Consider the following 56871-nt stretch of genomic DNA (forward strand, 5'->3'; position numbering starts at 1 on the left):
GGCGTCGCCTGCCGAGTACGTCACGCTGTCCACCTGGGTGCCGTGGTCGTCGACGAGGAGCAGGTTCCCGCCGGAGTTCCCGAGTTGGGCGCCGGACCCGTCGAGCTCGACAACCGCCGACGCGCCCGCAGCCAGATCGGTGTCCAACTTGCTCTCGCGGCCATTGCGGTCGACCAGGCGCCACCCCTGCAGCGACACCGCGGTGGTGGCGCAGTTGCCGATCACCACCGCTTCGTTCCCGGGATCCGAACCGGCGGGATTGAGCAGGGCCCGCTCCAGATATGCCGCCCCGGGGGTCGCCGCACCGCCCGGTGCCGCCCCGATCAACCGCGACAAGGGCTGCGAGGCCGCCGCCGCATCGCCGTCCACGTCCGTCGGCACCCGCTGGGTCTGGAAGGCCAGCAGGATCCCGACCACCCGGTCCGGGAAGGCGAGCAGAAGACCGCCGTCGTGGAATGCGCCGTTGTCAGCGGCGTGGGCGCCGACGTTGCCCTGGTTCATGTGGATGTCGTGAATCCCGTGCAGACCGTCCGTGTTTCCGAATTCGGCGTCGATCGGCTTGTGCAGATTGCGGTCGAACTTCGCGCCGAAGGCGTAGAGCTCCCCGCCGGCCGTCTGGCATTGCGTCAGGTACAGGCTCAGCAGATCCTGCAGATCATCGGCATTCGCACTGCCACTCGGAGGCAGTGCCCGGCCCAGGCCGAATTCGAACAGCGGTGCTTTCACGTAGTCCAGCGAGGCCGCCGACGTGGGAGAGGTCCGCGAGTAGCCGGACGGCACCGTGGGCAATCCGGTGACGATCGGATGACCGACCAGCGGATCCACCACCCAGAACACGACCTCGCTGCCGTCGTTGGATTGCACGTTGACCGCGATCCGCCACGGCTGTCCGGAGTCGTCCACCGCACGGACCTGCAGGTGCGGGGTGGACTGCCCATCTTCGCGGACGAAGCGGTCAGGCCGGGCGCGCAGGACTCCGTAGGTGGTGATCGCCATGATCGACTCCTCGTTTCGACGCGGGCACAAGGGTTTTCGGGTACCCGCCATCGGCAACGTATCGGGCCGAGCGCCAGACCGGCACGCGTAGCCGACTACCCGAAACTGGCTATCGTCCGTGGGAGGCGAAGAACTGGGCTGACGCATCCGACGCGTCGAAGGCGCGACTGGCGGCCCCGACGGCCTGCACCGGGAGGATCTCGGGAACGCCGGGCCAGGTGTGCCCGCCACCGTCGACCCGCATGAACACCACCGACGTGCCGGCCGCGCACCCGTGCGAGGCGATGCGGTGGGTCTCCGTGCCGTCGCCGGTGGCCGGCAGCAGCTCATCAGACGGTGCGGGACAGCCGTTGACCTGGCGCCACCGGTCCACCAACGCCGGACCGGACAGCACGGTGCTGCCGCCGCCGCGGCCCGTCATCGGCCCGCCGTTGAACGGGACGATCGGGTCCTCGGTGCCGTAGGTGGCCAGCACCGACACCGGCCGGGACGGATTGCAGCCCACGTTCGTCCCCAATGTGCCGGTGACCGGGGCGATGGCCGCGAACAGATCAGCACGATCACAGGCGAGGCGGTTGGCCATGAATCCGCCCGCGGACATTCCGGTGGCGTACACCCGGCCCCGGGGGATGCCGTTCTCGGCCACGAGCCGGTCGACCAGCGCCGAGATGAACCCGACATCGTCAACCCCCTGGCGGTCGGGCACCGAGGCGCCCCGGCCGTCGGCCCAGCTGTAGTCGATGCCGTCGGGGTAGACCACGGCGAACCCATGGGCGTCGGCGACCGCGTCGTAATGGGTGAGCGCGGCCTGGTCGGCACCGGTCGCACCGGCGGCATGCAGATTGACGACGAGACCCGAGGGCGGGCCACCGGCAGGCAGATGGAGCCGATAGGTGCGCATCATGCCCCCGAAGTCGATCTGCGCCGACGGTAGGGGAACCGCCGACGCCGGAACCGGCCCGGCAGCGGCCAACGCGACGACCGCGAGCGCGGCGGACAGCACGGATCTGAGACGTCGGAGCCCGAGATGCACCGGCGCAGAGTAGATATCGCGAACGAACGGCCGGGCAACCCCGGGTGACGCCCCGAAGAAAAACCGCCAGGCAACCGTCGTCCTCTGCTTCCCCGCCATCCCGGCCCCCACCGATTCCTCGTCAGCAAACGAAGTCTCGACGCTACCCGGTCACTGCGAGCCGCGGACCGAGATGGATCAGATGGTCAACACCATGCGATAGCGGGCCGTCGACGACCCGTTGGCCAGGGCGCCGGCCACGATCAGCCCAGGATGAACGGCAGCCGCGGGGCGGCGGCGCCCAGCGCCGTGCGCTCCGAATCGGTGGGTACCCGTCGGCCGGTGCCGATCAGCAGCACCTCCTCGTCGGAGAAGGCCTGCGGAAACTCGATGCCCGCGATGCTCTCGACCATCGCACGTGATCGCGCCAGCCCGAGCGCGGGCGGCCCCGCCGCCTGGGGCAGGTGCGCGATCAGATCGAGATGGTGCAATGTCCATTCCAGGACATAGGCATCCAGGTAATCGCCCACGGTGAGCACCTGTCCGCGGGTGGCGACCCGCAGGCCCGGATCGGCGAGCTCGGCCGCGCGCCCCGCGGCCGAACCCAGATCATCGAGATGGAACTTGAGCAGGCCCGGATCCTGGTAAGCGGCCGCCAGCCGGACGGTCAGCGCGTCCAACGGGTCCTCGCCGGTGGGAGGCGTGCCCGACACCTCCCAGTACGTCAGCGCACTGCGGGTGGGTTCCGCATCGGCCGGGGTGGCTAGGGTGATCAACACGTCCTGGGCGTCAATGACGAGGTGGCACACCAGGTCTCGAACCAGCCAGCCGGCACAGCCGGACGGCCGCTCGAAATCCCCTGGCCGCAGACCGGCCACCGCCGCGCGCAGCGCAGTCCACGAATCCGAGAACAGGCCCACATCAGCAAGTTAGCAGCGCACCCCTGGTTCGGCCGCGGTTCAGTCGTGGTGCGTCCGTGCCGTCGAAGGTCACGACCACTTANCGATGTCCTCCCCCGGCGCCGGTGCCCCACGCTGGGCGGTCCATTCGTAGGCGAAGTTCGGCGCGGCGGTGATGACCCGGCCGTGCTTGGCTTCCTCCGACATGGCCCGGATCCACCGCTGCGGCCGGCGGATGAACGCGGTCGGTGACATCAGCGTGGAGTGCCCGCCGTACACCGCGGGAAATCCGATCATGGACAAACCCATGTCGTGGTAGAGCGGTAACCAGCTGAGGCCGTGGGTGTTTCGGTTCAACAGGTCGATGGACAGGATCATCTGGAGTAGGTTGGTGCCGACCGCGCGGTGGGTGATCTCCACCCCGACGGGCGGGCGCGTCGAGCCCGACGTGTACTGCAGGTGCGAGATGTCGTCCGGATCGACCGGGATCGGGGTGAACGCATCCCCGGCCGCATCGGGAACCTCATCGATGAGCACCACCCGGGGTCGCCCGGAGTCCGGCATCTTGTCCAGGAACGCCTGCACCGCCGCATTACCGGCGACCGTGGTCAGCACCGTCGTCGGGCGGGAGTCCAGCAGCGCGGTCTCGAGTCGTTCGGCGTGACCCTGCAATTCCGGTGCGAACAGGGGTACCGCGATGTTGCCCGCCTTGATGGCCGCGAAGAAACCGACGATGTAATCGAGGCCCTGCGGCGCGAGGATCGCGACGCGGTCCCCGCGTTCGGCGACCTGCTGCAGCCGGGCCGCCACCGCCCGCAGCCGGACGCCCAGTTGTGTCCAGGTCAGCTCGACGGTGTGTTCCTCCGCGTGGCTGTGATCGAGGTAGCGATAGGCGATCTGGTCGCCGACGTGGGCGATGTTGCGGTCGATGAGCGAGATGAGCGTGGTCCCCGGGGGCAGCACGATGCCGCCGGCCTCGTCCAGACAGTCCTCGATGCGCAGCAGGCCTGCCGGAGCCTCATATTGAACCTGGGAACCGCTATCCATGACCGCAGTCTAGGTCGCACCTTCGGCCCGGCCTCCCACGTACTGGGACGGTCACTGCTCAACGATGCGCCAGGACCGCGCCCAACTGCTCGGCGGTGTGAATCCATCCGCTGTGGAAGTTGTCGAATTCCTCTGGCGGCAAAAGGGAATGCTCGATCGACATCATCGTCTGGCCGTCGTCTACCGGTTCGAATTCCACGGTGACGACACTCACCGTCGTCGGGTCGGACCAGTCCGAGTTGCTCCACGTGAAGCGCAGCACACGGGGTCGGTCGACGATCAGAAACTGTCCCGTGATCAGTACGCTCGTACCGGAATCATCGACGTCGAAACGGACGAGCCCCCCGACGCGTGGATCGACCATGACGTCGACGCAGTAGACCGGGCGGGGGCACATCCACTCCCGCAGCGACTCCGGGTCCAGCCACTGGTCGAACACCACATCGGGGGCCGCGGGCATCAGCCGCCGCACGCGGACTGTGGCTGCGTCGGTCACCGGGAATCGGCCTCCCGCCGCAGCTTTGCGGCCAGTGCGTCGGCGCGGCTCGACCAGAAGTCCGTCTGCTCGGTCATCCACTGCTGGGCCGGGGTCAGGCCGTCCTGCCTGAGCGAGACCCAGTGCTCGCGTCCGCGGACCTCGCGCTGCACCAGCCCCGCGGCTTCCAGTACCCCGATGTGTCGCGACACCCCGGCGAAGGTCATCGGCAACGGGGCGGCCAGATCGCTGATGCGGGCATCGCCCGCCCGCAGCGCCTCCAACAACCGCCTGCGGGTCGAATCGGCCAGAGCCGAGTAGGCGCGGTCCAGAACCTGATCTTCAACCACCTTGTTGACTATAGCGCCGGGCCGTGGTGTGCTGGTGGCATAACATTCAACCAATTTGTTGAACATTCGGACGACGGGAGAAGCCATGCAGAACCCACCGATCGTGCCGGCAGCGGAATGGCAGGACGCCCTGCAGGAAATGCTGGTCAAGGAGAAGGAATTCACCCGCGCACGTGACCGACTCGCGGCCCAGCGCAGACGCATGCCATGGACTCCGGTCACCAAGGACTACGCGTTCGACGGGCCGGACGGCCGGGTAAACCTGCTGGACCTGTTCGCCGGGCGCCGCCAGTTGATCGTCTATCGTGCCTTCCTCGACCCCGGCCTGGACGGCTGGCCCGACCACGGCTGTGTCGGTTGTTCGCTGATGGCCGACCACATCGGCAACCTCGCCCACCTCAACTCGCGCGACACCACCCTGGTCTACGTGTCCCGCGGGTCGCAGTCCGACATCGCCCGCATCAAGACGCACATGGGCTGGAGCCACCCCTGGTACACGATGGTGCCCCGTCCCGACGCGGAGTTCGACGTCGACTTCGATGTCGACCAGTGGCACGGCACCAATGCGTTCATCCGCGACGGGGACCGGGTTTTCCGCACATACTTCATCAACGACCGCGGTGACGAGGTGTTCGTGAACACCTGGAACTTCCTGGACATGACCGCGCTGGGCCGCCAGGAAACCTGGGAGGACTCCCCGCCGGGATACCCGCAGACCAAGCCCTACGAATGGTGGTCCTGGCACGACACTTACGGCGAACGCGAGCCGTCGCGGTGGTTCGGCGAACCCGATCCGGAAAACCCGTGCGATCCACGCCCGCCGAGCGACGACGCCTGCGGGGCCTGCGGCGGCAACCGCTGACACCGCGGTACGGCCCGTTGGAGAAGATGGGCGGGTGACGTCACACCCGTTGACCATCCCGGCTCTGCTGCGGCAAAGCGTTGCCGAGTTCGGTGATTCGGTCTATCTGGTCACCCCGACCGATCGCCTCACCTACCTCGAGGCCGAACAACGGTCCGCACGGCTGGCCCGCTGGTTGCTGCGCGAAGGGGTCGGCAAGGGCAGTCGTGTCGGCCTGTTCTTCCCCAACGACGCCGACTGGGTCACCTGGTGGCTCGCGGTGTCCCGGGTCGGAGCCATCGCGGTGCCCCTGAGCACGATGTACGCTCCCGCCGAAATCGCAAAAGTGTTGCGGTTGGCCGATATCGGACTACTCATCGCCCCCAGCACGGTGCTTGACATCGACGTCGCCGAGCGATTGGAGACGGCGCTGCCCGAACTGGCCGGTCAGACTGCCGGCCGGCTGGCCGTGCGGGCCGCCCCGTATCTGCGCCGCATCGCCGNGGATCCGGGCCGGTGCCGTGCTCGGCGCGACGGACCGGCCATGGGCCACAACGCTTGCGGCCACCGAAGGCGTACCCGCAGAGGTGCTGGCGGCGGCCGAGGCCGAGGTGTCGGCTGCCGACCTCGCGATCATGGTGCACACCTCCGGGTCCACCGCCGACCCGAAAGGCGTGTTGCACACCCACGGCACGCTCGTGCGGCAGACGTCGACCTGGCCTCGCGCGATTCGGGCGATCACGGGGTCTCCGGATCGATCACGGGTGCTGTGCGCGATGCCGTTCTTCTGGATCGGTGGACTGCTCGCGGTCACCGGCGCCCTCCACGAACCCGTCACGGTCGTGGTCATGCCGAAACTGGACCCGTGCACCGCGCTGGATCTGGCTGAGCGCGAACGGATCACCGGGATCGTGGGCTGGCCGGCGTTCACCCAGCGGTTGCGTGAACACCCGACGTTCGCCGAGCGCGACCTGAGCAGCGCCCCGATGTTGCGCGACGGCCCACTGGACATCGCGATGACCGACGTGCCGGACGGATTCCCGGTGCACCGCACCATGTCCGAGACCGCGGGCGGTTTCGTGTTCACCGACATGGCCATCGTCGACGAACACGGCCAACCGGTGCGGCCCGGGGACACCGGCGAACTCCTGGTGCGCGGTATCGGGGTGATGGCCGGCTACAACAAGCGGGAGCGGTCGGAGACCTTCGACGCCGACGGCTGGTACCACACCGGAGACAAGGTGTACCGCCGCGACGGCGATCCCCGGCTGTTCTACGTGGGGCGCACCACCGATCTGATCAAGGCCGCCGGCGCCAACGTATCCCCGTTGGAGGTCGAGGCCGTCATCGCCGAAGCCGCCGACGTGGCGCAGTGCGTAGTGGTCGGAATCGATGATGCGCAACGCGGAGAAGAGGTGTGTGCGGTCGTGGTGCTGGTGCCGAACTCGGCGATCGACGTCGCCGCCCTGGCGTCCCGTACCCGGGAGCACCTGTCGGCCTACAAGGTGCCGAGCCGGTGGGTGCTCACCGACGGCGACCGGTTACCCACCTTGCCCAGCGGCAAGTTCGACCGGAAAAGCCTGCGCCAGTTGATCGCCGACGGGACCCTTGAGTCGGTGCGGTGCGATCGTCAGGGTCGAGCGGAGTAACGGTCGATCAGATCGCGGAACCCGGCTGCCGGTTGCGCCAGCGCACCTGCTTCGCGCACTCGCCCGGCCAGTACGCCGTCCGATGTCACGACGGTGATCTCGTCCGGTCGCGGATCCGCCAGGACCAGTCGCATGATCTCGTCGTCGGCAGAGTTCGCTCGGGCCCGCGGTGCGTGGCCGACGTCGATGACCGTCGATTCGATCGGCGGGTCGGCGGGCCCTTCGAACACCACGCTGACCCGCAGGCGCTCGGCGGTGGCCCAACGCTCGAGCTGATCCACCAGCCGCACCATGGCACCCCGGCGGTCCTTCCACCAGCCATCCGGTCGGGTTCCGATCACGTTCATGCCGTCCACGATCCACCTCATCGTGCCGACGGTACGAGCATCGGCCGTCGCGGTGAATCGCCACACCGCCTGCAGAACCCGCCGAATCGGGGTTGACTGGAGGCCTCCTCAGGGCGTGCCTGCGGGAAAGGGGGGCCGACCACATGGTCACCGAACCACGTGCGGGAGCCGGAACCGCCAGGACCCCGTCGCGCCATATCCGGCTGACCTCCCACAGCGGGGCAGCCGGAGTTCCGGCGATGCACTGGGGTGCACCGACCGCCGCCGAGCGCGGCCCGGTGATCGGAACCACCTCGACCCGCGCCCACCGCAACGTGATCGGCACCCACAGCGGTTCCTACAGCGTCTATCGCGCGCTCGCCGTCGCCGCGGGTGCGCTATCCCGCGAGCACCGCGCGGACCTGACCAACACCGCGCCAACAGACGCCATCGGCCCGTACCCACAGTGGAGCCGGCCGGAGGCGATCGTCAGCCTCGATCCGTGGGGGGCCACGGTGGCCGACGTGTTCGCCACCGAACTCGGCCTCGGATACGACATCCGGCCGACGATCGCGGTGACGAAGGCCCACGTGATCGTGCCGGAGATCGCCACGGCCATCACTGCCGGCCGCCTGCACCCGGACGGACGAGTTCTCCTGGACAGCGGTGCGGCACTGGTCACCAAGGCCGCGATCGAACCGGTCTGGCATCTACCCGGGGTGGCGGCCCGATTCGGTTGCGGCGAGGACGAATTGCGCCGGGTGCTGTTCGAGGAGACCGGCGGCATGTACCCCGAGCTCGTGACCCGCGGCGATCTGGAGGTCTTCCTCCCCCCGATCGGTGGGCAGACCGTGTACATCTTCGGCACTCCGAGTGACCTCGCCGACCCTGCGGTCGAGCTGACCGCCCGGGTGCATGACGAGTGCAACGGCTCAGACGTCTTCGGATCCGACATCTGCACGTGCCGGCCCTATCTCACCCACGCGATCGAGGAGTGCATCCTCGGCGCGCAACGTGGCGGGGTCGGGCTGGTCGCCTATTCGCGCAAGGAGGGTCGCGCGCTCGGTGAGGTGACCAAGTTCCTGGTCTACAACGCGCGCAAACGCCAGGACGGCGGCGATACCGCCGACCAGTACTTCGCCCGTACCGAATGCGTTGCGGGCGTGCAGGACATGCGATTCCAGGAACTCATGCCCGACGTTCTGCATTGGCTGGGCATCCGCAAGATCCACCGACTGGTGTCGATGAGCAACATGAAGTACGACGCCATCACCGGTTCGGGAATCGAGGTCGGTGAGCGGGTCAACATCCCCGACGAGTTGATCCCGGCCGATGCCCGGGTCGAGATCGACGCCAAGACCGCAGCAGGCTATTTCACCCCTGGACCGATACCTGGCGCCGAGGAACTCAAGATCGCCAAGGGCCGCGGACTCGCCACATGACCGCCACCCTCGACGGCTCGGCCGCTGTCGCCACGCTNCCGGTACCTGCTGCGGCGTGCCCGGGCCGGCGAATCCCGCTGGTTCGCGGTCGACGACGACGCCCTGGACCGCGCGGCAGCCGAGGTTGCCGACGTGACCCGCAGCCGCTATCCCACACTGGCGGTGCCCTATCACAGCCGATGGCGCCATTTCGAGGCCGGCGGCGTGGATCGCCGTGCCATATTGTTCTCGCGCACAGCGGATGTGGACAGCGCAGCGCGGGCCCGGGCGATGATCGATCTCACCGTGGTGAGCGTGCTGCTCGACGCCGGCGCCGGAACCGCATGGCGCTACACCGAACCGGGCACCGGACTGGAGCTGAACCGCTCGGAGGGTCTGGGGGTGGCCAGCTGGCACGCCTTCTGCGACGGCCTGTTCTCCAGCGATCCGGCCAACCCGCTGCGGGCCGACGCGACCGCATTGAGCCGCCTGGAGGTCGCCGACCTGGCCGGGGCGTTCCAGGCAGGTCCGGCAAATCCGTTGGTGGGTCTGGAGGGCCGCGTCCGGTTGCTTCGCCGGCTCGGTGCCGAGCTGACGGCCCGTCCCGACGTGTTCGGCTCCCCCGGTCGTCCCGGCGGGTTGTTCGACAGCATGCCCGGGCCGAACGTCGCGGCCCACGACCTACTGACCGCCTTGCTGAACACGCTGTCTGGCGTGTGGCTGACCGACAACGACATCGACGGTCTGCCCCTCGGGGATTGCTGGCGGCATTCGGCGGTGCCAGGCTCGGGTCTGTCGACCGGATGGATGCCGTTTCACAAACTCTCGCAGTGGCTTACCTATTCACTGCTCGAGCCATTCGAGTGGGCCGGAGTGACGGTCACCGATCCGGATGCGCTGACCGGCCTGCCCGAATATCGCAACGGAGGNGCGGCCGGGCGGGCACTCGCGGCGCGGCTGCGCGATGGCCGCCCGCCACTGTCCATCGTCAGCGACGGCACCGTCTTCTAGGAGCGATCATGGGCAACCTGCATGTCGTCGATCATCCTCTGGTTCAGCACAAGCTGACCCTGATGCGACAGAAAGACGTCTCCACCAAGGGATTTCGCCAGTTGCTCACCGAGATCTCGATGCTGATGAGCTACGAGGTGCTCCGCGACATCCCGGTGCACGACGTCGACATCGAGACCCCGCTGGAGGCGACGACCGGCACCGTCATCGACGGTAAGAAGCTGGTTTTCGTGTCGATCCTGCGGGCCGGGAGCGGTCTGCTCGACGGCATGCTGAGCGTGATGCCTAGTGCCCGCGTCGGCCATATCGGCCTCTATCGCGATCCGAAAACTCATGTGGCCGTGGAGTACTACTTCAAGCTACCGAGCGACTTACACGAACGTGACGTGGTGGTCGTCGACCCGATGCTGGCCACCGGCAACTCCGCCGTCGCCGCCATCGATCGCATCAAGGAGTACGAACCGCGGTCGATCAAGTTCGTCTGCCTGCTGACCTGCCCAGAAGGTGTTGCCGCCATGCAAGAGGCACACCCCGAGGTGACGATCTTCGCGGCCGCGCTGGACCGGGAACTCGATGATCAGGGCTACATCGTCCCGGGCGTCGGCGACGCCGGTGACCGCATCTTCGGAACCAAGTGACGACCCACCGCTGGGGCCTGGGCGCCTTCCTGCTCGTCGAGGCCGCCTATCTGCTCACCTCGGCATCGTTCGGGCTGCTGGCACCTGCGGGTGCGCCACCCGCCTGGTTGATCACGGTGGCGATCGGGGTGCCGACGATCGTCGCCGCTGCCCTGGCCATCGCGATCGCACACTGGCGCGGCAACGGCGCCCGCCTCGACTTTCGCTGGCGGTGGTCGTGGCGTGCCGTGGCGCTCGGGTTGGCGTTCGGCTTCGGTGGTCTGTTCTTCACGTTGCCTGCCGCGTTGCTCTACCAGTCGATCGTCGGACCGGACGCGACATCCGCGGTGGGCGGGGTCTTCGAGGGCGTGCGAACCAGCTGGCCGATGGCGGTGACGGTGCTGCTTCTGGTCGCGGTCATCGCCCCGATCTGCGAAGAGGTGGTGTATCGCGGCCTGTTGTGGGGCGCGCTCGAGCAACGGTGGGGCCGGCTGACGGCCGTCACGGTGTCCACCGTGGTGTTCGCCGTGGCCCACCTTGAGTTCGAGCGCGCTCCGCTGCTTCTGGTGGTGGCGGTCCCAATTGCGTTGGCGCGGCTGTACTCCGACAACCTGTGGGGCAGCATCGTCGCGCACCAGGTGACCAACCTGCTTCCGGGCATCGTGATGATGTTCGCACTGGTCGGAATGGTGCCGGCCGGCTGAACGGGTGCCGTGCGCTACTACCGCTTGCGGTCGCGGACCTTGTACGTCGACGGCCACGACATCCGGGATTCGTCCCCGAGTAGCGGAGTTCCCGAACCGCCGACCCGCACGTCATAGGCTTCTTGCCCCGCACCCACCTCGCGGTTGGCGTGTTCCTGGGCCAGGTAGTACAGCTGGTCGATCTCGGCCTCCGAGAACGCCACGAACGTGGTCTTACGCACGATGTCGTTCATGCCCGCGGTCATCCGATCGGGCAGGACCCGTGACGCCAGCGCGGCCACACCGAGAAGGCTGAACGGAATGACCCAGTAGCAGACGAACGACAGCGGAGTCCTGGTGTCCAGGATGGTGGCGTCCCCCTGCACGATCGGCGGGATCGCGGCCGACACCGTCATCCCGGCGAAGGTACCCACCCAGATCCAGGTCAGAATCTTGACGATGCGTTGGAACAGATCGCTTTCCACAACGCCCGGCGGCTGGCCCGCCGCGGCGAACTCGAGCACGAACGGCTTGCCGATCAGCAGTCCGGCCAGCGCGACCAGGAAGATGCCCGCCGAGCTCAGCGGCTGCATCCAGCGCTCCATGACCTCCTGGCTCAGCACCAGCGTCAGGCCCGTCAGGGCCACGAACGTGGCCAGCGCTCCGATCTCGAGGGTGCGCCCGGGCGCACCCGAGATCCGGCTGATCACGAAGGTCGCGACCGCCGTGGCCAGCGCCACCAGAACGGCGACCAGGAACGGCACGTTGCCGACGAGTACCCAGTAGATGATCCACGGCGCGAAGCCAAACAGGATGCCCACGAGCGCCTAGTCTAGGGGCTTACCGTTGCTCCGACGGCAACACCCGCCCGGCTCGTCAATCCTCACTCGGTCTGGCATTGCGACGCCACTCGGAGATCTTGCGGCCCATCGAGTCGGCGGCATTCGTCGCGGCCTGCCCCACGCCGTCGACCACGCCGCCCAAACCGTCTCGGATACCCCGGATCAACGGGTCGTTGGACTGGTCGAAACCGTCCTTGTAATGGCGTGCCGCCGCGCTGACATCCTCGGTCCAACTCGCGTTGTCATCGTCGGCCCGCAGCGGATAGTTGCCGGCCATGATGGCGCCGTATCCGCCGGTGTCCACCCATCTGGTCAGATCCGCCGCCCGCAGCACCGAGAAGGGGTGCGTGCGAAACTCGAGATTGAGCAGTTTGAGCACTCCGTCGCGCATGTCTCCGGTCGCGTCATAGTCGCGGGCCTGGGCGAGGAACGCCTGCGAGTCGAGCTGATCGAGGTGGCTGCCCGCCGCCAACTTGAGCTCGACCCGGATTGCTGTGTCGATGTCCTGTCCGCACAGCAGGCCCGCGCGGTCCCCCGAAAGTTCGGATTTGCGTTGCCATTCCTGCAAGGCGGCGACGATCGCGCGCAGTGCCCAGCCGCCGACCGGGACGAAGCCGAAGGACGACGCGAAGCGCATCAGATGATCGAGCATCGTGCGGTAGACGGCATGGCCGCTGAGCGCGTGTCCGAGCTCGTGACCGACGATGAACCGCATCTCGTCGTGCGTCATGAGCTCGTACATCGACGAGGTGATCACGATGAACGGGTCGTCCATGCCGATGCAGTACGCGTTCACCTCCGGCGACTGGATGACGAACATCTCCGGGCGGACCGGAGCATCGAGTACCTGCACACACTCGTCGAGCAGCGCGTCGAGATCAGCGAACTGGCGCGGACCCACCCGAGCCGAACTGGCCAGATACAGCAACCGGTGCTTACGTTCGCGGAGCATCCCCGACAGCAACTTGAGCATCTGATCGAAGCCCTTGAGCCGACGTAGCGCGGTCAGCGCGGTCCGGTCCGCCGGATGCTCCCAAGCCCGTGAACTGATCCCGGGAAATACCGTCCGCCTGGTCGCAGGTGTGGATTCCATCAGTGCTGTGCGCCTTTCTCGTCGACAGCTCAAAGCCTACGGAGGGTTGAGCTACCGGAGACGCACAAATCCTGGATGTCAGGCGATGATGCGGACGAGATACGGCGTCATGCCCTGCGTCCGGACGGGTGTCACCGCCACGGCGGGCTCGGTGCCCTGAATCATCTGATTGTTGCCGAGGTAGAGCGCCACACTCTGGGTGCCCTCCGGCCCGTAGAAGATCAGGTCACCGGGCAGCGCTTGGGAGGGCAGCACCTTCTGCCCCACCTTGTACTGCTCGCCGGACGACCGTGGCATCTTCACCCCGACGCCACCGAACGCGTAGACGATCAGGCCGGAGGCATCGAACCCGACGACGTTCGACGACGGATCAGGGGCGACCCCGATGCCCGGCGTCCCCAGAACGGGAGGTGCCACCGTCGGAGTCGACAGGCCCGGAGTCAGCAGTCCTCCGCCGGTGGCCGGCGGGGTCAGACCAGGAACGGCCACCGTGCGGGCGACGCCGCGGGTCGGACCGTTCATGTCACCGCCGCCGTAGCTGAACGGCACGCCACGCTGCGACAGCGCACGGGCGATCACATAGTCGACGTATCGCTGGTTGCCGGTGGCGCGTTCGAGCGGTGCGGCGCCGGCGAGTCCGGGAGTCGCTACCAGAAATGCCAGACCGAGCAGCAGGGCAAAGGTACGTCTCATCGAACATCAACTCTCTCGACCACGTGGAGGCGACACCGACTGCTGGTCGCCTCAGTCGAGTCAACCATTTGTACCGCGCGGGCGATGATTTGCCCAATTAGTTTGGGGCACAGGCTCAATGAGATGCCGTAACGTGACCGAACAGTTACCCTCCAACGGCGCACGACGCTGGTCGTGCTGCCGGTCACTACGTCACGCTGACCGGTCCCCCGGGGTGAGTGCCGACCGTCACCGCAACCTTTTCCGGGCCCGCTCTCTCCGGTAGTGCGGTGTCAACTCCGCCGAAGCCGACACCGTCTGGTCCGGTGTGGGTGGCGACCCGGAGCCTCCACGTGAAAGTCGCTGTGGCGCAGGGACTGCCGGACCGAGCGCACCACCGCCGCGCAGCACCTGACACGATGATCACATGCATCCCGACGTGAATCCGCAATCCTGGTCCACCCGGCTGTGGGAATCGATCGAGCCGACGTTCAGCGCCATCCTCGCCCACCCGTTTTTGACCGGACTCACCGACGGCGGCCTGGATGACACGGCCTTCACCCACTACGTCGCCCAGGACGCGCATTACCTGCGCGATTACGCCCGCGCCCTGGCCATCGTCGGCGCCAAGGCACCGACCTTGGCCGATACCGCGATGTTTGCCCGCCACGCCGCCGAGGTCTTCGATGTCGAGTTGGGGTTGCACAACGAGCTGTTACCCGCGTTGGGCATGGACGTGCAGAAATTGGATGCGACGCCGGTCGCCCCGACCACGCGTGCGTACACGAGTTACCTGCTGGCCACCGCATACGGCGGCACGTTCGCCGAGGGCCTGGCCGCGGTCCTGCCGTGCTACTGGATCTATGCCCGGGTGGGAACGGCGCTGCTGGAACACGGCTCGCCCGACGCCCGCTATCAGCGGTGGATCGACAGCTACGGCGGTGTGGAATTCGCCGCGACGGTGGCCGAGGTGCTGGGGGTGACCGATCGCGTCGGCCCCACGCTCAGCGCATCGGACGAGGCCGCCGCACGGGGCCACTTCGTGGTCACGGCGAAATACGAATGGATGTTCTTCGACGCGGCTCATCGCCGCGAGCAGTGGCCGGTCTGAGGAGACCGGCCCCCGGGTCCCTCACCGACGCGCGTACGTCGGTGAGGGACGGTGACGGCTACTTGAGCGCGGCCAGCGCCGCGTCGTAATCCGGCTCCTGGGCGATCTCGGGAACCAGCTCGGAGTAGGCGACGTTGCCGTCTGCGCCGATGACCACGACCGCGCGCCCCAGCAGTCCGGCCATCGGGCCGTCGGCCAGGGTGATGCCGTAATCCTCGCCGAAGCTGTCGCGGAACGCCGATGCGGTGGTGACATTCTCGATGCCCTCGGCACCGCAGAACCGCTTCTGCGCGAAGGGCAGATCCTTCGACACACACAGCACGGTGGCACCCGACGCCGCGGCGCGCTCGTTGAAGGTGCGCACGCTGGTGGCGCAGACCGGGGTGTCGACCGACGGGAAGATGTTCAGCAGCACGGCCTTGCCCTTGAACTGATCACTGGTGACGGCGCCGAGATCGGTGCCGGTGAGCGAGAAGCTGGGGGCCGGGGTACCGACTGCGGGCAGGTCGCCGACGGTGTTGATGGAGTTTCCGCGCAAGGTTATCTGTGCCATGGGGCACAGTCTGTCAAAACCGGGTGCCGTGCGGGCGGCCCGGGGTGCGACGATGGGCGCGATGATCGATCTGCCCGAGCCGGTGCGCGCGATGGGCATGCGGGGACCACAGTGGCAGTCCTGGGTCGATGCCCTGCCGCGGGTGATCCAGACCGAGTTCGACGAATGGGACCTGCGAGCCGACGGACCGGCGCGATACGGCTACTGCTCGATCGTGCTGCCGGTCCGCACTCCCGACGGCGCGCCGGCGGTTCTCAAGGCGTCGTTCCCGGACGACGAAACCGAACACGAACACCTCGCGTTGCGCCGCTGGGCCGGAGCCGGGGCGGTCCGGTTGCTGCGGGCCGACCCCCACCGCCGGACGATGCTTTTGGAACGGCTGCACCAACGAAACCTCAACGAGCTCTGGGACATCGAGGCATGCGAGATCGTCGCCGGCCTCTACCGTCGCATCCATGTGCCTGCCTTGCCCCAGCTGCGCTCGCTGGCCGAGTGCACCGCACGCTGGACGGCCGAGCTGGCACGGCTGCCCCGCAATGCCCCGGTTCCGCGCCGCCTGGTCGATCAGGCGATCTCCCTCGGCGGTGACCTGGCCACCGATCCGGCCACCGATGGCACCCTGATCCACGGCGACCTGCACTACGAGAACGTGCTGGCAGGCGACCGGGACCCGTGGCTGGTGATCGATCCCAAACCGATGAACGGCGATCGGCACTACGAGGTCGCGCCCATGCTGTGGAACCGATGGGACGAGCTGACGGGATACGTGCGCGACGGCGTCCGGCGCCGGATGGCGGCCGTGGTCGACGCCGCCGGGCTCGATCCCGACCGGGCTCGCGACTGGGTGATCGTCCGCATGCTGCACAACGCGAGGTGGGAGCTGACCGAGGAGGCCGAACCCGACCGCGACTGGGTGACCACCTGTGTGGCCATCGCCAAGGCGGTGCAGGACTGAGCGTGGCCGGCGGTCAGATCACTTTGTACGTCAGGTCGTAGAGTGCGCCCGCCCCGCTGAACTGCTGGGTGACTTCTCCCCGGCCCAGTTCATCGGACCGGATCACTATCGAACCGACATCCCGCATCTCGTCGGTGCCCGCGTCGACTTCCCTCAGCACGATCTCCAACTCGCCGTCGAACGGCAGCAGCCGGTCCAGATCCACCACGTCCCCCTGGCACATCGACACCGCCCTGAACTGAAACCCGTCAGCCCGGCTGATACTCAGCTCGTCGGCCCCACCGGAGTCCTGGGTCTTGACCGCCCGGAGTTCCGACAGCTTCGCGAACAACGACATGGCATCCTCCGTTGGATCTTCCACCAGCGGTAGCCGGCGAAGTTCGATTCTTCAGTTGCCACCACGTCGTCCGCATGCGTAGTGCGCTACTTGAAATTGGCGCACGATCGCCGTCGGCCGACCCGCCCACCGCTGTGCCGCAGACCAGGATCCCGCTGGTCAGGATGCAGAAATTGCCCGCTGAAGACGTGCCCGCCACGATGCCAGGCGCTCCGGGTCGGTGACCGCGTACCGCTGCAGGTGCTCGACCTGCGGGGCGGGCGGCATCGGTGCGACGGGAAGGTAGCCATCGACCGGAATCAGTGAGCGGGAGTCCGCGACCACGTCACCGGCGAGCAATCCCCTGGTTCCCAGCTCGCAGGCGAACGGCAGCTGCGGCAGCGCGCCGGCGAGTGCGAGCCCCGCCGCCAAGCCGATGGTGGTCTCCAGCGTGGACGCCACCGTGCACGGCAACCCGCAGGCCTCGGCGACCCGCAAGGCCCGCCGCGCCCCACCCAGCGGACCGCTGGCGAGGACGCACAGGTCGGCCGCGTCGCGGAGCCGCACCTTCATCGGGTCAGCGGCGTGCCATATCAATTCTCCTGCCGCGAGGCGTACCTCGACACGCCGCCTGACTGCCGCCAGCTGGTCGAGCGTCGGGCACGGCTGTGCGACGAACTCCAATCCGCCGGCCGCTCGATCCAGGGCCGCGATGGCGGCGACCGCGGTGTCGGGATCCCACCGCCCCTTGGCGTCGCATCGCAGCACGCCGTCCGGCCCGAGCCCGTCACGCACGGCCTGTACCCGCTCGATGTCCGCGCCCAATGACCCGGCACCCACTTCGACCGCCGCGGTCCGGCACGCCGAGTCCGCCGCGATCCGGTGGGCGCGGCCGGCGTCGACAGCGGGAACGGTGACCGCGATGGGCACCCGTCCCCGCACGGGATCGGGCCAGCCCACGGTGCCCGGCTCGGTGGCCGCCGTCAGCCAGCGGACCAGCGCACCATCATGCGGCAGCGGGCTGAATTCGCCCCAGCCCTGCGGCCCCTCGATCAGCATTCCCTCCCGCGTCGCGAGCCCACCGACCGGATCGATGGTCGGGATGGCGAACACCGGCGCACGCTCGAAGTCGATCAGGGTCTGCACAAGCACGTGACGCTAGCGGACCCATCCGGCCGGGGACGCACAATGGCCGGCGGCGGTACCCAACTGCCGGTACGGCCGAGCGCCGCGGCCTAGACTGAGCCAAGAGGTCGGACGGGTACAGCTCAAGAGGAGACAGCCAATGACGAGGCCGATGTGGCGCGGGTTACTGACCGTGGTATCTGCCGCGGTGCTGTCGGCCGGATCGATGGCGGTGGCCACGATCGTGACACCGGCGCCGAGCTCGGCCTGTCCGCCCGGGGAAACCGGCGTCACCAACGGTTGTTCGCCGTTCTGCGTGCCCGGCCGGCAGCTCGACCTCGCGACCGGACTGTGCCTTCCGGTGCCGCCACCACCCGCGGCCCCGAATAGCGTTGCGACACCACTGTTGTAGGCCACTACGCTGGGCCCCATGGCACAGGTACTGACCGTCAACGTGGCCCATCCGCGCCCCAACCCGGCCGGAGACCACGCCATCACCGGCATCGACAAGCGTCCGGTCGACGGTGCCGTCGCGGTACGCGCCCCTGGCCCGATGCACGGCGGACTCGGCAGCGGCCTGGTCGGCGATACGATCGGAGACCAACAGTTCCACGGCGGTGACGACCAGGCGGTCTATGCCTACGCACGTGAAGACCTGGATGCCTGGGAGTCCGAACTCGACCGCCGGATCGCCAACGGCGTGTTCGGCGAGAATTTCACGACCGCGGGCGTCGATGTCACCAACGCCGTCATCGGCGAACGGTGGCGGGTCGGATCCGACGGGCTCGAGCTGGAGGTGTCCCGGCCACGCATCCCGTGCCGGACCTTCGCGGCCTGGTTGGATGTCAACGGCTGGGTGAAAACCTTTACCAGGACCGCGATTCCGGGCGCCTATCTCCGGCTGGTCTCCCCCGGCTCGGTATCGGCCGGCGACGAGATCGTGGTCACCGAACGGCCCGATCATGACATCACCATCGGCTTCGTGTTCCGGGCGCTGACCCTGGAACCTCAGCACCTGCCTGCGATCCTGCGGGCCGACGCATTGCCGGAGCCGCTGCGCGAGCTCGCCGAGCGACGCGCCGCGGCCCGGTAATTCCACCGGAAGATCCTGCGGTAGCGGGTTATTCCGGCCAGTCGTTGGACCTGATCACCTTGACGAAATCCTCGCGGACGAAGGAATCGTCGAAATGCGCCAGCACGTCGGCGTTGACGGTGCCGAACGTCGACGCGGGCCGCTGCCGAACCCCTTCGGCGAATGCCCGCAGGATCCGGTTCTTGAAGTCGGGCCGGGGATGTGCCGCGGTGACGGCGTTCAGCTCCTCTTCGGTGAGGTCGCCACGGCCGATCCCGAGCACGTCGGTCTCGACCCCGGCCGTCACCAGCGCGACCTCGGGGTCCAGGAACTCCGGCACTCCCGGCGTGGTGTGCAGGGCGATGGCCAGCCACACCTTCCGGGCGGCGGCGTCGCCAACCCCGCGCTGCAACAGGAAATCCCGTGCCGCATCGGCGCCGTCGACCTCGAAGCGCACCTGCGAGGTCGTGCGGTATCGCTCGGTCAGCCCGATGTCGTGAAACATCGCGCCCACGTACAACAACTCCAGATCGGGCTGCAGGCCGCGGCGACGTCCCTGCAGCGCACCGAAGTAGAACACCCGCCGGGAATGGTGGAACAGCAGGTCGTCTTCGGTATCGCGGATGTACTCGGTGGCCTCCCGCACCAACGCGGTGTCCGGCAGTTCGATGCCGGCGATGGCACCTGCCTTTGCGGGGTTCATGTCCAATCTCCCTGATTGTCAACGGTTTTGCTTGCTCTGAGCAACGGAATGCTGCTCGTACCGACACCAGTCTGCGGGTCCGCGCCCGGGCCGACCCATGGCTGATGCGCCATGTTTCCCACAACAAGCGACACAATGAACGGATGGCACAGGCTGCGGGGCCGCGCGACATCGTGATCGTGGTCTTCGACGGGATGAAACTTCTGGACGCCGCCGGGCCGGCGGAGGTCTTCGCCGAGGCCAACCGTTTCGGCGCTGACTACCGGCTACGCATCGCCTCCGTCGACGGTTCCGATGTCACCACCTCGATCGGTACGGCCTTCGCGGTGACCGACCGGGTCGCGGAGATCGACGCCGCGGACACGGTTCTGGTCTCCGGCGGAGACAATCTGGTGGGTCAGCCGATCGACCAGCAACTGGTGGCGTCAGTGCGGGGCGTGCCGGCCCACACCCGGCGTCTCGCCTCGATCTGCACCGGGGCCTTCATCCTGGCCGCAGCGGGCCTGCTCGACGGCCGCCGGGCCACCACACACTGGCGCCACGCCCGGCTGCTGGCCCGCGCCCATCCCACGATCTCGGTGGAGCGCGACGCGATCTTCGTCCGGGACGGCGACATCTACACCTCGGCCGGCGTATCGGCCGGCATCGACCTCGCGCTGGCTCTGGTGGAATCGGATCACGGGGCGGATCTGGTGCGCGATGTCGCCCGGTCGCTGGTGGTGTATCTGAAACGCGCCGGTGGGCAGTCCCAGTTCTCCACTCTGGTCGAGTCCGACGCTCCGTCCGAGTCGGCGCTGCGTCGGGTCACCGATGCGGTCGGGGCTGATCCCACCGCTGACCACAGCGTGAAAAGCCTTGCCGCACTTGCATCTTTGAGCACCCGTCAGTTGACCCGGCTGTTCCAGGCCGAACTCGGCACCACCCCGGCGCGGTACGTCGAAGCGGTGCGGATCGATGTCGCGCGGGCGGCCCTCGATGCCGGCCGTCAGGTCGGCGAGACGGCCCGCCTGGCCGGGTTCGGCAGCTCCGAGACCCTGCGCCGGGTGTTCATCAACCACCTCGGAGTATCACCGAAGGCCTACCGGGACCGGTTCCGCACCACGACGCACAGCTGACGGCGCTCAGACCCAGCGCGGGAGTTCCTTGCCGATCAGTGGCGCGATCTTGTCGGCCAGGTACGCATGCCCGGCATCGGTCGGGTGAATCCCGTCGGCACCGATCAGCTCCGGGTTGTCGAAGAACCAGCGTTCGGCGATCGGATCGATGAACGTCGCACCGACCTCACGGGCCTGATCACGCAGGATGTCGCGAATACCCAGCAGGTTGGGCGGCACATCGGCGTTGACCCAGGGCGGCCCGATGATCAGCATCCGGGCGGTGGGAGCGGTCCGGCGGGCCATCGTCAGCGCATCGTGGCTCAGCCGGCCGTAGATCGCCAGGTTGGCGTCTTTGTCGTTGCGGGACCCGAAGAAGACCACCAGCGCGTCGTCGGGTTGCACGGCCCGGGCGGTCAGGTCGGCGAAGATGCTGCCGCGGTTGCCGCGCGCCTCGTAGCCGGCTCCGCCCTCGGCGACCACGTCGGCATCCACCTGCACCCCGCGCTCGGACAGCGACTGCCACGCCAGCGTGGTCCACCCTTTCGGGCCCTGCCCGCCTTCCGCCGCGCCGGTCGTGTACGAGTCCCCGATCACCGCGATGTGGTTGATCTGGGGATCCAGACCCGAGGTGACGTAGCGCTGCTGAGGGGCCTGCGCGAACAGCCCGACCACAAGGCCGAGTGAGACGATGAAAGTGGTCAGACGACCCACTGCAACCTCCACTGCCGGCGAGACACACTCGTCCCGCGCCGCGATACGCCGAACAGCCTATGGGGTGACACCTGGTTGGACATAGGCAGCTGATGACACAGCGATAACAAGGGCATAACAACCTGTCGCGCAGCGGGTTTGGATGGTTACAGAGCTCAACCCGCGCGTGCGGGGACCTCGTCGGGGCGGTCGGTGGATTCGGTGTCGATCCGGTGCAACTTGGTGCTCGGCGGGTCGACGGGCCGGATGTCGACCATTCTGCGCATCCACCGTCTGGCCGGCTCCTCCACGAGGTGGTAGAGCGCGATCGCGCCGACCGTCGAGATCGCCAACAGGCCGACGAGGGTCGCCTTGCCCGACAGCGTGGGCGTGAGGGTCAGTTCGAACTGCCTGGTGGTCCATATCCAGGCGGTGTGGACCAACTCGTGCACCATGTACAGGCCGAACGAGATCTGACCGCCGTAGACGAACAACCGGGTGGACAGCAAGGCCGGGAGACTGCCGACGCCGACCGCCATCGCCACCACCAACGGTACGAACAGGATGTCGACGATGCCCCCGGCATCACCGACCGTGTTCATCGGATGCGCCTCGAAGAAATAGAGCCCGCCGATGATGACGCCGCCCAACACGATCGACAGGTAGCCCGCACGCCGCCGGGTTCGGTCCGTCAGATGCAGCTTGCGGACCGCCGCGCAGGCCAGCGCACCCGCGGTGAACTGCATGACGATCCGCGGCAGCCAGCTCCACGGGGTGTAGAAGTGACCGGTGGCCATCAGCAGCACCACGGGCGGCACCGAGGCGGCGATGGCCAGCAGGACCAGACTCCGCGCCCTGGTGGCGCGTGCGATCCGGAAGACCACCATGATCAGCGCTCCGAACAACAGGTAAGCCAACCATTCGGCGCTGATGGACCAGGCCGGTCCGTCCCAGCTCGAGCCGTCGAAGTACGGCTGGAACCACAGCTGCACCAGGAACAGCTGCCGCACATAGCTGACGGCGTTGTACCCACTGGTGTCTTCCGGCGGGATGTGTCCGACGTTGAGGGTGAAGATCAGCCACAGCGCCGCAAGGTGCAGCGTGACCAGGTAGACCGGCCACACCCGGGACAACCGCAGCCAGAGGAAGTGCAGCGTGGCCCGCGTGGACCAGGCGGGGCCCATCCGGTCGATGTAGTTCCAGGTGAGCACGAAACCACTGAGGATGAAGAACAAATCGACGCCCTGGGCGCCGCAATCGAGGATGGGAGCGAGGGCCTCGGTGACATCGGGTGCGACTTGATAGAGCAAGGGGCGGAAGTGGAACAGGACCACCCACACCGCTGCAACGATGCGCAGTCCCGTCAGGGCCTTGATCTCTGCGCCGCGCACAACACCCTTTTCCGTATCCACTCAGCTTGTTTCGTCACTTCGCTGTTTCGTCATGTCATAGCCGCGGCTGGCCGGGCGGACTCTCACGACACGCGCAACCGGCAGCTCTCGCAGACTAGCAGCGCGCCGCTGTGCACTTGCTGACCGACACCCGCGTACGGTCTGACCTAGGCCTGGGTGATCTTGTGCAGCAAAGCAATTGCCGATGCCGACATCCGGGCGTCTCTGGCAGGGCGGTGGGGGGCGGATAGGCTCGAGGCAGGTGATCTCTCGAGGAGGTTCGAGATGACGAGCATCATCGGCCGCTGCGCTGCCACCGCCGGAGCGGCACTGGCGCCCCTGGCCTTCGTCGCGGTGGCCACGCCGGCCGTCAGCTGGGCCGACTGCCGCGCCGGGGAATGGTGGGATCCGGTGGCGAACGTCTGTCGCGCACCTGTTGTCCCGCTGGGTTGCGAGAACGGCTGGTGGTGGGATCCGGTCGGCAACACCTGCCGCCCGCCGGTCGTGCCGCCGCCGCCGCTCTGCGACAACGGCTGGTGGTGGGATCCCGTGGGCAATGCCTGCCGCCCGCCGCTGATCCCGCCCGGCTGAGCATCAGGGCATGGGCACCTGTGACCCGTCGTAGTTACGGGCGTTGTTGTTGAGTGAGTTCATCCAGGCCTGAAGCTTGGCTCGGGCGATCAGTGCCGGAATGTCACCGCTGGGCGGAGCGGCCGCGGGGGCGTCGGTCTTCTGCCAGGGCTGGCAGCCACTGGTCTTGAAGGCCTTGTCGGTCGCGTCGATGGTGACCACCTGCGGCTTCTTGCTGAAGGCATTGTCGATGATGTCGCCGCCGTGCAGGTCGGCCATGCGCTTCCAGTAGCAGGTGCCGTTCTCNAGCCGCTGCGACGGGTCCCGGAGGCGGCGCGGGCGCAGGGGTTTCGGGATCGGCGGCGGCAACGCCGGTGAACGCCCCACCTGCGGACACCACCAGGGCGGCAGCGAGGATCACGGCTTTCATCGACTTCATGAAAAGCCAGCGTACCGGCTACCGAGGAGTGCTCGGGCAGCCTTGCGACGAGGCCCACGTTGCCGAAACCCACCGACGTGATCTGTGGCACGCTCGCGGTGTGGAGCCGCCCCGTCCCGATCCCGACCTACCGCACCTGGCTGATGTGGTCCCTTCCGTTCTAGCCGCGATGGGCGCCGACGGGTTCGACGCGCGCATCAGCTGGCCGGGTCGGATCCGCGGCGCGTGCGTCCTGCTGATCGACGGACTGGGAGCCGAGCTCCTCGCCGAGCATGCCGCCGACGCCCCGGTGCTGACGGCGTTGGCAGAGAAGGCGCCGCACCGAACGCTGCAGGTCGGGTTTCCGTCCACCACCGCGGCAGGACTGGCCGCGATCGGTACCGGTTGCCGCTCGGGTGAGCACGGGTTCGTCGGCTACACCTTCCGCGTTCCGGAGGCCGGACCGGAGTTCGATGTGATCAACGCGCTGCGGTGGCGCCCACATCCATGGGGACCCGATCTGCGCGAGCAGGTGGCACCCGAACGGGTCCAGCCACTGCCCACCACCTTCGAGCGCGCCGAGACCGCAGGCTTTTCCGTGTCGGTGGTCTCCGGAGCCGCTCACACCGGATCAGGCCTGTCCCGCGCGGTACTGCGCGGCGGGCACTATGTCGGTGTCCACGCCCTCGGCGACCTGGCTGCCTGCATCGGCACGGCTGTCGCCGACGGTGGGTTCTGCTACGGCTACCACGCCGACCTCGACATGATGGGCCATCTCCACGGGCCGGGTTCGACCGCGTGGCGCATGCAGTTACGCCAGGTGGACCGGTTGGTCGAGTCCGTGGTGGAAGCGCTGCCGCGAGATTGCCTGCTGANCCGTGCACGGCCGAGCAGATCATGGCCGCCGCCCGCGACGTCGAACCGGTGTACTACGAGCGGTACATGATCGACTACAACAACAAGCCGGTCGCCGACCAGCAGGGCGCCCAGGACCGCATCCACTGGTTCTTCTCGATGGACTACGCCGGCCGCCGCCAGTACTCGGAGAACATGGCCACCAACGCCTTCTTCGAGAACATGTCGTGGCGCTGGCCGAACTGGGCCAAGCTGTTCTTCAACAACAAGGGCGTGGCGGCCAACACCACCGACGTCTGCATGAACTACCCGCCCAACGACATGTCGGTGTGGAACTGGCGCTAGTTCGCGAGTTCGAAGAGGGATGGGGCTTCGTCACCCGGGCAGCCGGCGGCGGAGCCCTTCCTCATTCCGTTAGCTCCATCACAATCGGCCGACCCGCCGGTGCCGGCCTGCTGCCGGCGCAACACATGGAAGCGTCCTGACGTCGCGCAGCGCCTCGTACGGCAAAATCAGGCGGCCGGCGAGAACCTGGCTCGCCCGCCAGCACGTCGCACCTGTGTCACCGTTTTGTGACTCATTTAAATAGGCTAATATCTCGCTAAGTTTTGGTTAGCCATTCGGCTAGACAGCGAGACGTATCGAGGTGAACATGGTGCACAGGCGCTCCCCCATGGCCTGCCATGCCGCCGGCATGTCGACCTCGCCTTGCTTGCCCATTGCCCACCTTGCCCACGACCGACGGACCGGTGCCCCTACACGATGACCAATGCGACGAAAAGCCCTCGCCGGAAACAGCTTTCACTTTCGGGCCTGGCCAAGAAGTTCTGGATTCCGTTGATCATCGCCGCGGTGGTGTTGGTCGGCGCGTTCACGGTGATGCGGGTGCGCACCTTCTTCGGCGCCGGCGACGGTTCGGGGATCTCCAGCGCCAAGGTCGACGACACCAAGCCGTTCGACCCCAAGGTCGTGGTCTATGAGATCTACGGCGAGCCCGGGGCCTATGCCGACGTGAACTACCTCGATCTCGACGCCCAGCCCCAGCGCATCGACGGGGTGCCGCTGCCCTGGACGCTGCGACTGGAGTCCACCGCCCCCTCGGTGTTCCCCAACATCGTGGCCCAGGGCAACGGCAGCACGATCAGCTGCCGGATCACCGTCGATGATGAACTCAAGGACGAGCGAACCTCCAACGGCGTCAACGCCCAGACCTTCTGCCTGGTGAAATCTGCATGAGCAATCACGACGTGCCGACCGATTCGTTCCCGGTCAGCGGCCCGCAGCACGCCCAGCCTGCTCAGCACGGCGGGATCGCCAAGTGGATCCGTCGCCTGGCCATCCCGATCATCATCGGCTGGGTCGCGATCATCGGCGTCTTCAACACCATCGTTCCCCAGCTCGAAGAGGTCGGGGAAATGCGGGCCGTCTCCATGAGCCCGGACGATGCCCCGTCGATGATCGCCATGAAGCGCGTCGGCGAGGTGTTCCAGGAGTTCAAGTCCAACAGCTCGGTAATGGTGGTACTCGAGGGCGACGAGCCACTGGACATCGATGCGCACGATTACTACGACCAAATCGTCGACAAGCTCGAGGCCGACAAGGCCCACGTCGAGCACGTCCAGGATTTCTGGGGCGACCCGCTGACCGCCTCCGGCGCCCAGAGCGCCGACGGCAAGTCCTCCTATGTGCAGGTCTACACCGCCGGTAACCAGGGTGAGGCGCTGGCCAACGAATCCGTCGAGGCGGTCCAGGAGATCGTCAATTCGGTCCAGGCGCCCGAAGGGGTCAAGGCGTATGTGACCGGCCCGGCGGCACTCTCCGCGGATCAGCACATCGCCGGCGACCGCAGTATGCGGATGATCGAGGCGCTGACCTTCACGGTCATCATCATCATGCTGCTGCTGGTCTACCGCTCCATCATCACCGTGATCCTCACCCTGGTCATGGTGGTCCTCAGCCTGTCCGCTGCGCGAGGGATCATCTCGTTCCTCGGCTTCTACGAGATCATCGGGCTGTCGACGTTCGCGACGAACCTGTTGGTGACATTGGCCATCGCGGCGGCCACCGACTACGCCATCTTCCTGATCGGCCGATATCAAGAGGCCCGAAGTGTCGGCGAGGACCGGGAACAGGCCTACTACACGATGTTTCACGGCACCGCGCACGTGGTGCTGGGCTCGGGCCTGACCATCGCCGGCGCCACCCTGTGCCTGCACTTCACCCGCCTGCCGTACTTCCAGTCACTGGGCATCCCGTTGGCCATCGGCATGACCGTCGTGGTCTTCACCGCCCTGACGCTGGGCCCGGCGATCATCACCGTGGCCAGCCGGTTCGGCAAGGTCCTGGAGCCGAAGCGGGCCATGCGCACCCGCGGCTGGCGCAAGATCGGTGCGGCCGTGGTGCGTTGGCCCGGACCGATCCTGATCGCCACCATCGCGCTGTCGTTGATCGGTCTACTGACCCTGCCGGGCTACCGGACCAACTACAACGACCGCAACTACCTTCCGGCCGACCTGCCCGCCAACACCGGCTACGCCGCGGCCGACCGGCACTTCTCCCAGGCCCGGATGAACCCCGAGCTGCTGCTGGTGGAAAGCGACCACGACCTGCGCAACTCAGCGGACTTCCTGGTCGTGGACCGGATCGCCAAGCGAATCTTCCAGGTGCCCGGCATTTCTCGGGTCCAGGCCATCACGCGCCCGCAGGGAACGCCGATCGAGCACACCTCGATCCCGTTCCAGATCAGCATGCAGGGCACCACCCAGATGATGAACATGAAATACATGCAGGACCGCATGAAGGACATGTTGGTCATGGCCGACGAGATGCAGACCACGGTCGACACCATGGAGCAGATGCTCGTGCTGGTCGGGGAGATGTCCGACACCACCCACAGCATGGTCGGCAAGATGCACACCATGGTCGACGATGTGGCCGAAATGCGGGATCACATAGCGGATTTCGATGACTTCTTCCGGCCGATCCGTAACTACCTGTACTGGGAACCGCACTGCTACAACATCCCGATGTGCTGGTCGATCCGGTCGATATTCGACACCTTGGACGGCATCGACACCATGACCGACGACATCCAGAAGATGATGCCGGACCTGGATCGTCTCGATGAGCTGATGCCGCAGATGCTCACGATCATGCCGCCGATGATCACGACCATGAAGAACATGAAGAACATGATGCTGACCATGCAGGCCACGATGGGCGGTCTGCAGGATCAGATGGAAGCGTCGATGGAGAACGCGACTGCCATGGGCCAGGCGTTCGATGCCTCCAAGAACGACGACTCGTTCTATCTGCCACCGGAGACCTTCGAGAACGAAGACTTCAAGCGCGGCATGAAGATGTTCCTGTCCCCCGACGGGCACGCGGTGCGCTTCATCATCAGCCACGAGGGCGACCCGATGAGCCCCGAGGGCATCGCGCACATCGACGCGATCAAGAACGCCGCCAAGGAGGCGATCAAGGGCACCCCGCTGGAGGGCTCCAAGATCTACCTCGGCGGCACCGCGGCCACCTTCAAGGACATGCAGGAAGGCGCCAACTACGACCTGCTGATCGCCGGAATCGCCTCGCTCTGCCTGATTTTCATCATCATGCTGATCATCACGCGCAGCGTGGTGGCCGCCGCGGTCATCGTCGGCACCGTCGTGTTGTCCCTCGGGGCATCATTCGGTCTGTCGGTGTTGATCTGGCAGCACCTGATCGGGCTGGAGCTGCACTGGATGGTGCTGGCCATGTCGGTGATCATCCTGTTGGCCGTGGGTGCGGACTACAACCTGCTCCTGGTCTCCCGGTTCAAAGAGGAGATACACGCCGGTCTGAATACGGGCATCATCCGCTCGATGGGCGGGACCGGGTCGGTGGTCACCTCGGCGGGCCTGGTGTTCGCGTTCACCATGATGTCGATGGCGGTCAGCGAGCTGGCGGTGATCGGCCAGGTGGGCACCACGATCGGCCTGGGCCTGCTGTTCGACACCCTGGTGATCCGGTCCTTCATGACGCCGTCGATCGCGGCCCTGATGGGCAAGTGGTTCTGGTGGCCGCAGCGGGTGCGTCAGCGGCCTCTGCCGGCTCCGTGGCCGACGCCCATCCAGCGCGACCCACAGGATTCGCTGGTCTAATCGGCTTGTTCCAGCCCGGATTTCAGGCTGGACAGTCTGAGCGGCCAGGCGTGCCCGATGAGTTCCCGCACCGCGCTGTCCGGGTCGAATCCGTCGTGGATCACGGTGAGCTTCACCTGATCCCCGACCGGTTCGATGTCGAAAGTCACCTTGGACCGGCGTTCGGCCGCGGCCTTGGCGATGGTCTCGTCGCTCAGATCGGGCGCCACCTGCTGTAGTTCGGCCGTGAAGGCGTGGAAGGTGAACGCCAACCGCTGGTAGGGGTCGGACTCCACGATCAGCTGCTCGACGTCGTCGATGCGGAGGCCGTCCTCGATCCAGGTATAGGTCGAGCCTTTCTGCCAGTCCGATTCGATGGCGTGACCCAGATGGCCGGCCGAGATCGCCGGATTGGTCACCGCATGCCACAGGCGCTCCGGGGTGGTGCGGATATAGGTGGTGTAGACAAACTCAGCGGAATCTGCCGACGTCTCCAGCACCGTCTTGAGATCTGCGAAAGCCGGCGCTCTGGCGGCGTCGTAGCGGTCGATCCAGCGGTCGGCGATGGCCGTGATCGGCCCGGCGTTGAGGTAGTGACGCTTCTCCCGACCGTGCCGTGCGGTGGAGATCAGGTTGGCCGCCTCCAATACCGCCAGATGCTTGCTGACCGACTGCCGGGCCATCGTCAGGCCGCTGCACAGCTGTCGCAGGGTCTGCCCGTCGAGTTCGTTGAGGCTGTCGAGAAGCAGTCGCCGGCTCGGGTCTGCCAGTGCCTTGAAGACTTCGTCCACCATCGCCGTCCTGCCATGCGCGGCCCCGTCGGCCCACCCTGTCCGATTATGCAGCCGTTTGGCTGCACGTCAACTTCGGAACAGACCCCGACGGCCTGCCAAGACGGCAATCCGGGCCACGAATGCCGCGGCGCCCAGCCACCACCGCAAGCAGGTCGACGTTGCCAAATCAACACCTGCCCGTCACATCGTCGAGCCGGACGTCACGACGGGCCCCGCCGCGGCCCCCGATCGACCCCACCGGGCACAGATCGCGCCGGGGCGGAATCCAAATACCTTTGACAGCACCATGATTGGGCGTGTGCGCCAGTGAATCACCATCGGAATCCGACCGCATTTTCATCGCACAAGCCCAGTGCCACAGCACTATTGGATGATTACGACATGCCGCCGCGAACTACCGATTCGACACCTTCCGCTGGCAACCGAATTGCGCCCGCAGGCAACCACACTCAATCGCAAGATGCGTGAAACAGTCCATATGCGACACCTGTTGTGAACGGAGTCACATATTTTGCCCGCCCAAAATTGGCTCTGCTAGCGTCCCGCCGCATGTTTGCTATCGCGACGCTTATGGCGCTTGTCCAGCAGGTTTCGGGCACGCCGTACATCTCCGGTGGAGACACCCCGGCCGGCACCGACTGCTCGGGCCTGGCTTCCTGGGTCAGCAATGTGGCCACCGGCCGGCCGGCTTTCGGCGACCGGTTCCACACCGGCAACCAGGAGCGTGCACTCCTGGCCCGCGGCTTCAAGTACGGAACGCAGCCCGGTGCCCTGGTGATCGGCTGGAACAGCGGACACACCGCGGTCACCCTGCCCGACGGCACCGCGGTGTCCTCGGGTGAGGGCGGCNCGGGTCACTGCGTGGCGCCGCCGTTGCCCGCGCCCGTGCCCGCCTGGCCGTCGGATCGGCCCTCTTCGGCCTGTTACGCGCGGACGACCCGGTGCCGGGCTACCGGTTGTCCGCGTCGTCGAAACTGCCGGGTCAACCCGGCCTGGCCAAGCGCTGGCGCCCACTGTTGGAGCCGGTGCTGGCCGATCTGTCGTCCCGCGAGCTCGTCGTCGATCTGCGGTCCGGCTCGTACGCCGGGCTGGGCCGGATCCCCGGAGCGGTCCGGGTGCAGGTCCTGGCCGAACACGAGGACGGTCACCGCACCGTGGTCAGCCACTTCAACAAGGCCCACAAAGGGCACCTGGCCCGGGCCCTGGTCAGTTCCCGAAGCGAACCGGCCGATGCTGCCGCGGTCGCCGCGGTGGCCCGCCGCGCCGGCATGAATGTGGAACGCGACGGGAACGAGCTGACGGTCGTCGTGCCGGCCTGACAGGACGCCGCCTCAGGCTGCCTCGAACGGCTCGCCGCCTCAAGCTGCCTCGAACGGCTCGCCGTCCAAAGCCACCGAGGGTCGGCCATCCGGCCCCCTCGGCACATCCCCCACCAGCGTCACGCGGTACAACCGACGATCGTGCTCGCCGCTGAGGTCCGACGGCGCCAGATGCACGGTCGAACGGTTGTCCCAGAACGCGATGCTGCCGGGCTCCCACTTGAACCGCACGGTGTACTCCGGCCGCACCAGCTCGTCGTAGAACAACCCCAGGAGGCGGCGGCTCTCGTGCGGGGACACGTCGACGATGTGGCTGGTGAACCCGGGGTTGACGTAGAGCGCCCGCTCCCCGGTCTCCGGATGCACTCGCACCACGGGATGCTCAGTGAGCAGCGGCCGCCGGTCCACCCGGCGCCGATAGTCTTCGGTAGCGGTGGTGCCGTCGGGCGGCGCGAAGCGGTGGACCGCCCGCAGTCCGTCGGCGAGCCGCTGCAACGGCGCCGACAGCCCGGCATACGCGGCCACCGTGTTGGACCACTGGGTGTCACCGCCGTACGGCGGGATCACCTCGGCCCGAAGGATCGACGCGGCAGGCGGATTCACCGCCGCGGTGACATCGGCGTGCCAGTTCGCCTTGTCGAATCCACGACTGCTGCCGTATCGCGATTTGAACCGGTCGGCGAAGATCGGGTAGATCGTCGGATAGTCGGGATCCGGGATCGAATCGAACAGCGGGTGCGCCGGGGTCGGCGAGCCGAAGGCCCGGGCCAGCCGCAGGTGGTCGTCGTGGCCGATGAACTGGTCACGGAAGAACACCACCTTCCACTTGAGCAGGGCCGCACGAATTTCGGCGACCTCGTCGTCGAGAAGCGGCGCGGTCAGGTCGATTCCACGAATCTCCGCACCGATCCAGCCCGCCTGCGGGTGGATCGTCAGTGTGGATGCCAGTTGAGTCATCATGGTCCCCTTCGGTTTCTGTGACTGGCGTCTTACGAGACGAGCGATTTCGGCGTGACGCCGTCGAGTTCGTTCTGGGCGGTCACGATCGCGTTGTAGCGACCGTCGACATAGGGCGAGACATCGACGCGGGATTTGATGGTTCCGGTCTCGTGCAGGCCGTCGGCGACGGTTTGGAACAACGCCGTGGAGTCCGGATCGATCGGGTAGTACGAGGCGATCCCGTCCTCGTCGTAGAGCTTCTTGCCCTGGTCGAACGTGATGCCCTGCACCTTGACGTAGTACTGGTCAATCCACTGGTCGGCGTGGGTGTCCTTCCAATTGTTGGCGGCGACCGCGCGCCCCACGTAGTCGCCGATGGCCGTCGCCTTGGCCGGATCGTCGAGCACGTCCCTACGTACGATCAATGTCTGTATGCCGGTGTTGATGCCTTTGCCATCACCGAGGATCGGCGGCTCACCCAGTTGGTAGTACTGATTGCCGAGGACGATCGCGGCATCGACGGCACCCGCGGCGAAGGTCGGAACCACCTCTGCCCCAGCCAGTTCCACGGGCTGGACATCCGTCCGCAGATCCAGGCCATGACGCTTGAGCAGGCCCGCGGTCACCATGTGGCGACCCGAACCCGGCGGGTAGGCAACTCGCCTGCCGCGCAGATCCTCGATCGTCCGCACCCCGCTGCCGGGCCGCGCCACCAGGTAGTAGCCACCACTGGTGCCCGGATTGGCCTGCAGCCCGATGGTCACCAGATCGGTGACACCGCTGTCCACCGCGATGGGCACCGGCGCCTCCCCGATCGATCCGACGTCGGCGGCTCCCGAGCGCAGTGCCTCGATGACCGCCGCGCCGCCGCTGAAATCGGCGAACTCGACCTCGTAGGGCGCTCCCTGCCCGGCATCGGCCAGATTCCACGGCAGGGATTGCGTCCCGTTCTGCTCGGCGATGACGAGCTTCGTGCCGGCCGGCACGTCGGTCCGCGTCGCGATCTTCACCGTGTCGATGGCGTCGCCGGCTCCGTCGTCGGACAGTCCGCACGCGCTGAGCACCAGCGGAATCAGCAACAATGCCACCGAACTCAACCTGACGCGACCAACCATGCGGCTATTCCTGGTCTTCATATACACCCAACTCCGAGAGCAACCGCCTGCGCAGTGCGGCGAATTCGTGCGTATCCCGGGCTCGCGGTTTCGGCACCGAGACGTCGACATCCAATGAGATGACCCCGTCGGTCAGCACGATGACGCGGTCGGCGAGCAGGATCGCCTCATCGACGTCGTGGGTCACCAGCAGGACCGCCGGGGTGTGCCGGCGGTACAGGTCCATCAGCAGGCCGTGCATCCGGATCCTGGTGAGCGCGTCGAGCGCACCGAACGGCTCGTCCAGCAGCAGCAGTTGCGGCTCGCGAACCAGAGCCCGCGCCAGCGCGACTCGCTGAGCCTCCCCGCCCGACAGGGTGCGCGGCCACACCTTCGCCTTGTCCGCCAGATTGACCTCTCCGAGCGCCGAGAACGCCCGCTGTTGCACGGCGCCGGTGGCGGGCAGCCCGATCGTCACATTGGCCAGCACCCGCTGCCATGGCAGCAACCTCGGGTCTTGGAACACGATCGCGCGCCGGGCCGGCACGCGCAGGTAGCCGTCCACGTCCGCGTCGAGGGCACCGAGCGCGCGGAGAAACGTGCTCTTGCCGGACCCGCTGCGGCCCAGCAGTGCGACGAATTCCCCGGCCCGGATCTCCAGATCGAGGCCGTCGATGATGACGTTGTCCCCGAAGCTCTTCCGGATCTCGCGGGCGATCACCACCGGTTCCGCGCCGATCGTGGCCGTCAGCGTGTCAGTCCCCGTCATAGGCCCGTCTCCAGGTGAGCAACCGGCCTTCCAGGAACCGGACGACCAGGATCGAGACCAGGCCGAGCATCGCGTAGACGGCGATCAGGACGAAGACGATGTCGATCTGGAAGTACTCACGAGCATCGGTCATCATGCGCCCCAGGCCTTTCTTGGCGTTGATGGTCTCGGCGAAGATCAGCGACAGCCAGGACGCGGTCAGCGCCAGGCGCAGGCCCACGAGAAAACCCGGAAGGGACCCGGGAATGATGACGCGGTAGATCATCTCGGCCCGCCCCGCGCCGAACGAACGCGCCGCCTCCACCAAGGCGGCGTCGACGCTGCGGATCGCGCTGAACGTGTTGATGTAGATCGCGACGGCGACCGCCAGCGTGATCAGCAGGATCTTGGGCACCTCACTGATGCCGAACCACACGATCAGCAACGGCACCAGCGCGAAGTTCGGAACCGCCCGCAGGACTTCCATATTCGCGTCGACGAAGTTCTCCCCGATCCGCGACAGTCCGGAGATCAACGCCAGACCGAGACCGAGCACGATGCCGAACAGCAGGCCGTATCCGACCCGCAGCAGGCTGGCGGTCAGGTGTTCCTGAAAGGTGCCGTCGGCGATCAGGGTCCACGCGGCGCGCAGCACCCNGGTCGACCAGCACGGCTGCCGCCTCGGCCCGCGTGGCGCCGGGCGGCCGCGACACCAGGGTGGCCATCTCAGGCGGCTCCGAAGTAGTCGCCCGAAATCGATTCCGATGCAACACCGTCGGGACCCACCGGAACGTCGCCCACGAGCGTGATGCGGTGCAGGATCCGGTCACCTTCGACGTGTTCGAAATCGCGCGGTGCCAGGTGCAGGGCGGAACGGTTGTCCCAGAACGCCACGCTTCCCGGCTCCCACTTGAACCGCACCGAGTACTCGGGTCGGGCGATCTCCTCGAACAGGAGATCGAGCAGATGCCTGCTCTCCCGCGGCGCGAGGTTGACGATCTCGCGGGTGAAAGAGGGGTTGACGTAGAGCACCTTCTCCCCTGTCTCGGGATGCACCCGGACCACGGGGTGGATGGTGGCAAGTGGATTGCTGCGCACCAGATCACCGATCTTCTCGGCGCTGCGCTCGGCCGAGGTCGTCGCCCCGAAGCGGTGCTCGGCGCGCAGCTCGTCGGCCAGGGCTTGCACCGCCGGGGACAGGCCCGCATATACGGCCGCGACATTGGTGAACTGGGTGTCCCCGCCGTAGGCGGGCACGCGTTCGGCGCGCAGTATCGAATGTGACGGCGGTTTGATCAGCGGGGTCACGTCGGCGTGCCAACCGGGGCCGTTGGGGCTTTGCCGCTTGCGGTATCGGGTGCCGTACCGGTGGTCGTAGGCCGCAGGCGACACGGTGTGGATCTGGGGGAATCCGGCTGGGGCGGAATCTCCCTCGTAGGGGTGGCCCGGGGTGACCGCGCCGAACTGGGCGCCGAACGCGATCTGCGCCGCGTGGTCGAGTTCCTGCCCGCGGAAGAACACCACCTTCCACTCATGCAGCGCGGCTCGGATGGCTGCCACCTGCGCCGGCGACAGGGGCTCGGACAGATCCACCCCGTCGATGAGTGCACCGGTGAATCCCGACAGTGGGGTCACCGCGACTCCTACCTCTGCGGCGGCGGTCGGCGCGGTGATCGTTTCAGAAACAGAAGAAGGCATGGCCACACTCCCCTCGAAAGCGGCTGCTGATATCGGTGATTCGACGCTAACGAGGACGGCTTGCGGACTTACCGGTTTGAATCGGCGTGACGAGAATGGCGCACGCCGACCCGGGCACCAATAGGGCGTTGCCGGCCGCGGCCGAACGAGGGGGACGAAATCGCCTCTGCCTGCGCAGTACTGGCTCCACACGTCGAGGAACGTTCGAATCTCACTGTTGCCGAGCTAATTTCACCGCAGCAATTTTCATCCGAGCGCGACCGCCGTACACCGCAACCGAATTCAGTGAATTCCCGGGTGTTCCCCACAACGGCCGACGGTGTCGTGCACAATATGAGCTCGCGTCAGCGTCCGCCGCCTGTGCCGCGCCCATCACATCACCATCTCCGGGGGAGCAAGCTTGGTCACCTGCTCAGTTTCCACACCGCATCCGTCATATCCGCCGGCGCGCGGTGGAAGGCACCGGAAGCCCCCGGAACGGCGCTGGCTTCCCGTGGGGATCGGAGTGGCCGCTGCGGCCGTGGTCAGTTCGCTGCTCACCGCTTTCGTCATCATCACCACGCTGGCCTCGAAACTGTCGGCCAAGGATTCGGTGTATGCGGTCGGCGCCAGGACATACGAGGTGAAGCCGGATCGGCCGGCGCAGCCCGATATCGCCGCACGGGCCGCCGCACCGGCGGTGGCCGCCTTCGCGTTCGACGAGTCGGGCTTCGTCGGCTCGCAGGCGCGCTGCCGTGACACGCAGACGGCCCGGGCGATCNCGGGGTGGTGCCCGCGGCCTCGGGCGGCGACGGCACCGGCTCCATCCGGGTGCCGGCATCGTGCTGTGGAGTCGTCGGTCTCAAACCGCGGCGCGGACGATCCTCGTTCGCCCCCGACGCCGGCCACGGCCTGGAGGGCATGGTGAACAACCACGCCTTGACCCGGACGGTGCGCGACTGCGCCGCGCTGCTCGACGTCATCGCCGGCAGCGCACCCGGCGACCCATACGGGGCGGCGGCCCCCGCCGTCCCGTTCCTCGAGTCGGCCGACCGGACCCCGCCGGCGCAACGCGTCCTGATCGCCACGTCGTCGCCGTTTCCGACCGACCGGATCGATCCCGAGGTGGTGGCTGCCGTCGAGGCGACCGGTCGGCTGCTGGAAGGTCTGGGCCATCGGCTCACTCCGGGGGCGCCCACGATCGACCCGGACGCGGTCGCCGAGGCCATCGCCGTGCTGCACAACGTGAGCAACGCTCAATTGCACGACCTGGCGCAGGCACATCTGGGCCGGGCCCCGCGCGAGGACGAGTTCGAGCCGAGCACCTGGGTGATGATCCGCGAGGGCTTCACCACCACCGGCCTGGACTACGCCAACGCGATCGCCGCGATCCACGCCGAGACCAGGCGCTTCGCCGCGGGGATGGCCGAGCACGACGTGCTGCTGGTGCCGACCCTGCTGGCCGGTCCCCCGCCGTACGGACTGCTGAACCAGCCCCGCGGAACCACCCGCGCCTTCTTCGACGTCGAGTTCGCCACGACCGGATGGACCGCACTGGCCAACGTGACCGGTTGGGCGGCGATATCCCTGCCCCTGGGCCAGACCAGCGACGGGCTGCCCATCGGCGTGCAGCTGATGGCCCCTGACGAGGCAATCCTGCTCAGTCTGGCCCGCCAGCTCGAGCAGGCGGCGCCGTGGTGCAGTCGTATTCCGCCCCGATGGGTGGCCGGTACCACCACGATGTAGCCGACGAATATCCTCTGAGGCGAACCGCGTGCCATCGGCCCGTTGGACGGGTCGCGCCTCAGCAGCACGACAACAGCAGGACGCTGTCTTCAAAGGAGTAGACAACCTCATGGTGAATCAGCAGCAGGCCGACAAGATGACCACGGGCAAGGGCTTCATCGCCGCGCTCGACCAGAGCGGTGGCTCGACTCCCAAGGCCCTGCGCCTGTACGGGGTCGAGGAGAGCGCGTACTCCTCCGAGGAGGAGATGTTCGACCTGATCCACCAGATGCGCTCGCGCATCATCACCTCGCCGTCGTTCGGCGGTGACCGGGTGCTGGCCGCGATCCTGTTCGAGCAGACCATGGACCGTTCCATCGACGGCAAGCCCACGGCGACCTACCTGTGGGAGGACAAGGGCGTCGTGCCGCTGCTCAAGATCGACAAGGGCCTGGCCGAGGTCGCGGACGGCGTGCAGGTGATGAAGCCCATGCCCGGTCTGGACGACCTGTTGGCCCGCGGCGCGAAGAACGGCATCTTCGGCACCAAGGAGCGGTCGGTGATCGGCGCGGCCAACCCGGACGGCGTCGCCGCGGTGGTGGCCCAGCAGTTCGAGGTGGCAAAGCAGGTGCTGTCGCACGGACTGATCCCGATCATCGAACCCGAGGTCACCATCTCCATCTCGGACAAGGCCGAGGCCGAGGACCTGCTCCGCGACGAGATCACCAAGAACCTGGATGCCCTGCCCGCCGACCAGAAGGTCATGCTGAAGCTGACCCTGCCGACACATGCCAACCACTACCAGTCGCTCGTCGAGCATCCGAAGGTGATGCGGGTCGTCGCGCTGTCCGGTGGCTACTCGCGCGACGAGGCCAACAAGCTGCTCGCCGAGAACACCGGCGTGATCGCCAGCTTCAGCCGCGCGCTGACCGAGGGGCTGTCGGCCCAGCAGAGCGACGACGAGTTCAACGCCACGTTGGACAAGTCGATCCAGTCGATCTACAACGCGTCCGTCGCGGGCTAGTCGCGGATCCGGCGAGGCGTACGCAGATGGTCATCCCGATCGATCGCCCCAAACTCGAGGGCAATGTCGCCGTCGGCAACGGCCGTCAGCTCGGATTCGCCGAGTTCGGTGACCCGCAGGGCCGGGCCGTCTTCTGGCTGCACGGCACCCCGGGTGCCCGCAGGCAGATCCCGACCGAGGCCCGGGTCTACGCCGAGCGAAATCACATCCGGTTGATCGGGGTGGACCGGCCCGGCATCGGGTCGTCCACCCCGCACCAGTACGACCGAGTGCTGGATTTCGGTGACGATCTGCGCACCATCGCCGACACACTGGGCATCGACAAGCTCGCCGTCATCGGCCTGTCCGGTGGCGGGCCGTACACCCTGGCCACAGCGGCCGCCATGCCCGACCGGGTGATGGCGGCCGGGGTGCTCGGCGGGGTGGCACCCATGGTCGGTCCCGATGCGATCAGCAGCCCGCTGATGCAGTTGGGCGCGGTGGTCGCGCCGGTGTTGCAGGTGGCCGGTGCGCCGATCCGGCTGGCCGCGTCCGGTCTGATCCGGCTGATCCGGCCCGTCGCCTCCCCCGCCCTGGAGATCTATGCGCGGATCTCGCCCGAGGGCGACCGGCGCATGCTGAGCCGGCCGGAGTTCAAGGCCATGTTCCTCGACGACCTGCTCAACGGCAGCCGCAAGCAACTCGCCGCGCCGTTCTACGACATCGTGGTGTTCGAGCGCGACTGGGGTTTCCGGCTCGATGAGGTCAAGGTTCCGGTGCGCTGGTGGCACGGCGACCACGACCACATCGTGCCGTTCGCGCACGGCCAGCACGTGGTCTCCCGGTTGCCCGACGCGGTGATGACGGAGCTGCCCTACGAGAGCCACCTCGGCGGTCTCGGCTGCGCCGAGGAGATCATGGGCACCATGATCGCCATGTGGGACAAGGCGATCACCGACTGAGCCCGTCGCGGGGTTGACCTCAACCATTGTTGAGGGTCGAGGCTTGAGACATGACAACCTCGATGACTCAGATCCGGGCCGACCTCTGGGAAACACGCACCGACACACCGTTTCCGGGGTTGACCACCCACGCTTATCTGTGGACCGCCGACGGCCACAACGCGTTGTTCTACTCCCCGGCCGGTGACGCCGACTTCGCCGCCATCGAATCTCTCGGCGGGGTCGATGACCACTACCTGTCGCACCAGGACGAGGCCGGGCCCATGCTGGCCCGCATCGGCGAACGGTTCGGTTCGCGACTGCACGCGCCTGCCGCCGACGGTGCCACGATCGAGCAGCACCGCCCGATCGACGTGCCACTGTCGATCCGGCACATCGACGACCGCGGCATCGACGTGATCCCCACGCCCGGCCACACACCCGGAAGTACGTGCTATCTGGTCGACGGCGCCGAGGGCCGCTACCTGTTCACCGGCGACACCATGTTCGTCGCAGGCGACGGTCGATGGTCGACCTTCGTGATCCCCGGGATCGGCGATGCCACGGCGATGGCCGACAGCGTGCGGCTGCTGGGGACGCTGGAACCCGACGTGGTCATCTCCAGCGCCTACGGGGCCCGCGCCGTCACCGCGGTGGAAAAGGGCGCCTGGGCCGCCTGCATCGACGAGGCACTGAGGTCGATCCCGGTCGCGCGGTGACGCCGATGTCGAGTAGCGCACTACTCTAGGCCCGGCTCCGGCCCCGTTCCGATACTTCGAACAACTGGCGACGTGCCAGCGGTTCCGGAGGTCGGCAGATGGCAACGATCGGCAAGCATGCGGTGGTGCTGGGGGCAAGCATGGGCGGGCTGCTGGCCGGCCGGGTCCTGGCCGACTACTTCGACACCGTCACGCTCGTCGAGCGTGACGTGTTGCCCGACAGTCCGGCGCACCGGCGCGGCGTCCCACAGGGCAGGCACGCCCACGGGCTGCTCAGCGGCGGACTGCAGGCGCTGGCCCGGTTGTTCCCCGGGCTGCCCGAGGAACTGGCCGCCGACGGCGCGACGGTGCTCGCCGGGGCGGATCTGTCGCTGGTCTCCCTGACGCTGGGCGGTCACACCCTCAACCTCGACGGACAGCCCGCGAAACCGATCGAGTCGTATCTGGCCAGCAGACCGTTCCTGGAGGCGCATGTCCGGGAACGCGTGCGCGCCATCGACAACGTCCACATCCTCGACGGCCACGACGCCGTCGAGTTGCTGATGGATGCCACCGGACGGGTGACCAGCGTCCTGGTCGCGGATCGCAGCGGTGGCGCCGGGCACGCGATCGCCGCCGACCTGATCGTCGATGCCATGGGCCGCGCCGGACGGACCCCGGCCTTCCTGGACAGCGCCGGATACGGACGGCCCGACGAAGACCGTGTCGCCGTGGCGGTGGCGTATTCCAGTCAGCTGCTGCGCTTCGCGGGCAACGCGCCGCGCGATCGGCTCACCCTGGTCGGTGCGGTACCCGAAAGGCCGTACGGAGGCTCGTTGTTCGCCTACGAGGACGACACCTGGCTGCTCACCACCGCCGGCCTCAACGGCCACGAGCCGCCGGCGGACCTGGGCGGGATGATCACCTTCGCCGCCGAGTTCCTGGCACCGGAACTGATCGCGTCGTTACGTGGCGCGCAACCGCTGGGCCCGGTGGCCACCTTCCGCTACCCGGCGAGCGTGCGCCGACGCTATGAGCGCATGGCCCGATTCCCCGACGGCCTGCTGGTGTTCGCCGACGCCATCTGCAGCTTCAATCCGGTGTACGGCCAAGGGATGTCGGTGGCCGCGCTGCAGGCGCTCGCGTTACGCGACTGCCTGGACCGAGGAGCCGACGATCTGGGACGCCGGTTCCTGCGAGCGGCGGCCGGCTGCACCAACACGGCATGGCAGATGGCTTGTGGCGCCGACCTGGCCCTGCCGCAGATCCCCGGGCCCCGGCCGGCGTCGCTGCGAATGTCCAACTGGTACACCCAGCGGGTCCTCAGCGNCGACGCCGTTCGGGGCGACCCGCCCGCGCGAAAGCCGCAGTCGCGGTGCCCCACTGAGGTTCTCGCGGTCAGGCGCCGTTGTCGACGAGGGCCCGGCGCAGCAGGTGCATCGCCACCGTGGTGGCGCGTTCCCGGATGTCGGACCGGTTGCCTGGCAGACGGAGGGTGCGGGTGATGGCCGCCGATCCGGCGCGGACGGCGAAACACACGGTGCCGACAGGCTTCTCCTCGGTGCCGCCGCCCGGGCCGGCGATGCCGCTGATCGCCACGGCGGTGTCGGCCCCGAAATGGTGCAGCGCACCGGTCACCATGGCCTCGGCCACCGGCTCGGACACCGCGCCGTACTCGGTGATCAGAACCGGATCCACGTTCAGCAGTTCGGCTTTGGCCTCGTTCGCGTAGGCGACCACGCCACCGGCAAGGTAATCCGAGCAGCCAGGGATATCGGCCAGCCGAGCCGCCAGCAGCCCCGCCGTGCAGGATTCGGCGGTGGCGATCCGCCGCCCGGCCAACAGGCCGGCCACCTGCTCGTCCACCGTCGACCCGTCCTCGGAGAACAGCGCGGCCCCGTGCCGATCCCGCAGCAGGTCCACCAGGTGGCGGTAGGCACCGGCAGCGTCGGGCTCGTACCGGGTGACGATTTCCAGTTCGCCGCGCCGCAAGCAGGTGGTGATCTCCAGTGCGTCGAAGCCGGCGACCGTGGCTTCGGCGTCACGCAAGGTCTCGGCCAGGCCGGATTCGGCCAGCCCGAACATCCGGATCATCTCCTGCCGGTAGCGGGTGCGGCCCGAGATCGCCTGCTGCACAGCCTCGGTCGCGACGGCGGTGTGCCACATCGGTTGCAGCTCACGCGGCGGGCCGGGCAGCACCACCACCGTCGGAGTGCCCGCCACCACCACGCCGGGCGCGGTGCCGACCGGCGGGAGCACCTCCGCGCCGACCGGCACCAGGGCCTGCTTGCGGTTCGCCGCGCGCACCGCGTCGAAATCCACGCCGGGACGCTCCCCCATCAGGTTGCGCAGGATGTCCGCGATGCGCTCCTCCATCGCCACATCGAGGACCAGTTCCCGCCCGCAGAAGGCGGCGACGGTCGCCACGGTGAGATCGTCCGCGGTCGGACCCAACCCACCGCTCGTGACGATCAGATCCACCCCCTCGGCGGCCAGGAACTGCAGCTGCGCGGTGATGTCGGCCGGGCGGTCACCGCAGATGGTGATGTGCGCGAGTTCCACCCCGAGCTCCAGGAGCTGATCGGCCAACCACGGCCCGTTGCGGTCCTGGACCCGGCCGGTGAGGACTTCTGTTCCGGTTACGACGATGCCTGCGCGTGCGCTCACGACGTGAACACTACGCAGCACGACGGCCTACGACTCAGAAGCCGTAGCCCAATTCGGCCGGAACGTCGGAGGCGAAGGCGGCGCCGAGCCGGCGGACCAGTTCCGGGTCCTTGCTGCGCAACCGGTTGGCGGCGACGAAAGCCTCTGGGCGGTGGCCGCCGAGGTAGAGGCTGCCGAGCACGTCGAGGTCGAGTTCGACATCGGCAGGCGCATCGGTGCGCGCGCAATGCGCACGGCCACCCTGAATCTTCAGGGCGAACCGCCCGCCATCTCCACGGAAGCCGTCGGCGACGTCCAGCACGATGTCGAGGTCGGCCTGGTACTGCCGCGCCTCGAGGGCGGCCGCGATGTCCATGATCCGGATCCACAGGTCGTCACTGCTCGACGTCACGCGAACCAGCCGCGGGTTGGTCAGCAGGTAGGGCAGCACATCGTCCGGATGCGACCAGACGATGACCTTCTCCATCAGGTCCATGCCGAGCAGTGCCCGCCACAGCGCGATATAGGCATCGGTGGTCACCGCGGTGACCTCGCGCACGCGGATCGAGCGGGACTCCTCGCCGTGCACGCGGTAGAGCGCGTAGCCGTCGGGGTGCACGAATGCGAACAGCTCGGTACCGCCCTCGCGGGTGTTCTCCCGGTCGGCGAGCATCTCGTCCCAGAGCGGGGTCGGGCATACCAGCCCGCCCGGGGTCTGCCGGCGCCAGCGATCGTAGATCTCGGCGAAGGTGTCGCGATGGTCGGCGGGTTTGACCAGCCGCACCCCGCCGGGATCGGGCACCCCGGCCCGGAACTCGGCGAATCGTCGGTCGATCGACATCTCGTGCACCGTGGTGGCCGGACCGTAGCCGAACCGGCCGTAGATGCCGCCCTCGCTGGCCGTCAGTGCGGCGATCGGGTATTTGGCGTCGGCGATCCGTTGATGCAGCTCGGTGTACATGGAGCGCAGGATCCCGCGCCGCCGATGGGTGGGGGCGACGACCACGTAGCTCAGCCCCGCCGTGGGCAGCACCGCACCGCCGGGGACGGTGAGCTGCAGATCGAGGTAGATCGACTGTCCGACGATATCGGTGCTCTCACCGTCGCGCATCACCACCCCGCCGTCGGCGGCCACCATCTGCCGCCACGCCTCCATCGAATCCGGGTGGCCGATTTCGCCGAAGGCGGTATTGCCGAGCAGCGACATGGCCGGCCAGTCGGCGTCGGTCACGCTCTGCAGGGTCAGGGTCGAATGCGGAGATTTATCGTCGATCACAGAAACCGACGGTGCCACAACAGCATCGATGACCGCGACCGAATTATCGTCCGCCGCGGTCATCGCGTCATCGGCTCAGCGCTTGAGCCAGCTGTTCAGGGTCGCCACCTCACGCGTGTAGGTCGTCATGATGTCGTCCTGGTAGAGCGTGGCCCCGCTGATCGTGTCCTGGCCCTGCCAAACCACCCTGATCCGGTTCGCACCGCGCTGGTAGACATCCACCCGGTCAAGGTCACGGTGCTGCCATCCGCCGCTCTCGGCCAGTTCGCCGACCTCATGGCGCACATCGGTTGTGGTCATCAGCCGATCCTATCGCCGTGCCCGCTGGTCGATCGGTACCACCGTCGGTGCGCTGTTGTATCCGCTGACCCTCACCCAATTCGCCGGATGTTCCGAACCGGTCACCGTGCCCGTCAGCTCGACCGTCTCCCCTGGGTACACCGTGACGTAGTTGTCTGAGTACTCGATCGGCAGGATTTCGTCACCATCGCGGGTGGTGGTGATCTCGGCGCGCTCGAAGAACGCGATCTGACGGCCCGGATTGTGCAACCGGATCAGCACGCCCGCACCGCCATGGTCCGAATCGGTCCGGTGCGCGGTCACCTGCAGCCGCGCCGGGGCCATGGTGTTGAGCGGCGTCAGGTCGGCCCAGCTGCTCTGCGCGAGATCGAACGCCTGATCGTTGACCGGAGGCCCGACATCGTCGAGTTGCTGCGACTGCCAGTAGGTGTTGTCCGCGACGACCGCACCGCCCGCGTCGAGCAGTTCGGCGCGGACGAACACCACCGGTGAGTCCTCGGCGAGCCGCGGCAGGGTCAATGCGGCGACCGCCCCGTTCGACGGCACCGCGGGTACATCGGCGTCGCGGTCGTCGCGCAGCCGGCCGGTCAGGTCATAGGTCCGGACCCGCACCCGTAGGCCGGTCCGGTCCTGCGGTGACTGGTTGGCCACGGTGACGTGGGCGGTGTCGTGATCGCCGGTGGCATAGGAGTCGAAGACGACCGACAGCGGACGTAAACCCTTCTTGGCCCCGTAGTAGGCGCCGCCCGGCCGCAGGTAGTAGTCGAAGAGGTGGCCGAAGAACGACGGCCAGTGATTGTTGAGCATCCAGTAGATGGTCATCTTGTGGTTGTCCCACCCGCCGGCCGCGAACGCCTCGAATTGTGCGCGGGTCGACTCGTAGTGGGCCAGTTGCGCCTTGCGCGCGAATTCCTCTGCACCGCGCGACGATCCATAGCGCTGCATCACCGCGGTGCGGATGCTCTCGAGCGCGGCGTTGCTGGGGTTGGCTCCGGCGTGGAAGTACCAGGCGTCGTTGATGGGCCACAGCTTGTCGGGCGGGATGAACTTGCGCAGGCTGGCGAACGGCGGGACGTGCTCGTTGTCGCCTTGTTCGGCGTTGGCACCGCGGGTGGCCGCGTACCGGCCGCTGAACCAGTAGCTCGGCGGCCGCCAGGTGTAGGGGCCGGCCATGTGGATGCCGTCCCACTCCGGATTGCCGTCGGCGTCCCGGGCCATCGACGACACCGTGTCGACGACGGTGTTGGGCCAGTGCAGGTCCCGCAGGATGCGGTGATAGTTCTCCAGTACCTCCTCCGGCGGCTTCCCGTCACTGCCGTTGGCCCACAGGAACGCCGATGCATGCCCACGCAGCGACAGGATCTGCGAGCGCATGCTCGCCTCGGCGACCCGCCGGTCCTCGTCGTCCCACTGCCACCATTTCTCCCACTGGTTGCAGCACATCCATCCGTACATCAGCGGGATGCCCAGCTCGTCGGCACGTTCGATGATGTTGTCGCCCGGGAACTTTCCCTCCAGGCGCAGCATGTTCAGCCCCAGATCCCGGACGTATCCCAGGATCGCGTCCTCCCGCTTCGGGTCGTACTGGAACAGCAGGTCGGGCGTGTAGGCCGCGCCCCGTATCAGGAAGTCGCGACCGTTGACCGTCAGGTAGAAGCTGCCGCCACGGCCCAGTTCGGGGAACTGTTCGTCGCTGTCCCGGTGCTGCGCCACGGTGCGGATGCCGAAGCGGGAATCCAAGGTGTGCGTCGCCCGGCCATACCGCAGGAACTCCAGCCGCAGGTCATAGAGGTCGGGGCGGCCCATGGTGTAGGGCCACCACAGGTCCGGGTTGCTCACCCGCAGCTGCTCGAAAGTGTCCGGGTCGAACCGGATCTCACGCGCCTCGCCCGGCGCCAGGTTCACCGGTTGATCGACCGAGACCTCGGGCTTGCCGGGCCGGCTGATGCGCGCCCGCACCACACCGCTCATCGGCACGTCGGCGGTGTTGCGGATGTCGGTGTACACGGTCAGCCGCGCACTGTCGGTGGCGGGCAGCGGCAGCTCGGAGGTCACCAGCGGGTCGCTCAGTACGACGGGGCCCGAGTAGCTCAGGTAGACCGGTTTGAAGATGCCCGCATTGCGGTCGGCCACATAGGAATTGCCCCGCATCGGGTTCTTGCCGGGGCCCTGATAGCCGATGCGGTTCCAGTTCAGCCAGTCCCACCAGCTGTCGGCGAGCTCGACACCGTCGATGTCCTGCAGCGCCTGCTCGGGGGTCACCTTGACGGCCAGCGTGTTGGCTTCGCCCGCTCGGATCCACGGCGTCGCATCGATCTCGTGGAGGGTGTGCATCCCGACCAGCAGTGAATTGCCGGCGATCATCGTGCCGTTGAGCCACACCTCGGCGCGGTAATTGATGCCGGGGAATTCCAGCCGGTAGTTCGAACTCCCCTCCGGTGCGGTGAAGCTGGTGCGATACCACCAGTCCTGCCGGAACAGGTCGTCGGGCACGTCGGCCAGATTTTCTCCGGCATACAGGTCCGGATAGGTGCCGTCGTCCTGCAGCGCGCCGAGCACGGTGGTCGGCATGCGCTGGATCCCATGCCAGTCGGCACGCACCTCGCCAGGGGTGGACAGCGTGGCGCCGTCGGCCGCCACGGTCCGCGCCGATGCCAGCTGCCAGCCCTGCGCGAGTTCGATTCGTCCGGACGGTGGCTCTGGCCGGCCGAACGGCGGGAAGTCGGCCGCGCACAGCGACAACACCAGCAGGACCGATACGGCACACCCCGCGATCCTGACCCGAAGGCTGGGGCCGGCGCGACGAATCCGGGCGGAAATGGGCAGCTCCTCAAAGACCGGTGTGGCACCGCGTGCAGGTGTCGGTGCCGTGCCCGGTCATTCTGCCGTGATGGATACCCGCCCGCTCCGCTGCACCCTCAGAGCTTGTGCGGGACGTCGTTGACCAGGCCACCGTCCATGACGAACTCGGCGCCGGTGGCATAACGGGATTCGTCGCTGGCCAAGAACACCACGAAGCTGGAGACCTCCTCGGGTTGCCCCGGGCGGCCCAGCGGGATGCTGAGCATGTCCTCGGGGAAATGCTCGGTCATCGGGGTCTTGATGAACCCGGGGTGGATCGAGTTGACCCGGATCTGCTTGGCCCCCAGTTCCAGCGCCGCGGACTTGGTGAGGCCACGCACGGCCCACTTCGAGGCGACGTACGGGTGCACCATGGCCGCACCGCGCAGGCCTTCGATGGAAGACACGTTGATGATCGACCCGCCGCCGGCCTGCTTCATCGCGGGCACGGCAGCCTGCATGCCCAGGAAGGTGCCGGTCAGATTGACGTCGATCACCTTCTGCCACTGCGCCATATCGAATTTGCCGATCTGCCCGAGCGCGACGATCCCGGCGTTGTTCACCAGCACGTTGAGCAGTCCGAAATCCGAGACCGCGGTATCCACCGCCGCGTCCCACTGGTCGGCCTGGGCGACGTCGAGATGAACGTAGCGGGCCGATTCGCCGAGTTCGGCGGCCAGCGCAGCACCCTCGTCGTCGAGGATGTCACCGATCACCACCTTGGCTCCTTCGGCGATCAGTGCCCGGGCGTGCTCGGCGCCCATTCCCCGTGCGCCGCCACTGATGAGTGCAACTTTTCCGTCTACCCGTCCCATGACGGGTGAGGCTACCGTAGAGCCCACTGTAAATAGAACCTGTTCCAATTTGATCGTGGAGGACTGCCCATGGCCATCCGTGTCGCGCACATCGGTACCGGAAACGTCGGGCGCCTGGCGCTCACCGGGCTGCTGACCAACCCGGCCTACGAACTGACTACGTTGTGCGTGTCGAGCGCGTCCAAGGTCGGCAGGGACGCCGGTGATCTTGCCGGCCTGGACATTTCCACCGGGGTCACCGCCGTCGACGATCTCGACGCGGTGATCGCGGCCAAGCCGGACTGCGCGGTGTACTGCGCGATGGGTGACACCCGAGGACCGGAAGCGATCGCCGATGTGGTGCGCCTGCTGGCGGCCGGGATCAACGTGGTGGGTTCGGCACCGGTGGTTCTGCAGTTCCCGTGGAAACTCATGCCGCACAAGTACATCGACGGGATCGAGGAGGCCGCCAAGGCGGGTAACGCCAGCCTCTTCATCACCGGCGTCGACCCCGGGTTCGCCAACGATCTGATCCCCTTCGCGCTGGCCGGTACCTGTCAGAGCATCGAGCAGGTGCGCTGCATGGAGATCGCCGACTACGCCACATACGACGGCACCACGGTGATGTTCGACGTCATGGGCTTCGGCAAGCCACTGGACGAGACCCCGATCCTGTTCCAGCCCGGCGTGCTCAGCATCGCCTGGGGCACCTCGATCGGGCAGCTCGCCGCCGGCCTGGGCATCGAGATCGACGACATCACCGAGGTTTGCGAAAAGGAGCCTGCGCCCGAGGCTTTCGACATCGCCGCCGGGCATGTCGCCAAGGGCACGGTGGCGGCGCTGCGGTTCGAGATCCGCGGCATGGTCGCCGGCAAACCGGTGATCGTCATCGAGCACGTCACCCGGTTGCGCGACGATCTGCGGCCGGACTGGGCGCGCCCGGCCCAGCCGGGCGGCTCCTACCGCGTCGAGATCGTCGGCGAGCCGTCCTACGCGGTCGACATCTGCCCCACCAGCCGCAAGGGCGACCACAACCACGCCGCGATCGTCGCGGCGGCCGGGCGCATCGTCAACGCCATTCCCGACGTGGTGGCCGCCGAGCCGGGCATCCGCACCACCCTGGACATGCCCCTGGTCACCGGCAAGGGTCTCTACAAGCTCAGCTAGGCGCCGGGCCGCAGCCGGCGATCCCCCCGGCGCCGGCCCCCTGGTCGCGGCACGGTGAGCACCGGCCATCCGTGGTCGGTCGCGGCCGAGGCCAGACCGGGCCGCGGGTTCACCGGGCGGGGATGGCCCACCAGCTTCATCAGCGCGCCGTCCTCGTCACCATCGGCATAGAAGTAGCTGTTGGCCAGGTCGACGCGCTGGGCGTGGCAAAAGGCTTGCACCGCAGCGGCTTTGCGTGCACCCCAGATGATGGGTTCGACGATTCCGCCAGTCAGCCTGCCCTGGCCGTCGATCGTGAAGTGATTGCACAGCACGTGACCGATGCCGAGGTGCCGCGCGACCGGTTCGGCATGGATGGTGAGCGCCGAAGAGCTCAGCACGACGGTGTGCCCACGGTCCTGATGCCTGCGCACCACGTCGCGCATGTGTGGGTACACCCGCTGGGCGATCCGGTTCTCGAACAGGTACTCCCCCAGTTCGTCGAGCTCATGCAGGGATTCGCCGCGCAGGTACCCGGCGGCCCGCACCAGCAGCCGCTCGAAGGGCATCCGGCCGATCCGGTACCGCACCGAGGCTTCGACGATCCCCAGGATCTCCCCGGCGGCGGCCTGCCGCTGCCGGATGCGATGCCCCGCATGCGCCGTCGCCGTGAACCCGTCCACCAGCGTGCCGTCCAGGTCGAAGAAAGCCCCGACCTGCGCGCCGCCGGGGCCCGACCCGATTTCCTCGAGTGATTCGGGTGGCGACAAGGTGCGGCCCATGGGGCTAGTACATCAAGCCACTACGACACTCGGCCAGTCGAGACCCGATCGAAGCCGGGCAAAGGGGGCTAGAAAAGAGGGATGTCGCCCTCCGCAGAACCCATCGCCGTCAAAGACATCGCCGCCGTCGTCGCCACCGGCCGATTCGACGACTCGAAGGCCTGGTACGCGCGGCTCCTCGGTCGCGAACCCGATCTGGAACCCGTTCCCGGGGTTGCCGAATGGCAGTTGACGGCGACCGCCTGGCTACAGGTCGTCACCGACCAGGCCGCCGCAGGCCGGACCGCGGTGCGCTTCGGCGTAGACGATCTCGACGCCACCGTTTCCCGGCTGCGCGAGTGCGGTGTGGCCATCGGCGAACCGCAGGTCATCGCCGAGATGGTGACGATCGTCGACGTGGCCGATCCCGACGGGAACGAGGTGTCGTTCGTGGCCGACGTGGCCTGAATCTGCCGAGTCGAGCTCCGAAAGCACCCGGCGTGGTACTAAACTAGAACACGTTTCATTTCGGTCCGGGCCGGATCGGCCGGGGACCCCACAGCGCTGTCATCAAAGGAGCAGGCATGCATACCGCACTCTGCGACGAGCTCGGGATCGACGTCCCGATCTTCGCGTTCACCCACTGTCGCGACGTCGTGGTCGCCGTCAGCAAGGCCGGCGGCTTCGGCGTCCTCGGCGCCGTGGGGTTCAGCCCCGAACAGCTCGAGATCGAGCTCAACTGGATCGACGAGCACATCGGCGACCACCCCTACGGCGTCGACATCGTGATCCCGAACAAGTACGAGGGCATGGACGCAAACATGTCCGCCGACGAGCTCAAGGGCATGCTGCAATCGCTGGTGCCACAGGAGCACCTCGACTTCGCCAAGAAGATCCTGGCCGATCACGGGGTGCCGGTCGACCACAGCGACGACGACGCCCTGCAGCTGCTGGGCTGGACCGAGGCCACCGCGACGCCACAGGTCGAGATCGCGCTCAAGCACCCCAAGATGACGTTGATCGCCAATGCGCTGGGCACCCCGCCGAAGGACATGATCGACCGCATCCACGCCGAGGGACGCAAGGTAGCGGCGCTGTGCGGTTCGCCGTCGCAGGCCCGCAAGCATGCCGACGCGGGAGTCGACATCATCATCGCCCAGGGCGGCGAGGCCGGTGGTCACAGCGGCGAGATCGGTTCGATCGTGCTGTGGCCGCAGGTGGTCAAGGAAGTGGCGCCGGTGCCGGTACTGGCCGCCGGCGGTATCGGCAGCGGGCAGCAGATCGCCGCCGCCCTGGCGCTCGGCGCCCAGGGCGCCTGGACCGGATCGCAATGGGTGATGGTCGAGGAGAGCGAGCACACCGAACAGCAGCACGCCGCATACGCCAAGGCCACCAGCAAGGACACCGTGCGCAGCCGATCGTTCACCGGCAAGCCGGCCCGCATGCTGCGCAACGACTGGACCGAGGCCTGGGAGAACCCCGACAACCCGAAGCCGCTCGGCATGCCGTTGCAGTACATGGTGTCGGGCATGGCCGTGGCAGCGACACACAAGTACCCGAACGAGAGTGTCGACGTCGCGTTCAATCCGGTGGGCCAGGTCGTCGGCCAGTTCAAGAAGGTCGAGAAGACCTCCGCGGTGATCGAACGCTGGGTGCAGGAGTACCTGGAGGCGACGGGCCACCTCAACGAGCTGAACGAGGCCGCCGGGGTGTGATCGGAACCGCTTGACGCACGGTGCGGCGGATTACGGCCACTATTGAGCAGTGATCCGCCGCCCAAGTGGTTATCCACAGATCACCGAATGGCTCTGGTGACCATCGCGCCGGTCGACGAGCATCGATTCTGTGGACGTCGGTGAATTTCTTCGACAGCAGGACGGGGTGATCTCGCGTCGGCAGGCGCTGGATGCGGGTCTGGCTGAGCATGAAATCCGACGATTGCTCTGACGCAATGAGTGGGCGCGGGTGCACGCCGGGGTTTATGTCGAACACACCGGTCCGCTGACCTGGACACAACGGGCTTGGGCTGCAGCGCTATACGCCGCCCCGGCCGCCCTGTGCTTCGAATCGGCGTTGGGCGCGCAGACGTCACCGATCCATGTCGCTGTCGACAGGCAACGGTCGACATTGGCTGAGCCGGTCGGCGTCCGCATTCACCGCATCGCCCACCTCGATGATCGCGCGCTGTGGAACGCCGGCCCGCCGCGGATGCGGTACGAGGAAGCCGCACTCGACGTCGCCGGCCGTTCGGCGCGCGAACTCGATGCCATAGCCGTCCTGGCCAACGCCTGCCAATCCCGGCGCACCACTGCGCGGCGGCTGCTGAAAACCCTCGACTCTCGTGGGCGGCTGCGGCGTCGCCGCTGGCTACGCGCGGTGTTGGTCGACATCGCCGACGGCACGTGCTCGGTGCTTGGGCACGGCTATCTCGTTTCATTCGACTCGACCGCGCCGCGTAGTCGCCCAAGCGGCGGATTGCAGTCAGCATCAAGCAGGGATCCGCCGCACGAGTCCGTACACCGCGCTCTCTCTGGCCGCAGGCGTAGACCCGCGTCGGTCGGTTATGTATGGTTACATACATAACCGACGAAGGGTTCGGATGTGACCAGTCCTCGTGACCGCATGGTGGCCTCGGCCGCATTGCTGATCCGGGAGCGCGGCGCGCACCCGACTGCCATTGCCGACGTGCTCGCCCACAGCGGCGCACCCCGCGGTTCCGCCTATCACTACTTCCCCGGCGGGCGGACCCAGCTGCTGACCGAGGCCATCGACTACGCCAGCGATCAGGTGGCCGCCCGGATCGACAAGGCCGGCAGTGCTGCGGAATTGCTCGACGCCATGATCGCCGGATTTCGTAAACAGCTGTCCGCCAGCGATTTCCGCGCTGGTTGTCCCGTCGTCGCGGTTGCCGTCGAGGCCGGCGAGCCGGGTGCCGCCGAATCGGCCACCCTCGACCGCGCCGGAGCGGCGTTCACCCGCTGGACCGGACAGATCGCCCGACGGCTGCAGGACGACGGAACCCCCGCCGAGCGCGCCGAAGAACTCGCGATGCTGATCATGACCGCCATCGAAGGCGCGGTGGTGGTCGCCCGCGCCACCCGCGACGTCAAACCGCTGGACCTGATCCACGGCCAACTGCGTGAACTCGTGACGGAAGGACCCTCATCATGACCGTCGATCAGTGGCAGCACACCGCCTGCATCCTGTGCGAGTGCAACTGCGGCATCGTGGTCCAGGTCGACGACCGCAAGCTGGCGAAAATCCGTGGAGACAAAGAACATCCGGCATCCCATGGCTACACGTGCAACAAGGCACTTCGGCTCGACCACTATCAGAACAACGCCAACCGGCTCACCTCCCCGATGCGCCGCCGGGCCGACGGCAGCTACGAGGCGATCGACTGGGATACCGCCGTCACCGAGATCGCCGAGAAGTTCCGTGGCGTCGCGCAGCGGTACGGCGGCGACAAGATCTTCTATTACGGTGGCGGCGGGCAGGGCAACCACCTCGGCGGCGCCTACAGCAGCTCGTTCCTGAAATCCCTTGGCTCGCGGTACCGCTCGAATGCCCTGGCGCAGGAGAAAACCGGCGAGGCCTGGGTGGACGCACACCTCTACGGTGGCCATACCCGCGGAGAGTTCGAGCACGCCGAGGTATCGGTGTTCGTCGGCAAGAACCCGTGGATGTCGCAGAGCTTCCCCCGGGCCCGGGTGGTGCTCAACGAGATCGCCAACGATCCGGCCCGGTCGATGATCGTGATCGATCCCGTGATCACCGACACCGCCAAGCTCGCCGACTTCCACCTGCGGGTACAGCCGGGCACCGACGCGTGGTGCCTGGCCGCGTTGTCGGCCGTGCTGGTCCAGGAAAACCTCTGCGATGAAACGTTTCTGGCCGAGCACGTCACCGGAGTGGATGCGGTCCGTGCGGTACTGGCCGACGTGGACGTCGCCGACTACGCGCGCCGGTGCGGCGTCGACGAGACGCTGCTGCGCGCCGCGGCGCGGCGGATCGCCTGCGCCTCGAGCGCCGCCGTCTTCGAGGATCTCGGCGTCCAGCAGGCTCCGAACTCCACACTGTGCTCCTATCTCGACAAGCTGCTGTGGATCCTGACCGGAAATTTCGCCAAACGCGGTGGCCAGCACCTGCATTCGACCTTCGCGCCGCTGTTCAGCAAGTCGGGAGTCGGGCGCACCCCGGTCACCGGGGCGCCCATCATCGCCGGGCTGGTGCCGAGCAACGTGGTACCGCAGGAGATCCTGACCGATCACCCGGACCGGTTCCGGGCGATGATCGTGGAGAGCAGCAACCCGGCGCACTCGGTCGCCGACTCGGCGGCGGTGCGGGCCGCGCTGGCCGAACTCGAGCTGCTGGTGGTGATCGACGTGGCGATGACCGAGACCGCCCGACTGGCCCACTACGTGCTGCCCGCCGCCAGCCAGTTCGAGAAGGTGGAGGCGACGTTCTTCAACCTCGAATTCCCCCGCAACACATTCCATCTGCGCCGGCGTCTGTTCGAACCGCTCGACGGCACCCTGCCCGAACCGGAGATCTGGGCCCGGCTGGTACGGGCGCTCGGCGTCGTCGACGCCAGCGAGTTGCGTCCGCTGCGCAAGGCGGCCGAGGAGGGGCCGACAGCGTTCGCGGCGGAGTTCTTCGCCGCCGTGGCCGCCAATCCGGCACTCACCAGGGTGCTGCCGCATGTGCTCTACGAGACGCTCGGTCCGACCCTGCCCGAGGGAATGGCCGGTGCCGCCGCACTGTGGGGGCTGGCACAGAAGGCGGCGATGACGTACCCGGATGCGGTACGCCGGGCCGGGCATGCCGACGGCAACGCGCTTTTCGAGGCGATCCTGGCCAGCCCCTCGGGCGTCACCTTCACCGCGCACGAGTACTCCGACGATTTCGCGCTGATCGATCACCCCGACCACAAGATCGCGCTGGAGATGCCCGAGATGCTCGCCGAGATCCGTGGGCTCCGGGCCGAACGAGAATCATTGACCTCCGCCGAGTTCCCGATGGTGCTCTCGGCCGGTGAGCGCCGGGCCTACACGGCCAACGACATCCTGCGTGACCCGGGCTGGCGCAAACGAGATACCAACGGCGCCTTGCGGATCAGCGTCCGCGATGCCGCGGCGATCGGTCTCGGCGACGGCGACCGGGCCAGGATCACCACGGCGGCCGGCAGCGCCGAGGCCACCGTGGAGGTCAGCGATGCGATGCTGCCCGGGCACATCTCGCTACCCAACGGGTTCGGGCTCGATTACACCGACGGCGACGGCGAGACGGTGGTTCCCGGGGTGGCTCCCAACGAACTCACCTCGACGCGGTGGCGCGACGAGTACGCCGGCACCCCGTGGCACAAACACGTGCCCGCCCGGGTCGACCGCATTCCCGGTGTCGAGGTGCCGGCCTGATCGGCTCTCCCCCGCCGCTCAGGGCAGCGGCGCGGGCGCAGTCGCGCCCACCGGNTTTTTTTTTTTTTAATGATACGGCGACCACCGAGATCTACACTCTTTCCCTACACGACGCTCTTCCGATCTTGCCGAGTGGCGGGCGCCGGGACTGGTGGCGGGCCGGGCGGGGTACCCGGATCCGCCATCGCCGCGGCCGCGACCGACACGGCCACGGCAGGGGCCGACACCCAGCACGCCAGAACGCACACAAATCGTCGGCTGCCGACACTCGCCACGGTGACCTCCCGCTGTTGCTCCAGGGACAGATGGTAACGCTGGGTGCATCGTTGCGCTCGCCCAACCGTTACAGCGTGCGCATCGGAACACGTTCCAATACCAACGATGTGGGAGTTTCCGAAACCCGCTCCGAGGGGCCCCACCTGTGGTGTAGCAATGGCTTACGCCACTACACAACGTCGTCGCAAGGGAGCGCACACCGCCATGCCGACCGTGAACCTTCCGCCCGGATTCGATTTCACCGATCCCGACATCTACGCCGAACGACTGCCCGTCGAAGAGCTCGCCGAGATGCGCAAGCTCGCACCGATCTGGTGGAACGAACAACCACACGGCTGTGGCGGTTTCGACGACGGCGGCTTCTGGGTCGTCACCAAGCACAAGGACGTCAAGGAGGTGTCACTGCGCAGTGACGTCTTCTCCAGCCAGGAGAAGACCGCGCTACCGCGCTACCGCGAGGGCACCGTCCAGCAGCAGATCGATCAGGGCAAGTTCGTGTTGCTCAACATGGATGCCCCCCATCACACGCATCTGCGCAAGATCATCTCGCGGGCGTTCACTCCCCGGGCGGTCGAGCGGCTGCGAGACGACCTCGCCGAACGGGCCCGCACGATCGTGCGGACGGCGGCCGCCGAAGGCTCGGGAGACTTCGTCGAGCAGGTGTCGTGCGAGCTGCCGTTGCAGGCGATCGCGGGGCTGATGGGGGTCCCGCAGGAGGACCGCAAGAAGCTGTTCGACTGGTCCAATCAGATGGTCGGCGACCAGGACCCGGAGTTCGCCTCGAACGACGCGATCAGCGCGTCGGTCGAGCTGATCATGTACGGCATGCAGATGGCCGCCGAACGGGCGAACAAGCCGGGCGATGACCTGGTCTCCAAGCTGCTGGAGGCCGACGTCGAGGGCCACAAGCTCTCCGACGACGAGTTCGGCTTCTTCGTCATCCTGCTCGCGGTGGCCGGCAACGAGACGACCCGGAATTCGATCACCCAGGGCATGATGGCGTTCGCCGACCACCCCGATCAGTGGGAGTTGTTCAAACGTGAGCGGCCGGCCACCGCCGCTGACGAGATCGTCCGGTGGGCCACCCCGGTGACGTCATTCCAGCGCACCGCGTTGCAGGACACCGAATTGGCGGGCGTCCAGATCAAGAAGGGCCAGCGGGTGGTGATGTTCTATCGCTCGGCAAACTTCGACGAGGACGTGTTCGACGACCCGTACCGCTTCGACATTCTGCGAGATCCCAACCCGCACGTGGGATTCGGCGGCACTGGCGCGCACTACTGCATCGGCGCCAACCTGGCCCGGATGACGATCGACCTGATCTTCAACGCGATCGCCGACGAGATGCCCGACCTGAGGCCACTGGCGGCGCCGGAGCGGCTCCGGTCGGGCTGGCTCAACGGCATCAAACACTGGCAGGTTGACTATCGCGGCGGCGACGCGCGATGCCCGGTGCCGCACCAGCGCTCGGATAGTCGATGATCGAACGCCAGTAGTCCTCGGGGATCTCGGTGTTCGACCGCAGCACGATGGCCAGACCCGTGGCCATCGCGATGCCGAGCAGCCCG

53 protein-coding genes and 7 pseudogenes (1 of these 60 running past the window's edge) are annotated in these 56871 nt (G+C 67.4%); 28 read left to right on the top strand and 32 right to left on the bottom strand.

Annotated elements, in window-relative coordinates:
* From BN4332_RS05260 to BN4332_RS05285, 6 genes and pseudogenes are all read right to left on the bottom strand, one after another.
* Positions 1-996: DUF2278 family protein (locus BN4332_RS05260; RefSeq protein ID WP_066897507.1), on the bottom strand; the 996-nt coding region annotated here is incomplete at its 3' end.
* Between the two features lie 109 nt (positions 997-1105).
* Entirely contained in the window at positions 1106-1999 is an 894-nt protein-coding gene (locus tag BN4332_RS05265) for an extracellular catalytic domain type 1 short-chain-length polyhydroxyalkanoate depolymerase (protein WP_435405187.1), read from the bottom strand.
* A gap of 272 nt (positions 2000-2271) precedes the next feature.
* Positions 2272-2928: a maleylpyruvate isomerase N-terminal domain-containing protein gene (locus tag BN4332_RS05270; RefSeq protein ID WP_066897509.1), complete on the bottom strand. Its 657-nt coding sequence runs from the start codon at positions 2926-2928 to the stop codon at positions 2272-2274.
* An 84-nt stretch (positions 2929-3012) separates the two neighbouring features.
* Positions 3013-3954, bottom strand: a pseudogene (locus BN4332_RS05275) (AMP-binding protein); the annotation flags it as partial.
* Between the two features lie 58 nt (positions 3955-4012).
* Positions 4013-4450: an SRPBCC family protein gene (locus BN4332_RS05280; RefSeq protein WP_066897510.1), complete on the bottom strand. Its 438-nt coding sequence runs from the start codon at positions 4448-4450 to the stop codon at positions 4013-4015.
* A complete protein-coding gene (locus tag BN4332_RS05285) occupies positions 4447-4779 on the bottom strand; it encodes an ArsR/SmtB family transcription factor (protein ID WP_066897567.1) in 333 nt (110 codons plus the stop codon). Before BN4332_RS05285 ends, BN4332_RS05280 begins: the two co-directional genes overlap by 4 nt.
* A gap of 85 nt (positions 4780-4864) precedes the next feature.
* Between BN4332_RS05285 and BN4332_RS05290 the strand changes: the two genes are divergently transcribed.
* Positions 4865-5641: a DUF899 domain-containing protein gene (locus BN4332_RS05290; RefSeq protein WP_066897511.1), complete on the top strand. Its 777-nt coding sequence runs from the start codon at positions 4865-4867 to the stop codon at positions 5639-5641.
* Positions 5642-5675: 34 nt separating this feature from the next.
* A pseudogene (locus tag BN4332_RS05295) lies at positions 5676-7269 on the top strand (class I adenylate-forming enzyme family protein).
* On the opposite strand, the gene BN4332_RS05300 reads toward BN4332_RS05295, so the two are convergent.
* Positions 7251-7637 carry an NYN domain-containing protein gene (locus BN4332_RS05300; RefSeq protein ID WP_066897568.1) on the bottom strand — a complete coding sequence of 129 codons (387 nt, stop codon included), beginning with the start codon at positions 7635-7637 and terminating at the stop codon, positions 7251-7253. The pseudogene BN4332_RS05295 and the gene BN4332_RS05300 overlap by 19 nt on opposite strands.
* Before the next feature lie 122 nt (positions 7638-7759).
* On the opposite strand from BN4332_RS05300, the gene BN4332_RS05305 reads away from it, so the two are divergent.
* From BN4332_RS05305 to BN4332_RS05320, 4 genes are all read left to right on the top strand, one after another.
* Complete coding sequence (locus BN4332_RS05305; RefSeq protein ID WP_066897512.1) at positions 7760-9037, top strand: GTP cyclohydrolase II; 1278 nt, start codon at positions 7760-7762, stop codon at positions 9035-9037.
* A 24-nt stretch (positions 9038-9061) separates the two neighbouring features.
* Complete coding sequence (locus BN4332_RS05310; RefSeq protein ID WP_066897513.1) at positions 9062-10027, top strand: DUF1688 family protein; 966 nt, start codon at positions 9062-9064, stop codon at positions 10025-10027.
* An 8-nt stretch (positions 10028-10035) separates the two neighbouring features.
* Complete coding sequence (upp, locus tag BN4332_RS05315; RefSeq protein ID WP_066897514.1) at positions 10036-10665, top strand: uracil phosphoribosyltransferase; 630 nt, start codon at positions 10036-10038, stop codon at positions 10663-10665.
* Positions 10662-11348 (top strand): CPBP family intramembrane glutamic endopeptidase, encoded by a 687-nt coding sequence (locus tag BN4332_RS05320; RefSeq protein ID WP_096866837.1) that lies wholly within the window; start codon positions 10662-10664, stop codon positions 11346-11348. The genes upp and BN4332_RS05320 overlap by 4 nt, the downstream gene beginning before the upstream one ends.
* A gap of 17 nt (positions 11349-11365) precedes the next feature.
* Here BN4332_RS05320 and BN4332_RS05325 read toward each other — a convergent pair whose 3' ends face one another.
* From BN4332_RS05325 to ripD, 3 genes are all read right to left on the bottom strand, one after another.
* Positions 11366-12148 (bottom strand): hypothetical protein, encoded by a 783-nt coding sequence (locus BN4332_RS05325; RefSeq protein ID WP_066897515.1) that lies wholly within the window; start codon positions 12146-12148, stop codon positions 11366-11368.
* Between the two features lie 55 nt (positions 12149-12203).
* Positions 12204-13262, bottom strand: a complete 1059-nt coding sequence (locus BN4332_RS05330) for a M48 family metallopeptidase (RefSeq protein ID WP_066897516.1) — start codon at positions 13260-13262, stop codon at positions 12204-12206.
* A gap of 78 nt (positions 13263-13340) precedes the next feature.
* Positions 13341-13955: an NlpC/P60 family peptidoglycan-binding protein RipD gene (gene ripD / locus BN4332_RS05335; protein WP_066897517.1), complete on the bottom strand. Its 615-nt coding sequence runs from the start codon at positions 13953-13955 to the stop codon at positions 13341-13343.
* Positions 13956-14361: 406 nt separating this feature from the next.
* Between ripD and tenA the strand changes: the two genes are divergently transcribed.
* Positions 14362-15045 carry a thiaminase II gene (gene tenA, locus BN4332_RS05340; protein ID WP_066897518.1) on the top strand — a complete coding sequence of 228 codons (684 nt, stop codon included), beginning with the start codon at positions 14362-14364 and terminating at the stop codon, positions 15043-15045.
* 58 nt (positions 15046-15103) lie between these two features.
* On the opposite strand, the gene tpx is transcribed toward tenA, so the two are convergent.
* Positions 15104-15598 (bottom strand): thiol peroxidase, encoded by a 495-nt coding sequence (gene tpx / locus BN4332_RS05345; protein ID WP_066897570.1) that lies wholly within the window; start codon positions 15596-15598, stop codon positions 15104-15106.
* Between the two features lie 61 nt (positions 15599-15659).
* Here tpx and BN4332_RS05350 point away from each other — a divergent pair, with 61 nt between their 5' ends.
* Positions 15660-16553: an aminoglycoside phosphotransferase family protein gene (locus BN4332_RS05350; protein WP_066897571.1), complete on the top strand. Its 894-nt coding sequence runs from the start codon at positions 15660-15662 to the stop codon at positions 16551-16553.
* 13 nt (positions 16554-16566) lie between these two features.
* On the opposite strand, the gene BN4332_RS05355 is transcribed toward BN4332_RS05350, so the two are convergent.
* Positions 16567-16890 carry a hypothetical protein gene (locus BN4332_RS05355; protein WP_160110813.1) on the bottom strand — a complete coding sequence of 108 codons (324 nt, stop codon included), beginning with the start codon at positions 16888-16890 and terminating at the stop codon, positions 16567-16569.
* Between the two features lie 159 nt (positions 16891-17049).
* Positions 17050-18015 carry an o-succinylbenzoate synthase gene (locus BN4332_RS05360; protein WP_084459184.1) on the bottom strand — a complete coding sequence of 322 codons (966 nt, stop codon included), beginning with the start codon at positions 18013-18015 and terminating at the stop codon, positions 17050-17052.
* 139 nt (positions 18016-18154) lie between these two features.
* On the opposite strand from BN4332_RS05360, the gene BN4332_RS05365 reads away from it, so the two are divergent.
* Positions 18155-18406, top strand: coding sequence for a hypothetical protein (locus tag BN4332_RS05365; protein ID WP_066897521.1), 252 nt, complete (start codon positions 18155-18157; stop codon positions 18404-18406).
* 18 nt (positions 18407-18424) lie between these two features.
* Positions 18425-19087 carry an MOSC domain-containing protein gene (locus tag BN4332_RS05370; RefSeq protein ID WP_066897522.1) on the top strand — a complete coding sequence of 221 codons (663 nt, stop codon included), beginning with the start codon at positions 18425-18427 and terminating at the stop codon, positions 19085-19087.
* Positions 19088-19115: 28 nt separating this feature from the next.
* On the opposite strand, the gene BN4332_RS05375 is transcribed toward BN4332_RS05370, so the two are convergent.
* Positions 19116-19769 (bottom strand): HD domain-containing protein, encoded by a 654-nt coding sequence (locus tag BN4332_RS05375; RefSeq protein WP_066897523.1) that lies wholly within the window; start codon positions 19767-19769, stop codon positions 19116-19118.
* 143 nt (positions 19770-19912) lie between these two features.
* Here BN4332_RS05375 and BN4332_RS05380 point away from each other — a divergent pair, with 143 nt between their 5' ends.
* Entirely contained in the window at positions 19913-20884 is a 972-nt protein-coding gene (locus BN4332_RS05380; RefSeq protein WP_066897572.1) for a GlxA family transcriptional regulator, read from the top strand.
* Positions 20885-20890: 6 nt separating this feature from the next.
* Here the strand turns inward: BN4332_RS05380 and BN4332_RS05385 are convergent, their stop codons facing one another.
* Together BN4332_RS05385 and BN4332_RS05390 are read right to left on the bottom strand one after the other, a co-directional pair.
* Complete coding sequence (locus BN4332_RS05385) at positions 20891-21577, bottom strand: Rv0518 family GDSL lipase (protein WP_066897524.1); 687 nt, start codon at positions 21575-21577, stop codon at positions 20891-20893.
* A 155-nt stretch (positions 21578-21732) separates the two neighbouring features.
* Positions 21733-22947 carry an acyltransferase family protein gene (locus BN4332_RS05390; RefSeq protein ID WP_066897525.1) on the bottom strand — a complete coding sequence of 405 codons (1215 nt, stop codon included), beginning with the start codon at positions 22945-22947 and terminating at the stop codon, positions 21733-21735.
* 285 nt (positions 22948-23232) lie between these two features.
* Between BN4332_RS05390 and BN4332_RS05395 the strand changes: the two genes are divergently transcribed.
* Entirely contained in the window at positions 23233-23538 is a 306-nt protein-coding gene (locus BN4332_RS05395; RefSeq protein WP_066897526.1) for a hypothetical protein, read from the top strand.
* Between the two features lie 3 nt (positions 23539-23541).
* Here BN4332_RS05395 and BN4332_RS05400 read toward each other — a convergent pair.
* Positions 23542-23956, bottom strand: a pseudogene (locus BN4332_RS05400) (Rv1352/Rv1906c domain-containing protein).
* 100 nt (positions 23957-24056) lie between these two features.
* Here BN4332_RS05400 and BN4332_RS05405 point away from each other — a divergent pair.
* From BN4332_RS05405 to BN4332_RS05420, 4 genes and pseudogenes are all read left to right on the top strand, one after another.
* A pseudogene (locus tag BN4332_RS05405) lies at positions 24057-24809 on the top strand (alkaline phosphatase family protein); the annotation flags it as partial.
* Positions 24734-25135: a DUF5078 domain-containing protein gene (locus tag BN4332_RS05410; protein ID WP_435405150.1), complete on the top strand. Its 402-nt coding sequence runs from the start codon at positions 24734-24736 to the stop codon at positions 25133-25135. The pseudogene BN4332_RS05405 and the gene BN4332_RS05410, both read left to right, overlap by 76 nt.
* A gap of 417 nt (positions 25136-25552) precedes the next feature.
* Positions 25553-26026 carry an MmpS family transport accessory protein gene (locus tag BN4332_RS05415; RefSeq protein ID WP_066897528.1) on the top strand — a complete coding sequence of 158 codons (474 nt, stop codon included), beginning with the start codon at positions 25553-25555 and terminating at the stop codon, positions 26024-26026.
* The gene (locus tag BN4332_RS05420) at positions 26023-28929 is read left to right on the top strand and encodes an MMPL/RND family transporter (RefSeq protein ID WP_066897529.1); all 2907 of its coding nucleotides are present in this window, start codon (positions 26023-26025) and stop codon (positions 28927-28929) included. Before BN4332_RS05415 ends, BN4332_RS05420 begins: the two co-directional genes overlap by 4 nt.
* Here BN4332_RS05420 and BN4332_RS05425 read toward each other — a convergent pair.
* Complete coding sequence (locus BN4332_RS05425) at positions 28926-29699, bottom strand: ArsR/SmtB family transcription factor (RefSeq protein WP_066897573.1); 774 nt, start codon at positions 29697-29699, stop codon at positions 28926-28928. The genes BN4332_RS05420 and BN4332_RS05425 overlap by 4 nt on opposite strands.
* A 552-nt stretch (positions 29700-30251) precedes the next feature.
* Here BN4332_RS05425 and BN4332_RS05430 point away from each other — a divergent pair.
* Together BN4332_RS05430 and yaaA are read left to right on the top strand one after the other, a co-directional pair.
* Positions 30252-30551: pseudogene (locus BN4332_RS05430) on the top strand (C40 family peptidase); the annotation flags it as partial.
* A 5-nt stretch (positions 30552-30556) separates the two neighbouring features.
* Positions 30557-31021 (top strand): annotated as a pseudogene (gene yaaA, locus BN4332_RS05435) (peroxide stress protein YaaA); the annotation flags it as partial.
* 39 nt (positions 31022-31060) lie between these two features.
* On the opposite strand, the gene BN4332_RS05440 reads toward yaaA, so the two are convergent.
* The 6 genes from BN4332_RS05440 to BN4332_RS33155 all read right to left on the bottom strand — a co-directional run bounded on the left by BN4332_RS05440 (position 31061) and on the right by BN4332_RS33155 (position 36241).
* Positions 31061-31978: a TauD/TfdA dioxygenase family protein gene (locus BN4332_RS05440; protein WP_074132985.1), complete on the bottom strand. Its 918-nt coding sequence runs from the start codon at positions 31976-31978 to the stop codon at positions 31061-31063.
* 32 nt (positions 31979-32010) lie between these two features.
* On the bottom strand, positions 32011-33048 hold the full coding sequence (locus BN4332_RS05445) for a PhnD/SsuA/transferrin family substrate-binding protein (protein ID WP_235654027.1): 1038 nt from the start codon (positions 33046-33048) through the stop codon (positions 32011-32013).
* Between the two features lie 31 nt (positions 33049-33079).
* A complete protein-coding gene (locus BN4332_RS05450) occupies positions 33080-33823 on the bottom strand; it encodes an ABC transporter ATP-binding protein (RefSeq protein ID WP_066897532.1) in 744 nt (247 codons plus the stop codon).
* Complete coding sequence (locus BN4332_RS05455) at positions 33810-34457, bottom strand: ABC transporter permease (protein ID WP_235654028.1); 648 nt, start codon at positions 34455-34457, stop codon at positions 33810-33812. Before BN4332_RS05455 ends, BN4332_RS05450 begins: the two co-directional genes overlap by 14 nt.
* Positions 34458-34528: 71 nt before the next feature.
* Positions 34529-35500, bottom strand: coding sequence for a TauD/TfdA dioxygenase family protein (locus tag BN4332_RS05460; RefSeq protein WP_066897533.1), 972 nt, complete (start codon positions 35498-35500; stop codon positions 34529-34531).
* 372 nt (positions 35501-35872) lie between these two features.
* Positions 35873-36241, bottom strand: coding sequence for a hypothetical protein (locus tag BN4332_RS33155; protein WP_066897534.1), 369 nt, complete (start codon positions 36239-36241; stop codon positions 35873-35875).
* 21 nt (positions 36242-36262) lie between these two features.
* Between BN4332_RS33155 and BN4332_RS05470 the strand changes: the two are divergent.
* The 4 genes and pseudogenes from BN4332_RS05470 to BN4332_RS05485 all read left to right on the top strand — a co-directional run.
* A pseudogene (locus BN4332_RS05470) lies at positions 36263-37225 on the top strand (amidase); the annotation flags it as partial.
* A gap of 109 nt (positions 37226-37334) precedes the next feature.
* Positions 37335-38228, top strand: coding sequence for a fructose bisphosphate aldolase (locus BN4332_RS05475; RefSeq protein ID WP_066897535.1), 894 nt, complete (start codon positions 37335-37337; stop codon positions 38226-38228).
* A gap of 26 nt (positions 38229-38254) precedes the next feature.
* Positions 38255-39169 carry an alpha/beta fold hydrolase gene (locus BN4332_RS05480; RefSeq protein ID WP_066897536.1) on the top strand — a complete coding sequence of 305 codons (915 nt, stop codon included), beginning with the start codon at positions 38255-38257 and terminating at the stop codon, positions 39167-39169.
* A gap of 50 nt (positions 39170-39219) precedes the next feature.
* Positions 39220-39867: an MBL fold metallo-hydrolase gene (locus BN4332_RS05485; RefSeq protein WP_066897537.1), complete on the top strand. Its 648-nt coding sequence runs from the start codon at positions 39220-39222 to the stop codon at positions 39865-39867.
* Positions 39868-41244: 1377 nt separating this feature from the next.
* Here the strand turns inward: BN4332_RS05485 and BN4332_RS05495 are convergent.
* The 5 genes from BN4332_RS05495 to BN4332_RS05515 form a co-directional block, all read right to left on the bottom strand.
* Positions 41245-42513, bottom strand: a complete 1269-nt coding sequence (locus tag BN4332_RS05495; protein ID WP_066897538.1) for a competence/damage-inducible protein A — start codon at positions 42511-42513, stop codon at positions 41245-41247.
* A gap of 34 nt (positions 42514-42547) precedes the next feature.
* On the bottom strand, positions 42548-43768 hold the full coding sequence (locus BN4332_RS05500; protein WP_264077628.1) for an enhanced intracellular survival protein Eis: 1221 nt from the start codon (positions 43766-43768) through the stop codon (positions 42548-42550).
* Between the two features lie 75 nt (positions 43769-43843).
* Positions 43844-44068 carry a hypothetical protein gene (locus BN4332_RS05505; protein ID WP_066897539.1) on the bottom strand — a complete coding sequence of 75 codons (225 nt, stop codon included), beginning with the start codon at positions 44066-44068 and terminating at the stop codon, positions 43844-43846.
* Positions 44069-44077: 9 nt separating this feature from the next.
* Positions 44078-46804: a glycoside hydrolase family 2 protein gene (locus tag BN4332_RS05510; RefSeq protein ID WP_066897575.1), complete on the bottom strand. Its 2727-nt coding sequence runs from the start codon at positions 46802-46804 to the stop codon at positions 44078-44080.
* 182 nt (positions 46805-46986) lie between these two features.
* A complete protein-coding gene (locus tag BN4332_RS05515) occupies positions 46987-47724 on the bottom strand; it encodes a glucose 1-dehydrogenase (protein ID WP_066897540.1) in 738 nt (245 codons plus the stop codon).
* Positions 47725-47793: 69 nt separating this feature from the next.
* Here BN4332_RS05515 and BN4332_RS05520 point away from each other — a divergent pair, with 69 nt between their 5' ends.
* Positions 47794-48870, top strand: a complete 1077-nt coding sequence (locus BN4332_RS05520) for an NAD(P)H-dependent amine dehydrogenase family protein (RefSeq protein WP_066897541.1) — start codon at positions 47794-47796, stop codon at positions 48868-48870.
* Here the strand turns inward: BN4332_RS05520 and BN4332_RS05525 are convergent.
* Entirely contained in the window at positions 48867-49631 is a 765-nt protein-coding gene (locus BN4332_RS05525; protein WP_066897542.1) for an HAD family hydrolase, read from the bottom strand. The two genes, BN4332_RS05520 and BN4332_RS05525, sit on opposite strands and share 4 nt — an antisense overlap.
* Positions 49632-49712: 81 nt before the next feature.
* Here BN4332_RS05525 and BN4332_RS05530 point away from each other — a divergent pair, with 81 nt between their 5' ends.
* Both BN4332_RS05530 and BN4332_RS05535 read left to right on the top strand, forming a co-directional pair.
* A complete protein-coding gene (locus BN4332_RS05530) occupies positions 49713-50078 on the top strand; it encodes a VOC family protein (RefSeq protein WP_066897543.1) in 366 nt (121 codons plus the stop codon).
* A 116-nt stretch (positions 50079-50194) separates the two neighbouring features.
* On the top strand, positions 50195-51325 hold the full coding sequence (locus BN4332_RS05535) for a nitronate monooxygenase (protein WP_066897544.1): 1131 nt from the start codon (positions 50195-50197) through the stop codon (positions 51323-51325).
* Positions 51326-51698: 373 nt separating this feature from the next.
* Here BN4332_RS05535 and BN4332_RS33160 read toward each other — a convergent pair whose 3' ends face one another.
* On the bottom strand, positions 51699-51905 hold the full coding sequence (locus BN4332_RS33160) for a hypothetical protein (RefSeq protein ID WP_066897545.1): 207 nt from the start codon (positions 51903-51905) through the stop codon (positions 51699-51701).
* A 306-nt stretch (positions 51906-52211) separates the two neighbouring features.
* Here BN4332_RS33160 and BN4332_RS05545 point away from each other — a divergent pair, with 306 nt between their 5' ends.
* The 3 genes from BN4332_RS05545 to BN4332_RS05555 all read left to right on the top strand — a co-directional run bounded on the left by BN4332_RS05545 (position 52212) and on the right by BN4332_RS05555 (position 56785).
* Entirely contained in the window at positions 52212-52781 is a 570-nt protein-coding gene (locus BN4332_RS05545; protein WP_066897546.1) for a TetR/AcrR family transcriptional regulator, read from the top strand.
* Positions 52778-55027 (top strand): molybdopterin oxidoreductase family protein, encoded by a 2250-nt coding sequence (locus tag BN4332_RS05550; protein ID WP_066897547.1) that lies wholly within the window; start codon positions 52778-52780, stop codon positions 55025-55027. Before BN4332_RS05545 ends, BN4332_RS05550 begins: the two co-directional genes overlap by 4 nt.
* Positions 55028-55459: 432 nt before the next feature.
* A complete protein-coding gene (locus BN4332_RS05555; protein WP_435405151.1) occupies positions 55460-56785 on the top strand; it encodes a cytochrome P450 in 1326 nt (441 codons plus the stop codon).
* Here BN4332_RS05555 and BN4332_RS05560 read toward each other — a convergent pair.
* Positions 56709-56871, bottom strand: the 3' portion of a protein-coding gene (locus BN4332_RS05560; protein ID WP_074132984.1) for a hypothetical protein. The gene runs 209 nt beyond the window's last position; only the last 163 of its 372 coding nucleotides appear in the window; the start codon falls outside the window, past its right edge — the gene reads right to left on this strand; the stop codon is at positions 56709-56711. The genes BN4332_RS05555 and BN4332_RS05560 overlap by 77 nt on opposite strands.

The sequence above is a fragment of the Mycolicibacterium houstonense genome, from assembly GCF_900078665.2.
GTDB lineage: Bacteria > Actinomycetota > Actinomycetes > Mycobacteriales > Mycobacteriaceae > Mycobacterium > Mycobacterium houstonense.

What these genes read in the sequence shown, in the direction of transcription:
- BN4332_RS05380 (WP_066897572.1), top strand. Translation starts at nt 19,913, where the DNA reads ATGGCACAGGCTGCGGGGCCGCGCGACATCGTGATCGTGGTCTTCGAC.
- BN4332_RS05525 (WP_066897542.1), bottom strand. Translation starts at nt 49,631, where the DNA reads ATGGGCCGCACCTTGTCGCCACCCGAATCACTCGAGGAAATCGGGTCG.
- tenA (WP_066897518.1), top strand. Translation starts at nt 14,362, where the DNA reads ATGCATCCCGACGTGAATCCGCAATCCTGGTCCACCCGGCTGTGGGAA.
- BN4332_RS05450 (WP_066897532.1), bottom strand. Translation starts at nt 33,823, where the DNA reads ATGACGGGGACTGACACGCTGACGGCCACGATCGGCGCGGAACCGGTG.
- BN4332_RS05375 (WP_066897523.1), bottom strand. Translation starts at nt 19,769, where the DNA reads ATGAACCCCGCAAAGGCAGGTGCCATCGCCGGCATCGAACTGCCGGAC.
- BN4332_RS05555 (WP_435405151.1), top strand. Translation starts at nt 55,460, where the DNA reads ATGGCTTACGCCACTACACAACGTCGTCGCAAGGGAGCGCACACCGCC.
- BN4332_RS05505 (WP_066897539.1), bottom strand. Translation starts at nt 44,068, where the DNA reads ATGACCACAACCGATGTGCGCCATGAGGTCGGCGAACTGGCCGAGAGC.
- upp (WP_066897514.1), top strand. Translation starts at nt 10,036, where the DNA reads ATGGGCAACCTGCATGTCGTCGATCATCCTCTGGTTCAGCACAAGCTG.
- BN4332_RS05480 (WP_066897536.1), top strand. Translation starts at nt 38,255, where the DNA reads ATGGTCATCCCGATCGATCGCCCCAAACTCGAGGGCAATGTCGCCGTC.
- BN4332_RS05370 (WP_066897522.1), top strand. Translation starts at nt 18,425, where the DNA reads ATGGCACAGGTACTGACCGTCAACGTGGCCCATCCGCGCCCCAACCCG.
- BN4332_RS05290 (WP_066897511.1), top strand. Translation starts at nt 4,865, where the DNA reads ATGCAGAACCCACCGATCGTGCCGGCAGCGGAATGGCAGGACGCCCTG.
- BN4332_RS05420 (WP_066897529.1), top strand. Translation starts at nt 26,023, where the DNA reads ATGAGCAATCACGACGTGCCGACCGATTCGTTCCCGGTCAGCGGCCCG.
- BN4332_RS05485 (WP_066897537.1), top strand. Translation starts at nt 39,220, where the DNA reads ATGACAACCTCGATGACTCAGATCCGGGCCGACCTCTGGGAAACACGC.
- BN4332_RS05475 (WP_066897535.1), top strand. Translation starts at nt 37,335, where the DNA reads ATGGTGAATCAGCAGCAGGCCGACAAGATGACCACGGGCAAGGGCTTC.
- BN4332_RS05520 (WP_066897541.1), top strand. Translation starts at nt 47,794, where the DNA reads ATGGCCATCCGTGTCGCGCACATCGGTACCGGAAACGTCGGGCGCCTG.
- BN4332_RS05515 (WP_066897540.1), bottom strand. Translation starts at nt 47,724, where the DNA reads ATGGGACGGGTAGACGGAAAAGTTGCACTCATCAGTGGCGGCGCACGG.
- tpx (WP_066897570.1), bottom strand. Translation starts at nt 15,598, where the DNA reads ATGGCACAGATAACCTTGCGCGGAAACTCCATCAACACCGTCGGCGAC.
- ripD (WP_066897517.1), bottom strand. Translation starts at nt 13,955, where the DNA reads ATGAGACGTACCTTTGCCCTGCTGCTCGGTCTGGCATTTCTGGTAGCG.
- BN4332_RS05535 (WP_066897544.1), top strand. Translation starts at nt 50,195, where the DNA reads ATGCATACCGCACTCTGCGACGAGCTCGGGATCGACGTCCCGATCTTC.
- BN4332_RS05550 (WP_066897547.1), top strand. Translation starts at nt 52,778, where the DNA reads ATGACCGTCGATCAGTGGCAGCACACCGCCTGCATCCTGTGCGAGTGC.
- BN4332_RS05415 (WP_066897528.1), top strand. Translation starts at nt 25,553, where the DNA reads ATGACCAATGCGACGAAAAGCCCTCGCCGGAAACAGCTTTCACTTTCG.
- BN4332_RS05530 (WP_066897543.1), top strand. Translation starts at nt 49,713, where the DNA reads ATGTCGCCCTCCGCAGAACCCATCGCCGTCAAAGACATCGCCGCCGTC.
- BN4332_RS05355 (WP_160110813.1), bottom strand. Translation starts at nt 16,890, where the DNA reads ATGTCGTTGTTCGCGAAGCTGTCGGAACTCCGGGCGGTCAAGACCCAG.
- BN4332_RS05365 (WP_066897521.1), top strand. Translation starts at nt 18,155, where the DNA reads ATGACGAGGCCGATGTGGCGCGGGTTACTGACCGTGGTATCTGCCGCG.
- BN4332_RS05305 (WP_066897512.1), top strand. Translation starts at nt 7,760, where the DNA reads ATGGTCACCGAACCACGTGCGGGAGCCGGAACCGCCAGGACCCCGTCG.
- BN4332_RS05330 (WP_066897516.1), bottom strand. Translation starts at nt 13,262, where the DNA reads ATGGAATCCACACCTGCGACCAGGCGGACGGTATTTCCCGGGATCAGT.
- BN4332_RS05350 (WP_066897571.1), top strand. Translation starts at nt 15,660, where the DNA reads ATGATCGATCTGCCCGAGCCGGTGCGCGCGATGGGCATGCGGGGACCA.
- BN4332_RS05300 (WP_066897568.1), bottom strand. Translation starts at nt 7,637, where the DNA reads ATGAGGTGGATCGTGGACGGCATGAACGTGATCGGAACCCGACCGGAT.
- BN4332_RS05395 (WP_066897526.1), top strand. Translation starts at nt 23,233, where the DNA reads ATGACGAGCATCATCGGCCGCTGCGCTGCCACCGCCGGAGCGGCACTG.
- BN4332_RS05440 (WP_074132985.1), bottom strand. Translation starts at nt 31,978, where the DNA reads ATGACTCAACTGGCATCCACACTGACGATCCACCCGCAGGCGGGCTGG.
- BN4332_RS05460 (WP_066897533.1), bottom strand. Translation starts at nt 35,500, where the DNA reads ATGCCTTCTTCTGTTTCTGAAACGATCACCGCGCCGACCGCCGCCGCA.